This is a genomic window from Variovorax paradoxus, assembly GCF_000834655.1.
GTDB lineage: Bacteria > Pseudomonadota > Gammaproteobacteria > Burkholderiales > Burkholderiaceae_C > Variovorax > Variovorax paradoxus_F.
Map to the genome: position 1 here is coordinate 1 of NZ_JXQQ01000043.1, position 57671 is coordinate 57671.

Genomic DNA, 57671 nt, shown 5'->3' on the forward strand with positions numbered 1-57671 from the left:
GCGGCGGAGGGGGTGTTCGAGGGTCTCCGACCTTGACGTCGTAGAACCAGCTGACCTTGGCCTTCATGCCAGGATGCCATTGCCTGGGAAATGACATGCAGCAGGAGAATTTCCCACCGCCGCTCTCGGCTTGAATGCCGGGCCCCCCAGCGCCATTGACTGTGAATCCGGCAATGCTCCACCCACCCGATATAGGCATGTGGTTGTAGCCGGTGACATCCCCAGCCAGCATGTCGTTATCGTTGCAGGCGCCCAGCATGATCGCTACCGCCCCGATGCAGGCGAGCTGCCAGAGGCGATGCGGCACAGGGCGGCGTGTGGTGATTGATTTCAATGGATTTCCTCCCGGTGTTTTTAATGCTGTCGTCATGGGCAACGGACTGAGTCCCGAGCTGTGCGCGTCCGGCTTCCTCCAGCGCATGCGCAAGGTCATTCATCAACAATGTCCGTGCGCGTGACCCAGGGTTTCGTGTCGTCTTTGCTCATCGGATAGCGAGGATGTTCGATCGCATACCTGCTTATCACCACCTTGATGCGGTGATCCGAATAGAAATGCACGTTGACTGCGCCCGCCGTCTTGGGCGTGTATTCAGGGACTTCGGCTTCCGCTTCTTGGGGCGGGGGAGGCGTAGCCTCGGGGTCGCTGGCCTTGTGGTTGTAGAACCATCTGACTTTGACTTTCATCCCGGGGCGCCAGTGCTTTGGGAACGACATGCAGCAGGAGAATTTCCCGCCGCCGCTTTCGGGTTGAATATTTGGCCCTCCTGCACCATCGACCGTGAAACCCCCAATGCTCCAACCGGAGTCAGGCATGTGGTTGTAGCCGGTGACATCCCCAGCCAGCATGTCGTTGTTGTCGCAAGCAGTCAGAACGACGGCAGCTACCGAGACACCCAGCGCGCGCCAGACGGCGCGCGAAATGCGCGAATGCTTCGAGGTGCTTGCAAGGGCGATCGCTTTCATGATGCCGCGCTCTGGCGTTGTTTCGTACGCCTTTTCTTCGAGATTCCCATGCTGCAAAGAATCGAACCCGCCGCCATGCTGAGGGTGGTGCAGATGATCCAGGGATTCGTAGGAGAAGCAGTGAGCACCTCGTGCCAAAGACTGACGGCCATTGCCCAGAACTCCGAGGCGTCTTCGGCCATGAAGAAGCTTCTTCGGAACAAGAAAGACCAGAAAAGGATGGGCACGCACAGCAAGGTCAATCCAAGACGCAAGATCCTGGTTTTGACCCCGATCCATCCCAGCAAGAGGTAACCGATCGAATAGACGAGCGGAACGAAGATGAACAAGCCATGGCGTTGCCAGAAATACAGAAGCAACGATAGAAAAACGACGAGATATTCCATGCTTTGCAGACGTTCAAAGGATGTTGTGATTCAGCAATGCTTCGCGCAGATTGCCCGGTTGCCACGCCTTGGTGAGCAGCAGTTCCTCCAGCTTGGGGTTGTGATGAATCTTTCCGCTGGTCAGCAACTCGGCCGTGACCAGTGACACCTTGTCAGTCCAGTTTTCGATGCCGTGCCTCTCGATCAAGCCGAATGTTTTTTTCTTGATGTAGCCGTGCAGGTTGCCGTGCGCCATGGTGGGCGCGAATATTTCAGGCATCTGATCGGCCAGCAGGTCGAGTGCGGCATCGGGTTCGCAGGCTCTCACCATGGCGTCCAGCTGTGCTTGGCTCAGATGCAAGGCCGTCGGCGCAGCGGCTTCCGAGGGCTCGGGCAAACGAGCGGCGACCATGGCGCCCTCTCGTGCCACATAGAACCAATGGGCAAGCGGCGCCGCAATGGCCGCCCACTGCGCAGGCGCCAGGATGTCGGGCAGCAAGGGCAGCGTGCGGGTGTCGGCAAAGCGAAGCAGGAGGCGCTGGTTGTCGTTCGTGTGCACGCGATGCAAGGGCAGCCAGCGCTTGCCGAGAGCCCGCGCCGGAATACGGCTTGCCATCACGCTGAGCATCGGTCGTCCGCTGCAGTGGGCAAGCAGCCGCGCGATCTGCCGGTGGCTTTTTTCGAACGGGTCCAGTTCGATCAACCACGGCGCTGCGCCCGCCAGGTCGTTGAGCGGGTATTCCGCCGCGTAGCAATTGAGCCCTTTGTAGAGGGTTCCGACGGCGTTGCTGCCGTGGTCGAACGCGCTGTCGATCAGCGCTATCCAATGGAGACCGGGTTCGGCAGCGAACGCATCGGCCAGGTGCTTTTCAGCCGTTCTCAGGTCGGTGGGATCTTGTGCAAAGTACACGGCTCATTCCCCGACCGCTGCAACCGGGCTGCCGGACTTGAGCGCCTTGAGCACACAGTCCTCGCACAGCGTCGTCGGGAATTTGATCGTTGGTAGCGGCAATTCCTTCTGCGGCTGGAGGCTGTGACTGCCTGCGTATTCGCGCCACAGGCCGGTGGTTCCATGCTCGATGTGGGCCTTTTTCCATAGGCTGTAACTGGTGCCGCCGTTGATGGTCACGATCTCGTCGGCGTCCAGCGTGATCTTGTTGGCCCTCAACGTGATGTCCTTCCTGGCCAGCATGTGGATGCTTTTTCGCAGTGCCGTGATGTCGATGTCGTCCTGCGCTGCAACGATCTTGATCAGGCCCTTGAAGGCAAACAGGCGAACGGCTTGCGCGGCACTGACCAGGAAGCTTTTTTGGGATGAGATGCTGGTGTGGCTGCCGCTGGTCAGCGCAATGTGCTCACCGCTGGCAAGGTGCGTCGAGTGCGGCGTGGCGGTTGCAATGCCAACTGGACTGGCGAGCACGAGATGAGGCGCCAGGAACTCGCGAAATTCACCCTGGGCACGATCGCCGCCGTGGCCCTTGATCTCATCGCCTTGTTTCTTCAGTGCCAGGGCAACTTCGTCCTGGTCGCCCGGGACGTGCGCGTCGGCCCTCATTGCCGCCGTGGCCAGGCTGTCGTGCTGGTCCTGGCCTTGCGACAAACGGTCTGCAGTCTCGGCGCTGTCGAGCGCATGTGATCGCGCGTTGGGGCGGGGCTCGGTGGTGAGCAAGAGCCCGTTGCCTGCGCGCACCGCACCATGCCCGTCCGTGCGCAGCTCGAAGCCCTGGCCGCGCGGGTCTTTGCGCCCGGCGTTGTCTTCGATGCGTGTGATGTGGCCGAGCGAGAGCTGGCTGTGCTGGTGGTCGGACTTCACCTGCGCCTGGATCCTGCCGTCGGTATCGTCGAAAGCCAGATGGTTGGAGCGACCTGCGGCACTGTTGCCGCCTTCCTTGGTCAACTCGCGACTGCGAAAACCGGAGATTGCCGACTGATTGGGCAATACCCAGGGTGGAAGGTTCGACTGGTTGTGGACACGCCCGGTGCAGATCGGCAGATCGGGATCGCCGCCAAAGAAGTCGACGATGACTTCCTGACCGATGCGCGGAATATGGATACCGCCCAACTGGTTGCCGGCCCACGGGGAGCTCACGCGAAGCCAGCAGGTGCTGTGCTGATTCTTCAGGCCGATGCGGTCCCAGTGAAACTGGACCTTGATGCGCCCCAATTCGTCGGTCCAGAGGTTCTGCCCCTCGGGGCCAACCACCAGCGCGGACTGAGGGCCTCCCGTTTGGGGCTTCGCACGCGTGGAAGGCGGGCGCAAGGGCTGGGCGACCGGATGAGCGGTGAAGTCCACCAGGACTTGCCACTGCTGGCGGCGTGCGCGCGCCGCATCCCCGTTCTGGCTGTCCTGTGCGACGTTCTCGATGACGAAATGTGTGTCGAGGATGAGGTACTCGGCGTTCGCCTTCTTTCGAGGATGCTTTTGCAACTCGAAGATGCAGCCGGGCCGCATGCCTCGCAGATTGCCGCTGGCCTGGGCCCGGTCGCCGTGGGTGCGAAGGGCCTGCATTCGCAACAGCGCCAGCAGTCTGCCTTCGTCATGAGGATCGTTGGGCTGCGCCCGACCGGCGCGGGGTTGGGCGTAGTGGCTGCCCCCGTCGGCGGCGTGCCACTGGTAGACCTCCGCACCGGATTGCCCTGTCTGCCGGGGATCCTTGCGAACGACGCTCAGGTCGGCACGTGGGCGGGTGTAGTCGTGGTCGCGGGTCGAATACTGGCCGCTCGTGAGGTGCGCATGAGGAACGAAGCTGCTGATGTATTCGGCATCGACCTTCCATCCGGGCGCGTGGTATTGGACTTGCCGGTACGCCGCACTATCGGCAGGCTTGTAGGCCCCCATGGCATCGCTCAGGACCAGGCGATGCTTGCCTTCGTCGTGCTCGAAGTGATAGCTCAGTCCCCACTCTTCGCACATTCGGCTGAAGAAATCGAAGTCCGTCTCGTTGAACTGCGTTTGGAAATCGCGTACCGGGTACGTGTCGAAAAGGCGCTTGTCGACCGGGAATGCGTAGTCGGCCAGCAGCTCATCGAGAATCTCGACAACGGTCTTGTCCTGGAAGATCTTGCAATCGGTGGTGAGGGTGGCCAGGTGCAGCCAGGGCCGCAGCGTCAGCCTGTATTGGATGTGTCGGCCTTCTTCTCCCCAGACGACAGCGTCGGTGATCAGTGCGTTGATCTGGCGCACACCGGAGCCTGCGTGGTCCATGCGCAAGCCCGTGGCCCCCGGTGCGAAGGCGCCGGAACCGTCCAGTTCTATCGAGCAGTTGATTTCGCGGCCAACGAACGCATCGAGATCGAAATCGGCAGCTCCGCTGGCCCCGGGATCCAGTGCATCCGGCGTCTTGAGGAGCAACTCGTATTCGAAAAGGCAGTTCATGCCTTCGCGGCCGGCCAGCCTCACAGGTTCGAGGCTTGGCTGGTCCTGGAACAGCGGAATGGCCGCGCTGGAAATCGAGAGGGTTTGTGGCATGCGCAGAGCTTCTTTTGCGGAAGCTCAAAAGTCTGATGCACGCCGGCCACACGTACTGCGAACAATAGTGAACTGACCTCGATGTCCATCAATCAGGCCCGGCAACGCCAAAAAACTTCACGTGCGCAGACTCGCATTCGGCGAAAACTCGCTGCGAGCGGCTGGCTCATCGGCCGACATCTGCCGCGATCTGCCTGGATCGGCAGCATGGATTCCGGCAGCGCAAGAGACGCCGCAGCCAATCGTTCGACGACGATGGTTAACGCGCCCCGAACGCCGCGTTCTCGAACAGATCCTTGAACTCGCGCGGCTGCGAGCGCCAGTATTGGTGCGGCGCCTTCACCTGCGCGCCCAGCTCTGCGGCCGCGTGCCACGGCCAGCGCGGGTCGTAGAGGATCGCGCGTGCGAGCGACACCGCATCGGCCTGGCCCTTGGCGATGATTTCCTCGGCCTGGCGCGGCTCGGTGATAAGGCCCACGGCGATGACCGGCATGCCGACCTCGGACTTCACACGCTCGGCGAACGGCACCTGGTAGCCCGCGCCGAGCGCGATGGCCTGCTTCGGCGACACGCCGCCGCTGGATACGTGGATGGCTGCGCAGCCGCGCGCTTCGAGTGCCTTGGCGAAGGCGACGGTGCCTTCGAGGTCCCAGCCGTCCGGCACCCAGTCGACGGCCGACACGCGCACCCACACCGGCTTGTCGGCGGGAAAGGCTTCGCGCACCGCGTCGAACACCTCGAGCGGAAAGCGCATGCGGTTCTGGAGGCTGCCGCCGTATTCGTCGTCGCGGTGATTGGCCAGCGGCGAGAGGAACTGGTGCAGCAGGTAGCCGTGCGCCGCGTGGATCTCCAGGCCGTCGATGCCCAGCCGCGCCGCGCGCCGCGCGGTGTCGACGAAGGCTTTGCGGATGCGGGCGAGCCCTGCGGCGTCGAGTGCGAGCGGCGCGTCTTCCGTCGGCGAGTGCGGCACGGCCGAGGGTGCGCAGGCCTTCCAGCCACCGGGCTCGCCAGGCGCGATCTGCTTGCCGCCTTCCCATGGCGCGCGGCTCGATGCCTTGCGCCCCGCGTGCCCGAGCTGCATTGCGATCTTGATGGGCGAATGGGCCCGCGTCGCCGCGAGCACGCGGGCCAGGCCCTCTTCATTGGCATCGGAATAGAGCCCGAGGTCGCCGGGCGAGATGCGCCCTGCGGCCTCCACCGCCGTCGCCTCCAGGATCATCAGCCCCGCGCCCGAGAGCGCGAGGTGGCCCAGGTGGATCAGGTGCCAGTCGCCGGGCGTGCCCTCCGTGGCGGAGTACTGGCACATCGGCGCGATGACGATGCGGTTGTCCAGGCGAAGCGCGCCGAGTTGAAGGGGCGTGAAGAGTCGGGCTTGGCTCATGTTTTCATGAAGTGGCTGCACAGGTGCCGCGATTCTGGAGCGTCGGCACGGCCTCTGCCGCCAGCGCCGCAGAAGCCTTGCGGCCCGCCGCGGTATGGATCAGCAGCGCGCCGATCACCATCGCCATGCCGACCGCCTCGTTGGCCGTGGGCATCTTGCCCATCGCCATGCTCATCAGGAGCGCGGACACCGGCACGAAGTTGAAGAAGGCCGTGCCCGTCACGGCGCCGAGCTTGCTCACGCCGTAGTTGAAAGCCAGCACCGCGATGGCCGAAGACACCAGGCCCACGTAGAGCAGTGCTTCCCACGACAGGCGCAGGCCTTCCGCGCTGGGCATCTGCGAGAGCCCCAGCACGCTCGCCCCGACGGCGCCGGCCAGCAGCAGCGGCCATGCGGCCAGCACCGTGAGCGCGCTGTACTCGATCACGTCGAGCCCCGGAAAGCGCGCCGCGCCCCGCGTGTACCAGACCCAGCCCAGCGTGCCGACGAAGGCGATGGCATCGCCGAAGAGCGTCGATGCGCCCGCCGATGCGTCGCCGAACAGCAGCCCCGACACGATGGCCACGCCCAGCAGCGCCAGCGCCGAGGCCAGGAGCGTCGTGCGCGAAGGGCGCACGCCGTCGAGCGCCCAGCGCAGCAGCTGCGTGGTCATGGGCGTGGTGGCCACGATGACCGCGCCGTGCGCGGGCACAGAGTGCGCCAGGCCGACCAGCAGCATCACGCTGAAGACGCCGAAGCCCGCGAACCCGCGCAGCGCGAGCGGCCCCGCGTGCAGCCTGAGCTTGCGCCAGGGCGCCATGCCGCGCGGAAGAATGAGCAGCACGAACAGCAGCGCGGACATGCTGTAGCGGATGAGCGTGAACCACACCGGTTCGACGTGGTGCAGCACGCCCTTGCTGACGAGGAACATGCCGCCCCAGCTGGAGGTGGCGACCAGCAGCGCGGCGATGCCGAGCAGGCGTTGACGAGGGGAAAGGGAGGACGACACGGGGGAGCCTTTGCAATGAATCGATGGCTCCAAGAATCGGTGTTCGCCGCCCCGATTTCCATTCGCTTCTTTGGAGGGGGCCCTCCAAAAAAGCGAATGGCCGATCCGGGCCGAAGCGCCCACAATTTGCCCCATGGAGCTCTACCAACTCAAGACCTTTGTCGCCATCGCCAGGGAGGGCAGCCTCACCCGCGCCGCCGAGCGCGTGTTCACCAGCGCCCCGGCGGTCAGCGCGCAGCTCAAGGCACTCGAAGACGAACTGGGCGTGAAGCTTTTCGATCGCACCCCGCGCGGCATGGTGCCCACCGAAGCCGGCCACAGCCTGCTGGACGAGGCCGAGCGCACGCTGGCCTCGGCCATGCGCATGCGTTCGGCGGCCGACCAGCTGCGCGGCGCGGCGCAGGGCGTGGTGCGCTTCGGCACGGTGGTCGATCCGGTGTCGCTGAAATTGGGCGAAGTGCTGGTGACGCTGGCCGAGCGGCATCCGCAGGTCACGCTGCAGTTGAAGCAGGGGCTGTCGTTCGAGACGCTGGCCGGCGTGCAGCGCGGCGAGCTCGACTGCGCCTACGTGCTCAGCGACAGTGAGCAGGCCGAGGGGCTGGAGCTGCGGCGCCTCGGCGTCGTCGACCTGGCCGTGGTGCTGCCGTTGCCGGTGGCCCAGGCGCATCCCGATCTTTCGCTCGACGAACTGGTGAACCTGCCGTGGGTGGGCACGCCGACCTCCTGCATCCTGCGCGTGCACCTGGAGAAGCTGTTCGCGGGCGCGGGCCGCGAGTACCAGCAGGGCCGCACCGCCGACGGCGAGAGCGCGATCCGCAGCATGGTCGCCAGCGGCATGGGCGCGGGGCTGATGCGGCTCGACCAGGCCGAGCAGGGCGCACGCAACGGCGAGCTTGCGATCTGGAATGGCTGGCGGTCGCACACGTGGCTGTGCTGGATCGCGCCGGGTGACGGCAAGCGGACTGTGTCGGTCGATGCGGTGCGCGGCACGGTGATGGAAGCCTGGGCCTGAACTCCTTCGATTGCGCGGCCCTGGACCCGGGTGCCTGAGCAGCACCTGAACAACACGTACACCGCGTTCGGGCAGGGCGCCGGATCATGGATCGCCGGGATGGCAGGGCGCGCCTTGGCCTGTCATCATTCGCGCTGGAATGACGCACGACCCCCAACCCCTCGCCGATCTGTTGAACCGCGCCAGGCTCGCCCTGGCGGATGCCGCAGGCGCACTACCTGCGGCATCGCCCGCGACCGCGGAGGCGGGGTGCGTGGTGTTCATTGCCATGGGCGAAGGCGAGAGCCGCGCCCGCGTCGTGGCCGGACGCGGACCCGACATCGAGGCTGCGTGGCAACGCGCCGCCGATGCAGCGGCCGTCCAGGCCCAGCGCGGCGACCGGCTCCCCGAGCGCCTGCGCGCGGAAATCGTCGACACCGTCACGGCCATGAGCTGGGGCGCGCTGAAAGCGAAGTTGGCGCAAACCAAGCGCAACTATTTCAACCAGGGCATCGCCTTCGACGCGCACTTCAAGCACGCGATGCTCGCGCAGGAGATGCAGGGCGCGGCGGTGCTCTACAGCGGCGAGGTCGAGCACGCGCTGCCCAACCCCGCCAACCTGCGCCTGCATGCCAAGCGCCGGTTCGGCACCGAGATCGACTTTCCCGCGGACGATTCCGCGCCCGTGTGGTGCTTCACCACCCGCGCCGTGTACGTCGATCAAACCGGTGCATGGCCCATCACCGCCCAAGGCCAGTCCGCGGGCTACCGCCGGCTGGACCAATGGAACATGGGGCAGGTCCGCCGGATGATCGATTCGGCCAGCGACTACCTTGCCGAACAGGTCAAGCCCAGCGGCGAATTCCACTACGGCTGGTTCCCGTGCTTCGACCGCGCCATCCCGACCTACAACACCCTGCGCCACGCCAGCACCACCTACGCGATGCTCGAAGCCTGGGAGCTCACGCGCAGCGCCACGCAGAAGGCGGCCATCGACCGCTCGCTGGGCCTCCTCACGCAGCGCCTGATCCGCCAGGTGCCGCTGCCCGACGGCACGCGCGCGGCGCTGCTGGTGGACGTCGGCGACGAGGTCAAGCTCGGCGGCAACGCGGTCTGCCTGCTCGCGCTGGTGAAGTACACCGAGCTCACCGGCGACCGGCAATACCTCGCGTTGATGGAGCAGCTCGCGCTGGGCATCCGCGCCATGCAGGACCCGGCGAGCGGGCGTTTCGTGCACGTGCTCAATTTCCCCAAGCTCGACATCAAGGATGCGTTCCGCGTCATCTACTACGACGGTGAGGCGGCCTTCGGCCTGATGCGCCTCTATGGGCTCACGCGCGACGAGCGCTGGCTCGCGGTGGTGGAGAAAGCCTTCGACCATTTCATCGCCGCCAAACACTGGCAGGCGCACGACCACTGGCTGAGCTACTGCGTCAACGAACTCACCCGCTACCGGCCCGAGACGCGCTACTACCAGTTCGGGCTGCAGAACGTGGCGGGGTACCTGGACTTCGTGCTGGAGCGCATCACCACCTTCCCGACGCTGCTGGAGCTGATGATGGCCGCGCGCGAAATGGTGCTGCGCATCGAGGCCGATCCGGCGCTGCGGCCGCTGCTCGATGGCCTCGATCGCGAGAAGTTCGACCGCGCGCTGGAGCACCGTGCGCGGTACCTGGCCAACGGCCACTTCTGGCCGGAGCTTGCGATGTTCTTTCGCAACCCGGACCGCGTGGCGGGGTCGTTCTTCATCAAGCACCACAGCTTCCGGGTGCGCATCGACGACGTGGAGCACTACCTCTCTGGGTATGTGGCGTACCACCGGATGCTGCAGAAGCGCGAGGCGGAGCAGGCGGAAGCCGGCGCCGCGGAAACGGCCGCCGCATCGGGGCCACGGGGCGTCGTGGCCTTCGGCGGCGACGTCAACCTGGGCCGGCGCCAGCACTACCGGATGGCCGAACTGGGCGGTCCGCAGGCGATGCTCGGCAACATCGCCGCGCTGCGCGATGCGGACCTGCGCATCGTCAACCTCGAATGCGTGGTCGCGACCACGGGCGAGCAGGGCGTCGACAAGGACGAGACCGGCGCCTACTACTACCGCGCGCGCCCCGAGATGATCGACGTGCTGACGGCCGCGCGCATCGACCTGGCGAGCACCGCCAACAACCACAGCGGCGACTACGGCCCGCAGGCCCTCTTGGAACAGAAGACGCTGCTGGACGCCGCCGGCATCGGCTCGGCGGGCACCGGCCCCGACCTCGAAGCAGCGCTGCAGCCGGCGATGGCCCGCGCCGGCGAGGTGCGCGTGGCGCTGTTCTCGCTCGATGCCACGCAGCCGAAGTTCGCGGCCACGGCCTGGCACCCGGGCGGCGCCTACCTGTCGCTGGCCGACCCCGCCGAATGGACCGCGACGCTCGCGCCGCGCATCGCGCGCGCCCGCGCAGAGGTCGACGTGGTGCTGGTGGCGGTGCACTGGGGCGACAACCTGGAGACCGTGCCCTCGCGCGCCGAGATCGCCGTGGGCCACGCGATCATCGATGCGGGCGCCGACGCCATCCTCGGCACCTCCGCGCATGTGCTGCAGGGAATCGAGATCTACCGGGGGCGGCCGATCATCCACGACGCGGGCGACCTGCTGTTCGATGCGATGCGCGGCGATGCGTGGAGCGCGGGCATCTTCTCGCTCACGCTTCATCCGCACGGCGTCGAGCGCGTGCAGTTCACGCCCATCCGCGTGGACTTCGGTTTCTCGGCGCAGTACGAAGGCGATCGCGCGCGCGCCGCAAGCGAACACTTCGCCGCCCAATGCCACGCGCTGGGCACGCAGGTCTTTCCGACGCCGGAAGGGGGCTGCGTGCTGCACCTGGCGCCACCCGCGCGGGAGGTGCTGCCGCAACAGCCGTTGCAACCGCAGCAATCGGCCAAGGCCGAAGCGGCGGTGGCCCGCCCCGCCTCACCGCCCGTGCGCACCGCCAGGCCCGGCTGGGTCGTCGATGCCGTGCCCTTGGATGCGGCCATGCCGCCGCTGAAGATCGGGCCGCTCCTTCTCGTGGGCATGCGCTGCACGCCCAACCAGGTGTTCGGCCGCCAGCTCTTGTGGGTCGAGTCGTTCTGGACGGTCGATGCGCCGGTCGAGGCGGACCTGCGGCTGCAGTTCCGCGCGCTCCCCATGCGCAGCAAGACCATGCCGGCCTGGGGCGAGGGCATGGACCACGACCCCTGCGACTGGATGTGGCCGACCAGCCGCTGGACGCCCGGGCGCATCTACCGCGACCGCTACGGCCTGCGCCCGCCGCTCGCGCGCCAGATGGAGAGCGACGTGCTGCAGCTCGAGGTGCGCCTGCGCGGCGCGCCCGGGCTGCCCGCGGCACGGCGTCTGCCCGTGTGGTGCGGGCTTCGCATGCCCGGCGCGCCGGCGCCGCTGCCCGAGACCCGCGCACCGGTGCTGTCGGTCGACCTGCCGGGTGCGAGCCGCGAACCCGGGCCGGTGTGGACGGCCGGGCAACTCGCGCAGATCACCGGCGGGCAATGGCTGGTGCCGCCGCCCGCGGGCTGGTCGGTGCAGTCGGTGGTGCGCCTTCCGATGCACCTGGAGGTGCGGCCGGGGCCGGCGCTGTTCGTGGCATCGGACTACCGCACCCTGGCCGCGCACGAGAACTTCAGCCGCGCGCCCGAAGACTGGGACCAGCACGACGACCTGCGGCGCCTGCACACCCGGTGCGCGGGCGCGATCGTGCAGCACGCGGTCGACGGACTGCCGCCGGACTTTCCGCTGCTGCAGGTGCCCGACCCGATCCGCGCGCTGCTCTCGCTCGGCGCGGCCGCGCGGGCGCGCTACAAGGGGCTGGTGGTGGGCGTGACCGGCACGGTGGGCAAGTCGTCCACCGTCGCGATGGTGCGCGACCTGCTGCCGCCGGGCGCGCGCGTGCTCACCACGGTGGAAAACAACAACTCGCGCGTCGGCGTGCCCGGCGCGATGGCGAGCCTGGGCCCCGACGTGGACGTGTGCATCCTCGAGATGGCGCAGAGCGCGCTGTGGATGGACCGCGGGCCGATCTCGCTGGAGGCGCGCCCGCACGTGGCGATCCTCACCGAGGTCGGGCTCTCGCAGACCACCAAGACCGACACGCTGGAGAAGACCGCCGAGTACAAGTCGCGCGCCTTCCTCGGGCTGGAGCCCGGCGGCATCGCCGTCGTCAGCGCGCACATTCCCTACCTCGCGAAGGTAGTGAAGGCCGCGATGCGCACGGCCGCGAAGGTGTGGACCGTGGGCACCGGGCCGAACGACAGCATCCGCCTGCTCGATGCGCGCCCCGAGTCCTCGGGCTGCCGCGTGCGGCTCTCGTTCAAGGGGCGCATCCACGAATACCTGTTCCCGGTCGCCAGCATCGGCCTCGTGCGCAACTCGGCGCTGGCGTTCGCCGCGATCGTGGCGATGGGCTTCGATGCCGAGGAGGCCAGCGCGCGCATGCCCGATGTGCGGCTGCCCGCCTCGGTGATGCAGGTGGAGCCGCTGCGCACCCGCAGCGGCGCGCTGGTCACGCTGGTCGACGACAGCTGGAACGCCGAGGTCATGTCGATGCGCAACGCAATGGGCTTCGTGCGCAGCTACCGCGCACCCGGCAACGCGCCGGTCGCGCGCAAGGTCGGCGTGCTCGGGCGCATCGTCAACCTGGGCGAACAGGCCGAGGCGATGCACCGCGGGCTGGCCGAGCCGCTGCTGGCCTCGGGCATCGCGCATGTGGTGACGCACGGCGACGAGATGCGCTGGCTGCGCGAGGAAGTGCCCACCGGCCTGCTCGGTCCGCATTTCGACAACGCAGCCGACGTGGCCCAGTACCTGGGCGAGTACCTGCGCGACGGCGACCTGGTACTGGTGAAGGGCGACCGCGACCGCTCCGACTTCGGAACCATTTCCGCGTTGCTCAGGAAGCTGTGACGACGCTGCCCTTCATGTCCCTCGTGCCCGTCTTGCGGTGGCATCGGCATCTCGCGTTCGTGCTGCTTGCGCTGATGCAGGCGGCCTGCGCACAGCGCGCGCCCGCGGTGCCAGTCGACGATGCCGTGCTGCACTGGAACCAGCCGGCCGTGCGCGCCAGCTGCCCCGACCGCCGCGGCTACCTCTGGGTGCAGGCGGTCGAAGGCCCGGCCTGCATCCGCTACTTCGCGAGCGACGAGATCGACGGCGCGCGCGTGGCCATCGTGCAGTTCTCCGGCGACCGCGACGGCGTGATGGACCAGCCGCCCACGCGCATTCCCGGGAACACCGAGGCGCTGCGCACGCTCGATGCGCAGCGCAGCCGCGACCGCGCGGGTGTGCCGTGGATCTTCATGGCGCGGCCCGGCACCTACGGTTCGTCGGGCGACCACCGAAGGCGCCGCGAGCCCGTGGAGTTCCACGCGCTCGATGCGGCGCTCGATGCGCTCATGCAGCGCCACCAGCTGCAGCGCATCGTGATCCTGGGCCACAGCGGCGGCGCGACCGCCGGCGCCGCGCTGCTCACCATGGGCCGCACGCGCGTGGCCTGCGCGGTGCTGACCTCGGGCGCCTACGGGCTGCTCGAGCGCGCGCGCATGCTCGGCATGTCGAAGGACGGCCGCACCGACACCACCGGCAGCACGCAGTTCTACGATCCGCTGGACCACGTGAACGGCATCGTGCGCGACCCGGCGCGGCGCATCGTGCTGATCGGCAACCGCGACGACAGGAACACGCCCTTCGCCCTGCAGCAGCGCTTCGGCGATGCGGTGGCGAAGGCGGGGCACCGCATCGAGGTGAAGACCCACGCGGCCGAGCCACCCACCTACCACGACCTCACGGAACGCATCGGCCTGCACACCGCATCGGCGTGCGCGCGCGAAGCGCTGTTTCCGCCAACCCCTGGAGCCGAATGAGCAGCAGCATCTCCTCACGTGAATACGGCCGCATGCCCGATGGGCGCGCGGTGACCGAATACACCCTCGACAACGGCCGCGGCCTGCGGCTTGCCGCCATCAACCACGGCGGCATCGTCACCGCGCTGCACGTGCCCGACCGGCACGGGCACGGCGCGAACATCGTGCTGGGCCTGCCGTCGCTGGGCGACTACCTCCAGCCGCATCCGCACTTCGGCACCATCGTCGGCCGCTATGCGAACCGCATCGCGGCAGGGCGCTTCACGCTCGAGGGCACCGCGCACCAGGTGGGCCTGAACGATGGCGCGAATTCGCTGCATGGCGGGCCGAAGGGCTTCGGCACGCGCTTCTGGGAGATCGCGCCGGTGTCAGCGGAAGGCGCGCGCGGCGACGTCGCCATCGAGCTGCGCTACACGAGCGCGGACGGCGAGGAGGGCTACCCCGGCGAAGTGCGCCTTGCGGTGCGCTACACGCTTTCGGCCACAGAGAACACCTGGCGCATCGACTACCGGGCCGAGACGGACAAGCCGACGGTGCTGAACCTGAGCCACCACGACTACTTCAACCTCGCGGGCAGCGGCGATGTGATGGACCACCGGTTGATGCTGGCCGCCAGCCGCTTCTGCCCGGTCGATGCGCAGCTGATCCCGCTCAGCACGGCCGAGGTGGATGCGACACCTTTCGATTTCCGCATGCCGACGCGCATCGGCGAACGCATCCGCGAGGGGCACGAGCAGTTGCTGCGCGCGCATGGCTATGACCACAACTGGATTCTTGACGGTGACCGCAACGGCGACGGTCTCGCGCTGGCTGCACGCGTCGAGCACGAAGCCTCCGGCCGCGTGATGGAAGTGCACACGACCGAACCTGGCGTGCAGTTCTATTCGGGCAACTTCCTCGACGGCAGCCTCATGGGCTCGCAGGGCGCGAGCCTGCGGCAGGGCGACGGCCTCTGCCTGGAGACGCAGCACTACCCGGATTCGCCGAACCAGCCGGGCTTTCCGTCGACGGTGCTGCGGCCGGGCGAGGTGTTCCGCAGCGCGACGGAACACCGGTTCAGCGTCGCTGAAGATAAAAGCTCGCGCTGAGTAGAAGCCCGTTCACGCTGAGTGGGAGCCCCGTTCATGTTGAGTGGGAAAACCGGTTCACGCTGAGTAAAAACCGGTTCACGCTGAGTAAAAACCCGTTCACGCTGAGCTTGTCGAAGCGCTGCGCAAGGCTTCGACAAGCTCAGCCCGAACGGTTAGGAGGCTCAGCCCGAACGGTTAGGAGGCTCAGCCCGAACGGTCAGGAGGCTCAGCGCGAACGGTTTAGGAGGATCAGCCCGAACGGTTAGGAGGCTCAGCGCGAACGGTTTAGGAGGCTCAGCGAGAACGGTCAGGGGCTCAGCGAGAACGGTCAGGGGCTCAGCCGGCGAACAACGCCGCCGGCACGCCGGGGCTGCCGATGCGCACGGCGAACAGGCCGCCGGCAAGGGGCTCGTCTTTCAGCTGCGCTTCGGTGCGGCCGTTGCGCGCGGTCGTGATGTAGAGCGTCTGCATGTCTGGGCCACCGAAGGCGCAGTCGGTGACATTGCTCGCGGGCAGCGCGATGCGGGCGAGTTCCGCCGCGGTCTCAGGGTCGTGGCAGGTGACGCACGCGCCGTCCCAGTGCGCGATCCAGAGGCGCCCGGCCGCGTCGGTGGTCATGCCGTCGGGTAGGCCGTCAGGCTTGGGAAAGCGGTGCCACACGCGGCGGTTCGACACGGTGCCCGCTTCCATGTCGAAGTCGTAGGCGTAGAGGTTGTTGAGCACCGTGTTGTTGAAGTACATGGTGCGGCCGTCGGCCGACCAGGTGGGCCCGTTGGTCACCTCGAAGCCGTCGTCGTGTGTCGTGCAACTGCCGTCGGCGTCGTAGCGGTAGAGCGCGCCGGTGGGCGCCTTGCAGTCGAAGTCCATGCTGCCGCCCCAGAAGCGGCCGCGGCTGTCGCACTTGCCGTCGTTGAAGCGGTTGTTCGTGCGCTCGGGTTCGGGCTGGTGCAGGTAGCGCGGCTTGGCGCCGGCGCCCGGCAGCTGCGTCGTGTCGAAGAGCGCGAAGCCGCGGCGCAGCGTGACGATCAGGCCCGGTGCGTGCGCGCGCTCCGAGATCGCGGTGATCTCCTCGTCGAACTGCCAGGCGCGCCGCGCGCCGTCGGCGGGCCGATACCAGAACAGGCGCGGCGTGAGGATGTCGATCCAGTAGAGCGCCTGTTCGCGCTGCGACCAGAGCGTGCCTTCGCCCAGGTTCGCCTCTGCGGGCCAGATGCATTCGGGGGTGCCCTCGATCGAGGGTGCGGTGTAGCTCGTCATTGTTTTCCTTGTCATGTCTCCTTGACGCGGCGGATCGTATCAAGGCATATTGATAATTGAAATCAAACAAAATGGAATAGATCGATATGCATTTTGCAATGTCACTTTCCAGCCTCACTGGAGACGCTTCTTGAATTCACCGAATCTTTCGATTCATCCGAGCCTGAAAGGCCGCACCGTGTTCGTCACCGGCGGCGGCAGCGGCATCGGGGCGGCCATCGTCGCCGCCTTTGCCGCGCAGGGCGCACGGGTGGCTTTCATCGACATCGCGGAGAGCGCCAGTGCCGCGCTTGCGCAGCAGATCGTCGCAGACGGCCACGATGCGCCCTGGTGGCGCGCCTGCGACGTGCGCGACATCGGCGCGCTGCAGGCGGCCATCGCCGATGCGGCCGCCGAGTGCGGCGACTTCGCGGTGCTGGTCAACAACGTGGCGAGCGACGACCGCCACACGCTCGAATCGGTCACGCCCGACTACTACGACAACCGCATGGCGATCAACGAGCGGCCCGCGCTGTTCGCCATTCAATCGGTGGTGCCGGGCATGAAGCGGCTGGGCTTCGGCTCGGTGGTCAACCTCGGCTCGACGGGCTGGCAGACGAAGGGCTCGGGCTACCCCTGCTATGCGATCGCGAAGTCGTCGGTGAACGGCCTCACGCGCGGGCTCGCGGTGGACCTGGGCAAAGACCGCATCCGCATCAACACCGTGTCGCCCGGCTGGGTGATGACCGAGCGGCAGGTGAAGCTGTGGCTCGACGAGGAAGGCGAGAAGGCGCTCAAGCGCAACCAGTGCCTGCCCGACAAATTGATGCCGGAAGACATCGCGCGCATGGTGCTGTTCCTCGCGTCGGACGACGCGAAGATGTGCACCGCGCAGGAGTTCACCGTCGACGCCGGCTGGACCTGAGCGCCCGAGTGCGTCCTTCTATCGGTTCGCGGCCATCGACCCGTTCGGGCTGAGCCTGTCGAAGCCTCGCGCGGCGCTTCGACAGGCTCAGCGTGAACGGCTGCGTGGCGTTCGGCCCGGCGTCAGTCCATCTCCAGCTTGCGTCCATAGACGCTCATGCTGGCGGTCTTCAGCGCCTTCATCATCACCCGCGCCGCAGGCGACAGCAGCCGGTCCGTGCGCGTGATGATGCCGAACTGGTCCATGTGGCAGGGCATCTCCAGCGGCAGCAGCGACACGATGCCGTGCGCCGCGTAATAGCGCGCCACGTCGGTCGCGAGCACGGCGACCATGTCGCTCTGCTGGAGCATGCGCGTGATGAAGAGGAGGGCCGAGCTCTCGATGGTGTTGGTGGGCGGCGCGAGGCCTTCTTCCTGGAACATCAGCTCGAAGCGATGCCTCAGCACGCTGCCCGCGGGCGGCACGATCCAGCCGGCGCCGACCACGTCGCGCAGCGTGAGCCCGCTCTCGCCGAGCATGGGGTGGCCCGGCCGCACCAGCGCGCACACCGGCTCCTCGCTCAGCGCCTCGTAGCGCAGCTGCGACTTGTCGTGCTCGGCGAAGAGCCGCGCCACGAGGATGTCGAGCTTGCCCTGCTCCAGCCGCTCGATCAGCACCGGGCTGGTTTCGATTTCCAGTGACACGCGAAGGTCGGGCTGCTCGCGCTTGACCATCGCAACGGCCGGCGGCAGCAGCGCCAGCCCCGGCGCGGTGATGGCGCCCACGCTCACCTGCCCGAAGCGGCCGGCCTTGAGCGCGGTGAGTTCGTCGTGCGCCTGGTTCAGGCTCGCGAGCGCGACGCGGGCGTGGCGGATCATGGTCTCGCCGTACCAGGTGGGCCGCATGCCGCGCGGCAGGCGGTCGAAGAGCGGGACCTCCAGCACGTCTTCCAGGTCCTTGAGCAACTTGGAGGCGGCCGGCTGCGTCATGTTGAGCACCTGCGCCGCGCGGTGGATGTTGCCTTCCTCGGCCAGCGCGACCAGCAAGAGCAGTTGCCGCGTCTTGAGCCGCGCGCGAATAAACCAGTGGTTGTAGTTGGTCATGGCCTGTAGGAACTAAGGTCTGCCCGGGTTTTCCAGAATCCGGTGATCGATATGCATTTTGTCGAAAAAACGATTGGATCGATATCAATTCTGTTCCTAGACTCTCGCCCATTCAAACAAAGAGACAAGGTCGGCGCCTTCGTGATCCACGGCGAGATCCATCAGAACGTGCGGCAGTACATCAACGGCCGCTGGGAAACCAGCGCGACCACCGGTGTGAGCGCCAATCCGTCGGACACCAGCGAGGTGGTCGCCGAGTACGCACGCGCTGACCGCCGCCAGGCCGAGGCCGCCATCCGCGCAGCCACCGAGGCCTTTCCGCACTGGAGCCACAGCACCCCGCAGCGCCGCGCCGACGTGCTCGACCGCATCGGCGCCGAGCTGATCGCGCGCAAGGACGAGCTGGGCCTCCTGCTGGCGCGCGAGGGGGGCAAGACATTGCCCGAGGCGGTGGCCGAGACGGCGCGCGCAGGGCAGGTCTTCAAGTTCTTCGCGGGCGAGGCACTGCGCGGCGGCGGCGCGGAAAACGTGGCGTCGGTGCGCGCCGGCGTGCAGGTCGACGTGACGCGCGAGCCCGTCGGCGTGGTCGGGCTCATCACGCCGTGGAACGCGCCCTTCGTGATTCCGGCCTGGAAGATCGCGCCGGCGCTGGCCCATGGCAACAGCGTGGTGTTCAAGCCGGCCGAACTGGTGCCGGCCTGCGGCGGGGCGCTGGCCGAGATCATCAGCCGCGCCGGCTTGCCGGCAGGCGCCTTCAACCTCGTGATGGGCAGCGGCCGCGAAGTGGGCCAGGCGCTGGTCGACAGCGCGCTGGTCGATGCGCTGAGCTTCACCGGCTCGGCCGCCAACGGCGAGCGCGTGCTGCAGGCGGCGGCCACGCGCCGCGCCAAGGTCCAGCTGGAGACCGGCGGCAAGAACGCGCTCGTGGTGCTGGCCGATGCGGACCTCGATCGCGCGGTCGATTGCGCGGTGCAGGGCGCCTACTTTTCCGCGGGCCAGCGCTGCACGGCATCGAGCCGGCTCATCGTGGAGGCGCCGGTGCACGATGCCTTCGTGGCCAAGCTGCGCCAGCGCCTGAAGACACTGAAGATCGGCCACGCGCTGGAGCGCGGCATCGACATCGGCCCGGTGGCCAACGAAGAACGCCTTGCGATGAACCTCGCGTGGGTCGACATCGCGCGGGAGGAAGGGGCCGAGCATGTGTGGGGCGGCGAAGCGCTGGAGCGCTCGACGCCGGGCCACTACATGAGCCCCGCGCTGTTCCTTGCGAAGCCCTCGCACCGCATCGCGCGCGAGGAGATCTTCGGGCCGCTCGCCTGCGTGCTGCGCGCCGACGACTACGACCAGGCGCTGGCGCTGTGCAACGACACGCCCTTCGGCCTCTGCGCGGGCATCTGCACCAACTCGCTCAAGCACGCGATGCATTTCAGGCGCCATGCCGTGGTCGGCATGACGATGGTCAATCTGCCGACCGCGGGGGTGGACTTCCACGTGCCCTTCGGCGGCCGCAAGGGGTCGGGCTACGGGCCGCGCGAACAAGGGCGCCACGCCGCGGAGTTCTACACGACGGTCAAGACCGGCTACATGCTGGCCTAAGAAGACTGAGAGGCAATCCGACATGACCGCTCATCCCCCGCAAACGCTCCCACTCTGCGTTGCAAATGCTCGCCATAGCCCGAGCTATGGCTGCGCTTTGCGCCTTGATTGGCAGCGTTTGCGGGGGCTGCTCGGTCACGCCGAATTGCCTCTCAGTCTCTGACCGACGGGGTTTCATTGCTTATCGACAACACAACCACAGACTCATCAAGAAGGAGACAGCCATGACCATGAATCGCCGCACCCTCAACATCGCGCTCGCCGCAGCGTCCCTGGGCAGCCTGCTGCCCGCATCCGCCTTCGCGCAGAAGAAGCTCGTGCTCGGCTTCGCGCAGGTGGGCGCCGAGAGCGAATGGCGCACCGCCAACACCGAGTCGATCAAGTCCTCGGCCAAGGAGGCGGGCATCGAGCTCAAGTTCTCCGACGCGCAGCAGAAGCAGGAAAACCAGATCAAGGCCATTCGCTCGTACATCGCGCAGAAGGTGGACGTGATCGCGTTCTCGCCGGTGGTCGAATCGGGCTGGGAGACCGTGCTGCGCGAAGCCAAGGCCGCCAAGATCCCGGTGGTGCTGACCGACCGCTCCGTCAACACCAAGGACGACACGCTCTACGTGACCTTCATGGGCTCGGACTTCACCGAGGAAGGCCGCAAGGCCGGCCGCTGGCTGGTGGAGAAGATGAAGGACCAGAAGGGCGAAGTGAACATCGTCGAGCTGCAGGGCACCGTGGGCTCGGCGCCGGCCATCGACCGCAAGAAGGGCTTCGAGGAAATCATCAAGGCCGACCCGAAGTTCAAGATCATCCGTTCGCAGACCGGCGACTTCACCCGCGCCAAGGGCAAGGAGGTGATGGAGGCGTTCCTCAAGGCCGACGGCAAGAAGATCAACGTGCTCTACGCGCACAACGACGACATGGCCATCGGCGCGATCCAGGCGATCGAAGAGGCGGGCATGAAGCCGGCCAAGGACATCACCATCATCTCGATCGACGGGGTGAAGGGCGCCTTCGAAGCCATGATCGCCGGCAAGCTCAACGTGTCGGTCGAATGCAGCCCGCTGCTCGGGCCGCAGCTCATGCAGGCGGTCAAGGACATCAAGGCCGGCAAGACGCTGCCCAAGCGCATCGTGACCGAAGAAGGCATCTTCCCGATGGAAGTGGCCGCAAAGGAATTCCCGAACCGCAAGTATTGAGTACGCCCCCAGGCTGCGCGCACTTCGTGTCGCGCGCGCCAACCCCCTCCCCGGGGGCAACACCAGCGGCCCGGCGAAGCCGGTTCCGCGGTGTTCCCTGAATCAGACAGCACCCCACAGAAAAAGACGGAGCTCATCGCACCATGAAACGCAAATTCCTCAAGGCCTCGCTCGCGGGCCTGGCCTTCGCCGTCGTCGGCTTCACGCCGCTGGCCAACGCGCAGGACAAGGGCCTGATCGCCATCTCGATGCCCACCAAGTCGTCGGCCCGCTGGATCGCCGACGGCGCGAACATGGTCAAGTACTTCAAGGACAAGGGCTACAAGACCGACCTGCAGTACGCGGACGACGACATTCCGAACCAGCTCGCGCAGATCGAGAACATGGTGACCAAGGGTTCGAAGGTGCTGGTGATCGCCGCCATCGACGGCACCACGCTCTCGGACGTGCTGCAAAAGGCTGCCGACAAGGGCGTGAAGGTCATCGCGTACGACCGGCTCATCAAGGGTTCCAAGAACGTCGACTACTACGCCACCTTCGACAACTTCCAGGTCGGCGTGCTGCAGGCGCAGTCGATCGAGGCGGCGCTGGGCTTGAAGAGCGGCAAGGGCCCGTTCAACATCGAGCTCTTCGGCGGCTCGCCCGACGACAACAACGCCTTCTTTTTCTACAACGGCGCGATGTCGGTGTTCGATCCGTACATCAAGAGCGGCAAGCTCGTGGTGCGCAGCAAGCAGATGGGCATGGACAAGGTCGGCACGCTGCGCTGGGACGGCGCGGTAGCGCAGGCGCGCATGGACAACCTGCTGTCGGCCTACTACACGAAGGACCGCGTGGATGCGGTGCTGTCGCCCTACGACGGCCTCTCGATCGGCATTCTTTCGTCGCTCAAGGGCGTGGGCTACGGCTCCGGTTCGCAGCCGATGCCCGTCGTCTCGGGCCAGGACGCCGAGGTGCCTTCGGTCAAGTCGATCCTGCGCAAGGAACAGACCTCCACCGTGTTCAAGGACACGCGCGAGCTGGCCAAGGTGACGGTCGCGATGGTCGACGCCATGCTCTCGGGCAAGACGCCCGAGGTGAACGACACCAAGACCTACAACAACGGCATCAAGGTCGTGCCCTCGTACCTGCTCAAGCCCGTGAGCGTGGACGCTTCCAACTGGAAGCAGGTGCTGGTGGACAGCGGCTACTACAAGGAAAGCCAGGTCAAGTGAGCAACGTGAGCGGAGGCGAACGCACGATCCTCGAGATGCGCGGGATCACCAAGACGTTTCCGGGCGTGAAGGCCCTGAGCAACGTCAACCTCGCCGTGCGCGCGGGGGAGATCCACGCGGTGGTCGGGGAAAACGGCGCGGGCAAGTCGACGCTCATGAAGGTATTGAGCGGCGTCTACCCGTGCGACTCGTACACCGGGGAGATCCATTTCGAGGGCGAGCTTCGCCGCTTCAAGGGCATCGCCGACAGCGAGAAGCTGGGCATCATCATCATTCACCAGGAGCTCGCGCTGGTGCCGCTGCTCTCGATTGCGGAGAACCTGTTTCTCGGCAACGAGATCGCCACCGGCGGCGTGATCGACTGGTTCGCCGCCTATGCGAAGACGCGCGAGCTGCTCGCGAAGGTGGGCCTGAAGGAACCGCCCACCACGCTGGTGACCGACCTGGGCGTCGGCAAGCAGCAACTGGTGGAAATCGCCAAGGCGCTCGCGAAAGAGGTGAAGCTGCTGATCCTGGACGAGCCCACGGCGAGTCTGAACGAGAACGACAGCGATGCGCTCCTGGCGCTGCTGCTCGAACTCAAGCGCCAGGGCATCGCCTCGATCCTCATCTCGCACAAGCTCAACGAGATCGCCAAGGTGGCCGATTCGGTTACCGTGCTGCGCGACGGCGCGACGGTGGAAACCATCGACTGCCGCAGCGAGCCGATCAGCGAAGACCGCATCATCCGCGGCATGGTCGGGCGCGACATGGAACACCGCTACCCGCAGCGCTCGCCGAAGATCGGCGAGACCGTGCTGGAAGTGCGCGACTGGCGCGTGCACCACGCGCTGCACGCCGACCGCGAGCAGATCAAGGGCGTGAACCTGCATGTGCGCCAGGGCGAGATCGTCGGCATCGCGGGCCTCATGGGCGCGGGCCGCACCGAACTGGCGATGAGCGTGTTCGGCAAGTCGTACGGCCAGCGCATCAGCGGCTCGGTGCTCATGCACGGCAAGCCCGTGGACGTGAGCACGGTGCGCAAGGCCATCGACCACGGCATCGCCTACGTCACCGAGGACCGCAAGGGGCTCGGGCTGGTGCTGGAAGAGGGCATCCGCAAGAACATCAGCCTCGCGAACCTCGATGCGATCTCCGAACGCTCGGTGATCGACGACGGCCGCGAGTTCAAGGTGGCGAACGACTACAAGAAAGCGCTGAACATCCGCTGCTCGGGCGTCGAGCAGCTGGTGGTCAACCTGTCGGGCGGCAACCAGCAGAAGGTGGTGCTGAGCAAGTGGCTCTTCACCAAGCCCGAACTGCTGATCCTGGACGAACCCACGCGCGGTATCGACGTGGGCGCCAAGTACGAGATCTACACCATCATCGACCAGCTCGCGAGCGAGGGCAAAGGCATTCTCATGATTTCTTCCGAACTGCCGGAGTTGCTCGGCATGTGCGACCGCATCTACGTGATGAACGAGGGGCGCTTCGTGGCCGAATTCACCGCGGCCGAGGCATCCCAGGAGCGCATCATGCATGCGATCGTGAGCGCAGGAAGTTCCGTCCATGTCGCAGCCTGAAGCCAACGCGGTGCAGGGCGCCGCATCCGCCGCAACACCGAAGCTCCACGTGGGCTTCCTGAAGAACAACCTGCGCGAGTACGGCATGCTGATCTCGCTGGTCGCGATCATGGTGCTGTTCCAGGTGCTGACCGACGGCACGCTCCTGCGGCCGCTGAACCTCACCAACCTGCTGCTGCAGAACAGCTACGTCGTCATCATGGCGCTGGGCATGCTGCTGGTGATCGTGGCGGGGCACATCGACCTGTCGGTGGGCTCGGTGTGCGGCTTCATCGGCGCACTCGCGGCGGTGCTGATGGTGGAGTACGAATGGCACTTCATCCCGACCGCGATCATCAGCATCGCGGCAGGCGCGGTGATCGGCGCCGCGCAGGGCTGGTTCGTCGCGTTCCGCAAGATCCCGTCGTTCATCGTCACGCTCGCGGGCATGCTGGTGTTCAAGGGGCTCACGCTGGCGCTGCTGGCGGGGCAGTCGGTGGGGCCGTTTCCGGTGGAGTTCCAGCGCCTGAGCTCGGGCTTCATTCCCGATCCGCTCGGAGGCGACACGCTGCGCACCACCTCGCTGATCGTGGGTGCGCTCGCGGCGGCGGCGCTTGTCTTCTTCAAGCTGCGCGGGCGCGCCAGGCTCAAGGCGCACGGCATGGAGCAGGAGCCCTATGCCTTCTTCTTGGTGAAGAACCTGTTCTTTGCGGCGATCATCCTTTTCTTCAGCTACCTGCTCTCCACGTACAAGGGCCTGCCCAACGTGCTGGTGGTGATGGCGGTGCTGATCGTGGTGTACGACTTCGTCACCAACCGCACGACCATCGGCCGGCGCATCTATGCGCTGGGCGGCAACGAGAAGGCGGCGCGGCTGTCGGGCGTGAAGACGCAGCGGCTCGCGTTCCTCACCTTCGTGAACATGGGCGCGCTCGCCGCACTCGCGGGCCTGGTTTTCGCCGCGCGCCTGAACACGGCCACGCCCAAGGCCGGCCTCGGCTTCGAGCTCGACGTGATCGCGGCCTGCTTCATCGGCGGTGCCTCGGCCTCGGGCGGCGTGGGCCGGGTGATGGGCGCGGTGATCGGCGCCTTCATCATGGGCGTGATGAACAACGGCATGTCGATCCTGGGGATCGGCATCGACTACCAGCAGGTCATCAAGGGCCTGGTGCTGCTGGCGGCGGTGTTCATCGACGTCTACAACAAGAACAAGTAGCAGCATGACCGACAGCACCGCCACCCCCGTGCTGGAACTGCGGGGAATCCACAAGCAGTTCGGCGGCATCTCCGTGCTGAACGACGTGCAGCTCAAGCTCTACCCGGGCGAGATCCATGCGCTGATGGGGCAGAACGGCGCGGGCAAGTCGACGCTCATCAAGGTGCTGACGGGCGTGCTGCCTTCGAGCGGCGGCGAGATGTTCCTCGGCGGCCAGGCCATCCGGCCCGGCTCGCCGCTGGAGGCGCAGAAGCTGGGCATCAGCACCGTCTACCAGGAGGTGAACCTGTGCCCGAACCTCTCGGTGGCGGAGAACGTTTTCGCGGGGCGCTATCCGCGCTGCAGCGCGTTGCAGGGCTTTCGCATCGACTGGGCGGCGGTGAACCGCCGGGCCGAGGAGCTGCTGGCGCGCATCGGGCTCGATATCGACGTGACGCGCCTGCTGTCGAGCTACTCGGTCGCGGTCCAGCAGATGGTGGCGATCGCACGCGCGCTCGGCGTGTCGTCGAAGGTGCTGATCCTCGACGAGCCGACATCGAGCCTCGATGACGATGAGGTCGAGAAGCTGTTCGAGGTGCTGCGGCGGTTGCGCGGCGAGGGCCTCGCGATCGTCTTCGTGACGCACTTCCTCAACCAGATGTACGCGGTGTCTGACCGCATCACCGTGCTGCGCAACGGCAACTGGGTGGGCGAGTGGAAAGCTTCGGACCTCGGCCCGCAGGCGCTGATCGCCGCGATGCTCGGGCGCGAGCTGGCCGCGCAATCGGCACGGCCTGCCGCGCTTCCCGCATTCGATGAATCGGCATCGGCTCTCTTGCAGACCGAAGGACTGGGGCAGGCGGGGCAGTTGCAGGCGACCGACCTGCGCGTGCGTGCCGGCGAAGTCGTCGGCATCGCGGGGCTGCTGGGCGCGGGGCGCACAGAGCTTGCGCGCCTGCTGTTCGGTCTCGAATCGCCCGACCGCGGCGTGCTGAAGATCGACGGCCGCTCGGTCAGCTTCTCGAACCCGGCCGATGCGATCCGCCAAGGCCTGGCGCTGTGCCCCGAAGAGCGCAAGACCGACGGCATCGTGGCCGAACTGTCGGTGCGAGAGAACATCGCGCTCGCGCTGCAGGCCCGCATGGGCACACGGAAATTTCTCTCGCACGCGGAGCAGACCGCGATGGCCGAGCGCTTCGTCGCGTCGCTGGGCATCAAGACGGCGAGCGTCGAAACGCCCATCGGGCTGCTCTCGGGCGGCAACCAGCAGAAGGCCATGATCGCGCGCTGGCTCGCGACCGAGCCGCGCCTCCTGATCCTGGACGAGCCCACGCGCGGCATCGACGTCGCGGCCAAGCAGGAAATCATGGAAGAGATTCTTCGGCTCGCGCGCGCGGGCATGGCGGTGATCTTCATCTCCTCGGAGATGAGCGAGGTGGTGCGCGTGGCGCATCGCATCGTGGTGCTGCGCGACCGGCAGAAGGTGGGCGAACTGCCGGGCGGTTCGACCGAGGACGAGGTCTACGAAATGATTGCAGCAGCATGAGCCACTCGCCTTTCCTGTCTTTCTCCCTCCCCTTCCGGGGGAGGGCAGGGGTGGGGGCACGCGGCCTTCACCGCCGCGCAGTGCTCGAGGCCGCATGCCCCCATCCCGACCTTCCCCCGGAAGGGGAAGGAGCAAGGCAGAACACATGAACCGCCTTTCGTCCCTCATGAGCCATCGCCTCGCCTGGCCCATCGTCACGTTGCTGCTGCTCCTTGCGATCAACACCGCGTTCAACGCGAGCTTCCTGCGCCTCGAATGGCGCGAGGGCCATCTCTACGGCAGCCTCATCGACATCCTGAATCGCGCGGCGCCGCTGGTGCTGGTTTCGCTCGGGATGACGCTGGTGATCGCCACGCGCGGCATCGACATCTCGGTGGGCGCCGTGGTGGCCATCGCGGCGTCGGTCGCGGCCTGGATGATCGGCGGCTCGGTGTCCAGCGACGTGAGCCGCTTCCCGATGTCGCTCGCGATCCTCGCGGCCATCGGCGTCGCATTGCTGTGTGGCCTGTGGAACGGCCTGCTGGTCGCGAAGGTCGGCATGCAGCCGATCATCGCGACGCTGATCCTCATGGTGGCGGGCCGCGGCATCGCGCAACTGATTGCGGACGGGCAGATCATCACGATCTACTACAAGCCCTTCTTCTTCCTCGGCAGCGGCTATCTGCTGGGGTTGCCGTTCTCTCTTTTCATCGTGGCGACGGTGTTCGTGCTGCTGTACCTGGCGATCACGCGCACGGCGCTCGGGCTTTTCATCCAGGCGGTGGGGATCAACCCGACGGCTGCGCGCGTGGCGGGCATCCAGGCACGGCGGCTCGTCGTGGGCGCATATGCGTTCTGCGGCGCCTGCGCCGGCGTGGCGGGCCTGTTGATCAGCTCGAACGTCAAGAGCGCGGACGGCAACAACGCCGGGCAACTGCTGGAGCTCGATGCAATCCTCGCGGTCACGCTCGGCGGCACGGCGCTGACCGGCGGTCGCTTCAGCCTCATGGGCAGCGTGATCGGCGCGCTGATCATCCAGACGCTGACCTATGCGATCTATTCGCTGGGCGTGCCGCCCGAGATCAACCTCGTGGTGAAGGCGGTGGTGGTGTTCGTGGTGATGCTGCTGCAGTCGCCGGAGTTCAGGGCCGAGGTGCGGTCGCTGGTGCAGCGGCCGGCGCATGAAGGAGGCAGGGCATGAGCGCGGTGATCGAGACGGCGGCCGCACCCTCGCCCCAACCCTCTCCCGCGCGCGGGAGAGGGAGGAAGACAGGGCTCAATCCGAAGTACCTGCCGCTCACGGCGACGATCTCGCTGTTCGTGTTGATGGCGACGTTGGGGTCGGTGTTCTACGACGGGTTCTTCTCGGCGCAGGTGTTCCTCAACCTGCTGATCGACAACGCGTTCCTCATCGTTGTGGCGGTCGGCATGACCTTCGTGATCCTCTCGGGCGGCATCGACCTGTCGGTCGGCTCGGTGATCGCGCTCACCACGATGGTGTCGGCTTCGCTGGTCGAGAAGCACGGCTGGAGCCCGGCGATCGTGATCCCGCTGGTGCTGGCAATGGGCACCGCCTTCGGCGCGTTCATGGGGCTGCTCATCGAGCGCTTCCGGCTGCAGCCGTTCATCGTCACGCTCGCGGGCATGTTCCTCGCGCGCGGCCTCTGCTATCTCATCAGCATCGATTCGATCAGCATCACCAACGAGTTCTATTCGGAGGTCTCGCAGATCCGCATTCCCATCTGGGGCGAGGCCTCGGTCTCGATCAGCGCGGTGATCGCCATCGTGGTGCTGCTGGCCGCGGTGTTCATCGCGCATTGCACGCCCTTCGGCCGCGCGGTGTACGCCATCGGCGGCAGCGAGCATTCGGCGATGCTGATGGGCCTGCCGGTGCGCCGCACGCTCGTGGGCGTGTACACGCTCTCGGGCTTCTGCTCGGCGCTGGCGGGCGTGATCTTCACCTTCTACATGCTCTCTGGCTACGGCCTGCACGCGCTCGGGCTAGAGCTCGATGCCATTGCGGCGGTGGTGATCGGCGGCACGCTGCTCACCGGCGGCGTGGGGTACGTGGCGGGCACGCTCTTCGGCGTGCTGATGCTCGGGATCATCCAGACGCTGATCTCCTTCGACGGCACGCTCAGCTCGTGGTGGACGCGCATCGTCGTCGGCGCGCTGCTCTTCGTGTTCTGCCTGCTGCAACGCTTCTTCACGTCGCGCGCACCGACGCGCTGACTTTCTCTCTTTCCTTTTTCTCTCTCAGGATATTTCTCGCATGCCGGACACCCCTCCGAAGAAACTGCGCTCGACCGAATGGTTCGGCTCGGCCGACAAGAACGGCTTCATGTACCGCAGCTGGATGAAGAACCAGGGCATTCCGGACCACGAGTTCGATGGCCGGCCGATCGTCGGCATCTGCAACACCTGGTCGGAGCTCACGCCCTGCAACGCGCACTTCCGCAAGATCGCGGAGCATGTGAAGCGCGGCATCTCCGAAGCAGGCGGCTTCCCGGTCGAGTTCCCTGTGTTCTCCAATGGCGAATCGAACCTGCGGCCGACCGCGATGCTCACGCGCAACCTCGCGAGCATGGACGTGGAAGAGGCCATCCGCGGCAATCCGGTCGATGCGGTGGTGCTGCTCACGGGCTGCGACAAGACCACGCCCGCGCTCCTGATGGGCGCGGCAAGCTGCGACATCCCGGCCATCGTCGTCACGGGCGGGCCGATGCTCAACGGCAAGCTCGACGGCAAGGACATCGGCTCGGGCACCGCCGTGTGGCAGCTGCACGAATCGCTGAAGGCGGGCGAGATCAACCTGCACCAGTTCCTCTCTGCCGAGGGCGGCATGTCGCGCTCGGCAGGCACCTGCAACACGATGGGCACCGCCTCGACGATGGCCTGCATGGCCGAGGCGCTGGGCACCTCGCTGCCGCACAACGCGGCGATTCCGGCGGTCGATGCGCGGCGCTACGTGCTCGCGCAGATGTCGGGCATGCGCGCGGTGCAGATGGCCAAGGAAGGGCTCACGCTGTCGAAGATCCTCACGCGCGAGGCCTTCGAGAACGCCATTCGCGTGAACGCGGCGATCGGCGGATCGACCAATGCGGTGATCCACCTGAAGGCGATCGCGGGGCGCATCGGCGTCGATCTCGAACTGGAAGACTGGACGCGCATCGGCAGCCACACGCCGACCATCGTGGACCTGATGCCCTCGGGCCGCTTCCTCATGGAAGAGTTCTATTACGCGGGTGGCTTGCCCGCCGTGCTGCGCCGCCTCGGCGAGAACGGCTTGCTGCCGCACCCGGATGCGCTCACCGTCAACGGCCACTCGATCTGGGACAACGTGCGCGAGGCGCCGAGCCTGAACGACGAGGTGATCCGCCCGCTCGACAATCCGCTGATCGCCGATGGCGGCATCCGCATCCTGCGCGGCAATCTGTCGCCGCGCGGTGCGGTGCTCAAGCCCTCTGCGGCCACGCCCGAGCTGCTCAGGCACCGCGGCCGCGCCGTGGTGTTCGAGAACCTGGAGCACTACAAGGAGCGCATCGTCGACGAGTCGCTGGACATCGATGCGAGCTCGGTGATGGTGCTCAAGAACTGCGGCCCCAAGGGCTACCCCGGCATGGCCGAGGTGGGCAACATGGGGCTGCCGCCGAAGCTGCTGCGCCAGGGCGTGAAGGACATGGTGCGCATTTCCGATGCGCGCATGAGCGGCACGGCGTACGGCACGGTGGTGTTGCACGTGGCGCCCGAAGCTGCAGACGGCGGACCGCTCGCCGCGGTGCGCGATGGCGACTGGATCGAGCTTGATTGCGATGCGGGGCGCCTGCACCTGGACATCAGCGACGAGGAGCTGGCCTCACGTCTTGCCTCGCTGTCGAGCACCGATGCGCAACCGATGAGCACGCGCGGCGGCGGCTACCAGAAGCTCTACGTCAACCACGTGCTGCAGGCCGATGAGGGCTGCGACTTCGACTTCCTGGTGGGCTGCAGAGGCTCCGCCGTTCCACGCCATTCACACTGATCACACACCATGACCCCCAGATACCGCGGCATCTTCCCGGTGGTGCCGACCACCTTCACCGAACAGGGCGCGCTCGACCTGGTAAGCCAGAAGCGCTGCGTCGATTTCATGATCGACGCGGGCTCCGATGGCCTGTGCATCCTCGCGAATTTCTCGGAGCAGTTCGTGCTCTCCGACGAAGAGCGCGAAGTGCTCACGCGCACGATGCTCGAGCATGTGAAGGGCCGCGTGCCGGTGATCGTGACCACCACGCACTACAGCACCAAGGTGTGCGCCGAACGAAGCCGCCGCGCGCAGGACATGGGCGCGGCGATGTTGATGGTGATGCCGCCGTACCACGGCGCCACCTTCCGCGTGCCCGAGCCGCAGATCTTCGAGTTCTATGCGGGGCTGTCGGATGCGGTGGGCATTCCGATCATGATCCAGGACGCGCCAGCCAGCGGCACGGTGCTGTCGGCGCCGTTCCTCGCGCGCATGGCCAAGGAGATCGAGCACGTCGCGTATTTCAAGATCGAGACCGCAGGCGCGGCCGCGAAGCTGCGCGAGCTGATCCGCCTCGGTGGCGACGCCATCGAAGGCCCGTGGGACGGCGAGGAGGCCATCACGCTGATGCCCGACCTCGATGCGGGCGCGACCGGCTCGATGACCGGCGGCGGCTACCCGGACGGCATCCGCCCGATCATCGAGGCGCACCGCGCGGGCGACCGCGACAAGGCCTTTTCGCTGTACCAGCAGTGGCTGCCGCTCATCAACTACGAGAACCGGCAGGCGGGCCTCCTGGCCTGCAAGTCGCTCATGAAGGAGGGCGGCGTGATCGCTTGCGAGGCGCCGCGGCATCCGTTGCCGGCGATGCACCCCGCGACACGCGCCGGGTTGATCGAGACGGCGAGGCGGCTCGATCCGCTGGTGCTTCGCTGGGGACGTTAGTGGCAACAGGCGCAAGCGGGGCGATAGGGGCGATAGAGGCGATAGAGGCGATAGCCAGTTCGCTGTCCTCGGCGAAGTAGGGCGCGAGGATCTCGGTCAGCCAGTTCATCACCGCGAGCACACGCGGCGCGAGCTGGCGCCGGTTGACGTACACCAGCGACACCGGCATGGGCCGCGCGCTGAACGCCGGCATCACCTGCACCAGCGATCCGGCCGCGAAGCACCGCAGGAGGCCGCCGACCGGCGCCTGGATCAGCCCGAGGCCCGCGACCGCCGCGGCGTTGTAGGCGTCGGTGCCGTTCACCGTGACGATGGAGCGCACCGGCTTGATCCGGTAGCGGCCCTGGGCCGCGTCGAAGTATTCCCAACCCGCGTCGTTCGGCGAGAGGGTCTGTGCGAAGTGCACGATGCGGTGCTGCGCGAGATCGGCGAGCGTCTGCGGCGTGCCATGCGCCTGCAGGTAGGCCGGGCTCGCGGCATTGGCCATCCGCATGAAACCGAGCGGCCGCGCAACCAGTTCGGAATCGCCCAGCACCCCCACGCGCAGCACGCAGTCGAAGCCTTCGTTCACGAGGTCGACGCGGCGGTCTGTAGTGCTGATGCCGATCTCCAGCGCCGGATGCCGCGCAAGGAATTCGGGCAGGCGCGGAATGACGAGGTCGCGCGCCACGGTGGCCGGCAGGTCGATGCGCAGGCGCCCCGTGAGGCCGCCGGTGCTCGATCGGAACATGGTGGCCAGCTGTTCGCCTTCGGCCAGGTAGTCCTTGCAGCGGTCGAGGAAGCGCGCGCCGTCTTCCGTGAGGCGCACGCTGCGGGTGGTGCGCTGCAGGAGCCGCGTGCCCAGGCGCTCTTCGAGCTGCTGCACGGCGACCGAGACGCGCGCGCGGGTCAGGCCGAGCTGGTCCGCTGCGCGGCTGAAGCTCGCCAGTTCGGCCACCTTCGAGAAGATGCGCAGTTCGTCGGTGGTCATGGCGGATTGTTTCGTTGTCGGAAAACAGTGTGCGTAGTTTGGCGGAATTTATCTTTCTGCCGCTAATTTTTAAAGTCCTCCCATCGATCCACCGATCAACCACCAAGGACTTTGAAATGACCGCTCCCACCACCGCGCATCCCTCCCGCATCGCACTCATCACCGGCGGCAGCCGCGGCCTCGGCCGCAGTGCCGCGCTGGCGCTCGCCGCCGACGGCGTCGATGTGATCCTGACCTACGTGTCGAACGAAGCCAGCGCGCGGGCGGTGGTGTCGGAGATCGAGGCGAAGGAGCGCCGTGCCGTCGCGCTGAAGCTGGACGTCGGCGACAGCACGGCCTTCGCCGCGTTCGCCGATTCGGTGAGGGCGGCGCTCGCGGCCACCTGGCAGCGGGAGCGCTTCGACTTCCTGGTGAACAACGCCGGCGTGGGCCTGCATGTGAACTTCGAGGACATGACTGAAGCGCAGTTCGACACGCTCTACAACATCCACTTCAAGGGCACGTACTTCCTCACGCAGAAGCTGCTGCCGCTGATCAACGACGGCGGGCGCATCGTCAATGTGTCGACCGGACTGACGCGCTTCGCCATGGAGGGCGCTTCGGCCTATGCCGCGATGAAGGGCGCCGTGGAAGTGCTGACGCGCTACCTCGCCAAGGAACTGGGCAAGCGCGGCATCGCCGCGAACACGATCGCACCGGGTGCGATAGAGACCGACTTCAGCGGCGGCATGGTGCGCGACAACGCGCAGGTGAACGCGATGGTCGCGGGCTTCACGGCGCTCGGACGCGCGGGCAGGCCCGACGACATCGGCGGTGCGATCGCGGGCTTGCTCGGGGAGGGGAGTCGCTGGGTGAATGCCCAGCGCATCGAGGTGTCGGGCGGGATGCTGGTCTGAACGCGCGACCGGTGCGCCGCGGACGTCAGCTTTTCTCGAGTTCGGTGACTTGCAGGGACAGGTCGAACAGCTTGGACTTGCTGGCGTAGTAGCGGTCCAGGCGCCATTCCTTCAGGATGTCCATGGCGAGCTCGAAGCTCTTGTAGTCGAGGCTGTAGAGGGTGACCAGCTCGAAGCTGCGTTCGGACTCGAGGGCCAACACGAGTTGGGCCAGGATCTTGGCCGATTCGTTGGCCGGGTCCGTTTCTATGAATCGGCGAGCGACCTTGATGGCATTCATGGGAAAGAGTTCCTCGGTGGGCAGGGACCGAGAACTATAGCTAGCACGACGTTGGGTTTTATGACAGTCGTGTGACAACAAAGGGCATCGCCCAGCAGCTCGCGCAAGACGGGCCGTGGGCGTATTCACAGGGCTGGGTCGATCAGCGCAGCGGTGCCGGCATCGGCATCGGACGCGGCGCCATGATCGGCTCGGGCGCCCGTTCCATCGGCATCGGCGCCGGCATCACGACGGTGGTGACCGACTCGCGGATTACGCCGCCACCCATCACGCTGCCTTCGACGCTGGCACTGGTGTTGCCTTCGCCGCCGAGCACGCGGGCTTCGCAGTCCCTGCGGTCGCCGGGCGATTGCTGCAGGCCGCAACGTGCGAGCGCGTTGGCGCGGTAGTCCGGTGCGCCGGTCAGGCCGCCGCGTGCGGCTTCCTGGCGGGCGGCGCCGGCTTCGCGGATGCAGGCCGCGCGGTCTTGCTGGTTGTGGCCACAGACCGAGAGTTCCTGCTGGTAGATGCCGCCGCGGCCGCTTTGCGCGGTGGCCAGGGTGGCGCTGGCCATGCCGCCGACGGCGAACAGGGCGAGGACGATCGAACGGGTATTGCTTTTCATGATGGGCTCCTTGGCTTGGTCAGTCAGCAAATCAACGTGCCGGCGCAGGCTGCGCGGGCAGGGGCGTCACGGTTTCGCGAATGACGCCGCCGCCCATCACGCTGCCTTCGGTGGTGGTGCGGGCGCCGCCCTTGATGCGGGCTTCGCAATCTGCCTGGTCGGCCGCAGGCTGCTCGGCGCAGCGCGCCAGCGAATTGACCTGGCCGCGCGCCGGGCTCGGCGTGGTGAGGCCGGCGCGGCCAGCTTCCTGCTTCGCGGCGCCGGCTTCACGCAGGCACGCCGCGCGGTCTTGCTGCACGCCGTCGCAGACGGCGCGTTCCTTCTGGGCGCGTGCGTCGGTGCCGGGCGCCTGCGCGCTGGCGGTCTGCGCGCCGAAGACGATAAAGCCGCTGGCGGCGAAGAGTGCCGTGGCGGAAAGAAGGGAACGAACTGTTTTTGTCATGCGGGCTCCTGGTTGGGGCGCGTCCTCCGAGAGGTGCGCGACCGGAGCCACAGTGTGGTGCCCGTCGGGGGCAGGGCCGTGTGGGACAGCCCCGTTCACCGGGCGGGCCGGACGCGCCCATGTGTGTGGGACACGTCCGTCAACCCGGGTGTCAGCCTGCTGCGATGCGTTGAGCCAGGTGAGCGAGCGCTTCCTCGACCTGGTCCACGAGGATCAACGAGAGATCCCCGGGCTGCAGACGGGCCAGCGCCGTGTCGATTGCCACGAACTCGCCGCGGATCTCGTCGATGTAGCGCGTGCGCGCCGCGCCCTGCAGGCCCTGGCGCAGCAGCGCCATGACTTCGCCGTCGGCACGGCCCCTTTGCGCCGCGTCCTGGTAGAGGATCACGTCGTCGAAGGCTTCACCGAGGATCGCCGTCTGGTCGCGGATGTCCGAATCGCGCCGGTCGCCCGCGCCGCTGATCACCACCGAGCGCTTGTTGGCCGGCATGGTGTCCACGGCCGAGACCAGCGCGCGCATCGCGTCGGTGTTGTGGCCGTAGTCGGCGATCACGGTGGCGCCGCGGTAGTCCATGACATTGAAGCGTCCGGGCACGCCGGCCGCATCGTTCATGAAGCTCGCGAGGCCGCTGCGGATGGTGTCCCAGTCCAGCCCCACGGCCCAGGCCGCGGCCACCGAGGCCATCACGTTGTCGACCTGGAAGCCGATGGTGCCGTTGCGCGTGATCGGCACGTCGCGCAGCGCGATGCGCTCGCGCCACGAGCCTTCGGCGGCGACCAGCGTGTCCTGGTCGACGTACACGGTGCGCTTGCCCTGCGCGCGGTGCGTGGCCATCACCGGATGCATGCGGTCGGCGGTGAAGAAGATGACGTGGCCGGGGCAGCCGGCGGCCATCGCGGCGACGTTCACGTCGGCCGCGTTGAGCACCGCGTAGCCGTCGGCGGCCACGTTGCGAACGATCACGCGCTTCAGCACCGCGAGGTCTTCCACGGTCGTGATGTAGTTCAGGCCCAGGTGGTCGCCGCTGCCGATGTTGGTGACCACGGCCACCTGGCAGCGGTCGAAGCCCAGGCCCTCGCGCAGCACGCCGCCGCGGGCCACTTCGAACACGGCCGCATCGACGTCGGGGTGCATCAGCACGTTGCGCGCGCTCTTCGGGCCGCTGCAATCGCCGCTGTCGGTCTGCCGGCCGTCGACGTACACGCCGTCGGTGTTGGTCATGCCGGTGCGCAGGCCGCTGGAGGCGAGCAGGTGGTTGATCAGGCGCGCGGTGGTCGTCTTGCCGTTGGTGCCGGTGACGGCCACCACGGGAATGCGGCCGTCGTCGCCGTGCGCGAACATGGTGTCGACCACCGCTTCGCCGACCGCGCGGCCGCGGCCGAAGGAGGGCGAGATGTGCATGCGAAGGCCGGGCGCGGCATTCACCTCGACCACGCCGCCGTGCTGCTCCTCGAGCGGGCGCAGCACGTTCTCGCAGACCATGTCGACGCCGCAGATGTGCAGCCCGACCATCTGCGCCGCATCGACCGCGCGCGCGGCCACTTCGGGGTGCACGGTGTCGGTCACGTCGGTGGCGGTGCCGCCGGTGGAGAGGTTCGCGTTGTTGCGCAGCACCACGCGCTGGCCGCGCTCGGGCACGCTCTCGGGCGTGAGGCCCTGCGATTCGAGACGGCCGATGGCGATGTCGTCCAGGCGGATCTTGGTGAGCGACGTGGCGTGGCCTTCGCCGCGGCGCGGGTCGAGGTTCACGGTGTCCACCAGCTGGCGCACGGTGGAATTGCCGTCGCCGATCACCTGCGGGGGGTCGCGCCGCGCGGCGGCCACGAGGCGGTCGCCGACCACCAGCAGGCGGAAGTCGAAGCCCGGCAGGAATTTCTCGACCATCACTTCGCCGTAGACGGCGGCCGAGTCGTAGGCCGAGGTCAGTTGTTCGCGGGTGGTGATGTTGACGGTGACGCCCTTGCCCTGGTTGCCGTCCTGCGGCTTCACCACGACCGGCAGGCCGATTTCCCCGGCCGCGGCCCAGCCGTCTTCGGCGCTGGAGACGGGGCGTCCGAGCGGCACCGGCACGCCGGCGGCGTTGAGCAGCTGCTTGGTCAGTTCCTTGTCCTGCGCGATCGATTCGGCCACGCCGCTGGTGCTGTCGACTTCGGCCGCCTGGATGCGGCGCTGCTTGGAGCCCCAGCCGAACTGCACGAGGCTCCCGCTCGTGAGGCGGCGGTATGGAATGCCGCGCGCGACGGCGGCATCGACGATGGAGCCGGTGCTCGGGCCGAGGCGCTCGGATTCGTCCAGGTCGCGCAGCTCGGTGATGGCGGCGGTGGCGTCGAACGGCGTGTCGGCCTGCGCGGCGGCGATCAGCTGATCGGCCAGCTCGATCGCGCGGCGGCCCACGGCCTCTTCGCTGTACTGGAACACGACCTGGTAGACGCCTTCTTCCACGGTGGGGGAGGTGTGGCCGAAGTTGACCGCGCAGCCGGCCTGCGCCTGCAGCGCGACGGCGGCGTTTTCCAGCACATGGGCGAGCGCGAGCGGCTGGCCCAGCACCATCGGGTGCAGTTCGCCGATGGTCGGGAAGCGGGCGCGCAGGCGCGCTTCGAAACCGGCGAGCTTGCTGACGGCGTTCTCATCGCCTTCGCAGGCCACGACCGCCTCGATGGCGGTATGGCGGCTCCAGAGATTGGGCCCGCGAAGGGCTCGGATGCGGGTGACTTTCATGGGGCGACGAAGGCTTGCAATCTGGCGAGTGGCACGAGGCCTCAGGCGAGTTGAGGTTGAAGGGGCTGCGTTTGCGAGAGTTGCAGCGAAGCCAGGGCAGCCTGCAGGTCGGCTTCGAAGGCCTCCACGCCGGCGCCGATCAGGTTCAGCGGAATGCCCATGGCCCAGGCGGCGGCCACGGCGGCCAGCAGGCTTTCGAGGCTCACGCCGGCATGGGTGGCGCGCCAGATCGTGAGGCGCCCCAGGCCCGGCAGGAACGACTCGCTCGTGCCGTTGGCCAGCACCACGCGGTCCTGCCGCACCAGCACGGCCTTGCCGCCCGCGGCCTGGTGCGCGGTGAGCGCGGCAGCCTGCGGATCGGCGGCATACAGGATGACGGCGCCATCGCACAGCGGCGCGAGGCCGGCCACGCGCGCGTCGGCCGCGTTCAGCACGGCCGTGCCTTCGCCCAGCACCACGTCCACCTGCGTGCGCAGCACCTTGACCATCTGGTCGCTCTCGGTGATGTCGTAGTCGGCGAGGGCTTCTGCGCCTTCCAGGTCGGTCACGATGCCGACTTCGCAGCGGTCGTAGGCCAGGCCGTCGCGCAGGATGGTTTCGGCGCCGTTCTCGATCACCACGGCCTGCACGGTGCGGTTCACGAGCAGGCGGTGGCCCGCTTCCCAGTTGGCGCTGTTGCGCGCATCGACGCGGCGGCGCTCGAGGAACAGGCCGTCGCGGCAGGCCAGGCCCGTGTGGCGCCCGCCCAGGTTGATGAGCCAGGCCACCAGGCGCGCGAGCACACCCGTGTCCTGCGAGCCGGCCACGCCGACCACCGGAATGCGGCCGGGCGCGTCGTTGGGGAACAGGTGGTCGCAGATCGCGCGGCCCACCGGGCGCGGCGAGCCGACGGCCGGCTTCAGGTGCATCAGCAGGCCCGGGCCTGCGTTGACTTCGACGATCGCGCCGCGCTGCGGGCCGAGCGGCTTGGAGATGTCCTGCGCCACGAGGTCGATGCCCGCGATGTCCAGGCCCACGACGCGCGCGGCCAGCACGGCGGCGTGCGCGACTTCGGGGTGGACCTGGTCGGTGCAGTCGTTGGCCATGTTGCCGTTGCGCTGGATCGTCACCACGCGGCCGGCGGCCGGCACCGAAGCGCCGTCCAGCTCCTGGCGCTTGAGCTCGAGCTGCAGCTTGGCGTCGGTGGCCAGCACGATCAGGTCGAGCGGGTATTCCTCTTCGGCGCCGCGGCGCGGGTCGCTGTTGAGCTGCTTGTCGATGAGCTCGGCCACGCTGAGTTTGCCGTCGCCGGTCACGGTGATGATCTCGCCGCGCGCGGCCGCCACCACTTCGCCGCCCACCACGAGCAGGCGGTGTTCGTGGCCGCGGATGAAGCGCTCGACCATCACGTTGCTGCCTTCGGGCTCGGCCACCGCGAAGGCGGCCATGACTTCCTCGCGCGTCGTCAGTTCGAGCGACACGCCGCGGCCGTGGTTGGCGTCCGACGGCTTCACGGCCACCGGCAGGCCGATGTCTTCGGCGGCTTCCCAGGCTTCCTCGGCGCTGGCGACGATCTGGCCTTCGGGCACGGGAACGCCGCAGCTCGCGAGCAGGGACTTGGTCAGTTCCTTGTCGCTGGCGATCGATTCGCCGATGGCGCTGGTGTAGTCGGTCTCGGCGGTCCAGATGCGTTGCTGGTTGGCGCCGTAGCCCAGTTGCACGAGGTTGCCGCTGTTCAGCCGCATGTGCGGGATGCCGCGGTCGGTGGCGGCGGCCACGATGGCGGCGGTGCTCGGGCCGAGGTAGCAGTCCTCGACCTTGGCCTTGACGGCGTCGACGGCGTTCTGCACGTCGTCGGCGCTGAACGGGTCGTTGTTGATGGCAGCCATCAGCAGGCGGTGGCCCTCGGCCAGCGCCACCCGGGCGACCTGCTCGTCGCGCGCGCGAAACACCATGCGGTAGACACCATGCTCCGAGGTGCTACGGGTTTGCCCGAATCCGGTCGGCATGCCGGCCAGGTTCAGCAGTTCGATGACGACGTGTTCCAGCACGTGGCCCGACCAGGTGCCTTCGGTCAGCCGCTGGATGAAGCCGCCGCGCTCGCCCACGCCGCAGTGGTGCTCGATGAGCGCCGGGAGCAGGGCCGTGAGGCGGTCGGTGAAGCCGTCGATCTTGTTGGAGGGAAAGTCTTCGAGCTGGCCCAGGTCGAGCCAGACTTCGAGCACCGGACGGTAGGTCCAGAGGTTGGGACCGCGCAAATAGTTGATGCGCAGCAGGCGGATGTCGTCGAAACGGGTCATGCAAACGTTCGATGTGCTTTGGCCGAGCACCACGGCGCCTTCAAGCGCGCCCATGGCGATCAGTCAGAATCGGCGCCCGACAAAGGACGCCATGACGCGGTCCCTGCGGCCCGCGACGGGCAAGAGTCAAAGAAACACAATGCAACATCACGATCCAGTCGGCACCCGGGAGGGCGAAATCGAGGCGGCTTCAGGCGCGCTGAAAAACCGGCTCGCAGTCGCGGAAAACGTTCTGGTAACACTCGCGGTTGACCTCGATTACGAACTTCGTTTCGCCTCCGGCCTGGTCGCCCTGACCGACCAGCGCCTGATTGCGCTGGAGCCAGGCGGCGAGTGGCGTGAGTGGCCACTCACGGATCCCACGCTTCGATTGCTGCTGGCCGACCATTCGGGCATCGGTACGCTCGACCTGATCGGCCCCGACGGCCGCCTGGCGCGCTGGCGCTACACGCTCGCCAGCCAGGCCAATGCGCTGCGCCTGCTCAAGCTGTTCGGCCAGCGCGCGGCCGGTGTCACGGAAGCGACACCCGAGGCGGCCGACGGCGAAGAGCTTGCCGACGCCGAGCTCCAGACCCCGCCCTCGACCTGGGTGCTGCTGCGCCTGGGGCGCTTTGCCAAGCCTTACCGCAAGCAGCTTTTCCTCGGGTTTTTCCTGACCCTGCTCTCGACCGCCGCCACGCTGGTGCCGCCGTACCTGACCATCCCGCTGATGGACGACATCCTGATCCCGTTCCAGAACGGCAAGCAGATCGATCCGGGCCTGGTGGGCCTCTACCTGGGCGGCCTGCTTGGCGCGGCGCTGCTGGGCTGGGGCCTGGGCTGGGCGCGCACCTACCTGCTGGCGCTGGTGTCCGAGCGCATCGGTGCCGACCTGCGCACCAGCACCTACGAGCATCTGCTGACGCTGCCGCTGGACTATTTCGGCGGCAAACGCACCGGCGACCTGATGGCGCGCATCGGCTCGGAAACCGACCGCATCAACGTCTTCCTGTCACTGCATGCGCTCGATTTCGCCAACGACGTGCTGATGATCGTCATGACGGCGGCCATCCTGATCTCGATCAACCCGCTGCTGGCGGTGGTCACGCTGGTGCCGCTGCCCTTCATCGCCTGGATGATCCACGTGGTGCGCGATCGCCTGCGCACCGGCTTCGAGAAGATCGACCGCGTCTGGTCCGAGGTGACCAACGTTCTGGCCGACACCATTCCCGGCATCCGCGTGGTCAAGGCCTTCGCGCAGGAACGCCGCGAAGCCGACCGCTTCCGCACCGCCAATGCCTACAACCTGCAGGTCAACGACAAGCTCAACCGCACCTGGTCGGTGTTCACGCCGACCGTCTCGCTGCTGACCGAGATCGGCCTGCTCGTGGTGTGGGGCTTCGGCATCTGGCAGGTCTCGCGCAACAACATCACGGTGGGTGTGCTCACCGCCTTCATCGCCTACATCGGCCGTTTCTATACGCGCATGGACTCGATGAGCCGCATCGTCTCGGTCACGCAGAAGGCCGCGGCCGGCGCCAAGCGCATCTTCGACATCCTCGACCACGTGAGCAACGTGCCCGAGCCGGTGAACCCGGTGAAGGTGGAGCGCGTGCAGGGCCGCATCGAGATGAGCGGCCTGGGCTTTCGCTACGGTTCGCGCGCGGTGATCCACGACCTGAACCTGGTGATCGAACCCGGCGAGATGATCGGCCTGGTGGGCCACAGCGGCTCGGGCAAGAGCACGCTGGTCAACCTGATCTGCCGCTTCTACGACGTGACCGACGGCGCCATCAAGGTCGACGGCACCGACATCCGCCGCTTCGCCGTGGCCGACTACCGGCGCCACGTGGGGCTTGTGTTGCAGGAGCCGTTCCTGTTCTTCGGCACCATCGCGCAGAACATCGCCTACGGCAAGCCTGACGCCACGCGCGAAGAAGTGGTGGCCGCCGCCCGCGCTGCGCATGCGCACGATTTCATCCTGCGCCTGCCGCATGGCTACGACTCGCTGGTCGGCGAGCGCGGGCAGGGGCTCTCGGGCGGCGAGCGCCAGCGCATCAGCATCGCGCGCGCACTCCTGATCGATCCGCGCATCCTGATCCTCGACGAGGCCACCTCGGCGGTGGACACCGAGACCGAGAAGGAAATCCAGAAGGCGCTGGACAACCTTGTGCAGGGCCGCACCACCATCGCCATCGCCCACCGGCTCTCGACGCTGCGCAAGGCCGACCGGCTCGTGGTCATGGACCGCGGCGAGGTGGTCGAGGTCGGCCCGCACGACGCGCTCATGGCCAGGCAGGGCGCCTACTGGCGGCTCTATCAGGCGCAGTTGCGCCAGGGCGACGACGATGCGAGCGAAGGCGCGGCCGACGAGCGCGCCGGCGCGCAACTGCCGCTCATCAGCCACGCAGCACATCCGGCAGGCGAAGCATGACCCCCGAGAACACCACCGCCATCACCTTCGCCATGGAGCGCGACGCCTTCGGACGCCTAGTGCTGACCGACACCCAGGGCGAGCGCCACGTGGGCATCACGCCCGTGCGGGCCTTTCCGCTCACGGCGCCCGGCGAGGGCATCTCGCTGGTCGGCAGCGACGGCCGCGAGCTGGTCTGGATCGACCGCGTCGAGACGCTGCCTTCGCAGGCGCGTGCGCTGCTCGAGGAAGAACTCGCGGTGCGCGACTTCGCGCCCACGCTGCTGAAGCTGCACAAGGTTTCCAGCTTCGGCGTGCCCAGCACCTGGACCGTGAGCACCGACCGTGGCGACACCAGCTTCGTGCTCAAGGCGGAAGAAGACATCCGCCGGCTCGAAGGCGGCGCGCTGCTGATCGCGAGCGCGCACGGCGTGCAGTTCCGCATTCCCGACGCGAAGGCGCTCGACCGGTCTTCGCGCAAGCTGCTCGAGCGCTTCCTCTAGACCGGGGTCAGAGCGGGCTGCGGTTCCTGCCCGGGCGCAGCGCCGCGGCGGCGTCGCAGGCCGGCAGCGGGGTGTTCGAGAGGGCCGCCTGCTTCACGGCCTTGGCCCAGCGGTGGCCCCAGTCGGTGATCGGCTTCTCGAACCAGCGGTAGAGCAGGTCCGAGAGCAGGAGCGCCACGGCGAACGAAAGAAAAAGCAGCGTGCCGCCCACGATGGTCGGGGCGGGCAGCACCGCGATCACCGCGTGCGCGGCGGTGTACTGCACCAGGTACATCGCATACGAGCGGTGCCCGACGAACACCAGCGGCTTCGATGCCAGCACCCGCGCAACCCAGGTGCGGGCGGCGAGTAGAGCCGGGATCAGCATCGCGATCAGCAGGCTGTACACCGCGATGGCCGATGCATCGCCGATGCGCCCGGCGATCAGCGGAAAGCGCCGATGCACCACCAGCAGCGCCAGCACGAGCGCAATGGCCACGCCCTGGTACATGAGGCAGCGAACCAGCCCGAAGGCGCGTCGCGTGTTCATCAGGATGGCCAGCCCCGAGCCGAACAGCATGCCGACGTAGTTTTGCGAAAGCAGCAGGCGCCAGTGAAAGTCGCCGATGCCGATCATGGCGAGCGCGGCGAGGCCGAAACCGACGGTCGCCAGGCCCGAGCGGAGCGTCGTGCCGAAGACCACGAGCAGCGTGGGCCAGATGAGGTAGTACTTCCACTCCACGCCCAGCGTCCAGGTCATGTGCAGGGGTGCCATGTCGGCCAGCTCGTTGAGCAGCGTCAGGTAGTACGGCGTGGCCGCCTTCATCTGCTCCCATGAGCCGTCGTGTGCGCCATGGCTCAGGCCCAGCACGGCCAGGAAGACCAGCAGGTAGAGCGGCAGCAACCGGGTGGCGCGGCGGATGTAGAACGCCTTGAGCGATATGCGGCCGGTGCTGTCGCGCTCGCGCAGCAGCAGGGTGGTGATCAGGAAGCCGGAGAGAACGAAAAAGGCGTGGACGCCGAGCCAGCCCGAGAAGCGCGTCCAGCCGATGCCGCCGAAATGGTCGCTGAAGACGAGGAAGACGGAGACGGCCCGCAGGCCATCGAGTGCGGCGAAATTGCGCGTGCCCTGAAAGTCTTCGAAGCTGATCGCGCTACCGCGCTCGCCCATCTTGCTGTCCCCTGCATCGTTCGTGCAGGATTTTGCCTTAACAGGCCGTTACAACACCCCTGACTAAAGTCATAGTGTGGGGTGGAATCAACGTGCGGAAAACCAGCGCAAGGCCAGGGCGCCGGCCGCGGCCGCCACCCCGCTCACCAGGGTGCCCCAGGCGATGTCGATGAACGAAAGCGCCAGCGGCCAGTTGCGGACGACCGCTAGGTTGGTCAGGTCGTAGGTGCTGTAGCAGAAGAGCCCGAAAAGCGCGCCCAGCACCGCCGCCCGCGTCACGCTCTGCGCATCGATGCCCGGCAGGATCGCGAAGATCACGAGGCCGATGGGGTACAGCAGGTAGAACACCGCCGCGAAGGCCAGCCGGGGCTGCGGCGACATCAGGTCGCCCATCGCCTCCTGGTACATGTTCTTGGCGACGACGCCGAGCCAGAGCATGTCGATCACCAACAGCACGATGAAGGTGGCGGCCCATGCGACGAGGTGTTTGGTGCTCATCCGCGGGATCGTATCCGCGCTCGGTTGGCGCCTGCGAAAATCGCGTCTTTGGACTACAACGGCCCCGCTGACGGACATGCCCCTGCACACCACCGCCCTCGTCCTTTTCTCCGGCGGCCAGGATTCGACCACCTGCCTGGCCGATGCGCTCTCGAAGTACCAGCGCGTCGAGACGCTGGGCTTCGACTACGGGCAGCGCCACCGCGTCGAGCTCGACGTGCGCGGCACCATCCTTGCCCAGATGCGCGAGCGCTTTCCCGACTGGGCGCCGCGCCTGGGCGAAGACCACGTGCTCACGCTCGCGGCGCTGGCCCAGCTGGGCGGCTCCTCGCTCACCGAAGAGGTCGCCTTCGCGATGCAGGCCGACGGCCTGCCCAACACCTTCGTGCCCGGGCGCAACCTGCTGTTCCTCACGCTGGCCGGCGCGCTGGCCTACCGGCGCGGGCTGCAGGTGATCGTCACCGGCGTCTGCGAGACCGATTTCTCGGGCTACCCCGACTGCCGCGACGACACCATGAAGGCGATGCAGCTGGCGCTCTCGCTCGGGCTGGAGCGGCGCCTGGTCATCGAGACGCCGCTCATGTGGATCGACAAGGCCGAGACCTGGCAGATGGCGCACCGCCTCGGCGGCGAGCCGCTGGTCGACCTGATCGTGGAAGAGACCCACACCTGCTACCTCGGCGACCGCGTGCACCGCCAGGCCTGGGGCTACGGGTGCGGCGAATGCCCCGCCTGCGACCTGCGCAAGAAGGGCTGGGAGCGCTATTCCGGTCAGGCCGCGGCGGGCTGAGCCGCCGAGGTGTTCAGCCGGTAGCGCGCGCCGCCTGCTGTTCCTGTTCCTTCTTCCTGCGGCACCAGCGTCCAGCGCTGGTTGTGGAAATCGCCGACCGCCGCGCGGTGCGCGATCGACACCATCGCGCCGCCCGCTGCGCGCACCGTGTCCGAGAGGCGCTTGTAGAGCACGCCCTCGGCCTGCGCGTCCAGGGCGCTGGTGATCTCGTCTGCAAAGAGCCATGACGGCTTCTTCAGCAGCACGCGGGCGATGGCCAGGCGCTGCTGCTCGCCGCCGGACAGCTTCTGGCTCCATGAGTCGCTGTCGTCCAGGCGGGTGGCCAGGTCGGGAAGCAGGGCGTCGGCCAGGGCCTGGCGCAGCTGGTCGTCTGTGAAATCGGCGGCGGGGTTCGGGTAGGTCAGCGCGTCGCGCAGCTTGCCGTCGGGGACGTAGGGGCGTTGGGGCATGAAGACCGCGCCGTCAGGCACCTTCACGTGCCCGCTCGCGAACGGCCAGATGCCGGCGAAGGATCGGAACAACGTCGACTTGCCGCTGCCCGAGGGGCCCTGCAGCAACACGCTGTCGCCGGGTTTCACGGCCAGTGCGGCGCCGCTCAGCAGGGCGGCGCCATTGGGCAAAGACACCGAGAGATCGTCGCTGCGCAGCTCCCCGGCCGCCTCGCCGCGTTCCAGCGGCATGGCCTGCGCGGCATGGGCGCGCATGGCATCGTCGAAGGTGGTCAGGCGGTCGGTGGTGGCGCGCCAGACGGCGACCTTGTCGTAGTTGTCGACGAACCAGCTCAGCGAGTCCTGCACCTTGCCGAATGCGGACGAAATCTGCATCAGCTGGCCCAGCTGGATCGCACCGCTGAAGAAGCGGGGTGCGGCCACCACGAACGGGAAGATCACCGCGGCCTGCCCGAAGAACGAGGTGAAGGTGATCAGGTTCTTCTGCTGCTTGATGAGCAGCAGGTAGTTGCGCAGCACGCTGCCGAAGCGCGTGTCGAGCTGGCCGTGCTCGACCTTCTCGCCCCTGTCCAGCGCGATCGCCTCGCTGTACTCGCGCACCCGCACCAGGTGATGCCGGAAATCGGCCTCGAAACGCTGCTGGCGGAAATTGGTGCCGATCAGCGGGCGACCGATGAAGTGCGTGATGACCGTCCCCACCACGCAGTACGCCACCGCCAGCCACACCATGGCGCCCACGATCTGGTAAGTGGTGCCCCCCATCGAGAATTCGAAGCTGCCCGACAGCCCCCAGAGGATGCCGACGAAGCTGACCAGCGTGACCACCGCGTTCAGCAGGCCCATCGACAGCGTCATCGTGTAGTCGGTGAAAAGCTGCATGTCTTCCTGGATGCGCTGGTCGGGGTTGTCCGGCGCCTGGCCGTCCTTGCCCGCGTAGCGCGCGAGTTCCAGGTGATAGAAGGTGCGGTTGGCCATCCAGCGCGTCATGTAGTCGCGCGTCATCCAGGTGCGCCAGCGCAGCTGCAGCAATTGCGTCACGTAGAACTTGAGCACCTGCAGCAGGATGTTGAAGAAGGCCAGCACGCAGAACACGCGGATCTCGCGCCAGAACACGGTCGCGTCCTTGTTCTGCAGCCCGTCGTAGAAGCGCCCGTACCACTGGTTGAAGAGCACCAGCGCGTAGACGTACGCCAGGTTGAGCGCGACGATCCCCGCGAACATGGCCCGCGCGCGCCATTTCTCCTCGGACCTGAAATAGGGCGCCGCCAGCGCAAAGACGCGCCTCAGCACCTGGGTGAACGTGGCGGCTCGCGCCGTGACGGATGAAGACATGCAGGTTTCCTCGCAGGCGCAGGTGCGCCGGACATCATGAGGAAACCATAGTAGACAAATGTTTCTTAAACGGACCTGAAACCCGGCCGCCGGGCAAAAAAAGTCTTCCTCAGCGCAGCAGGACCCGCCCGGCTGTCGAGAGGAAATGTGCGAGCGGCGGTGTCTTCAGCCCCTCGACCTTGGCCTCCTCGTCCCAGAGCCTCAGGCGTACCGCATCGTCGGCCCAGCGATGTTCGGCAAAACGGCTCGCCGCGGCCGCATCCATCACCCCGCCCTGCAGCGCAAGGCTGCGCACCGAATCGGGCGACAGCTTCACGAAATAGTCCGGCCGCGTCGCGCACAGGTAGCGCTTGGCATCCACATGCAGCCGTATCGGCTCGCGCACTTCCACATCGAAGGCGCCGCGCAGCAGCGGCAGCGCGATGTATTGATGGCGATCGTCGATGCCCAGTTCGGTGGGCGATTGCGCAAGCGTCTGGTGCTCGGCGATCAGCAGGTGCCCCAGGTCGTGCAGCAGCGCGGCGGTGACGAGCGCATCGCCCGCGCCCGCCTGCTCGGCGAGCCACGCGCACTGCAGCGCGTGCTCCAGCTGCGACACCGGCTCGCCCGCATACGCAACCCCGCCGCGTTCGGCGAACAGGCGTGCGATCTCGGCAAGGTCGAGTGTCATGGAAGTGAAACGAAGCGCGTGCGACAGCCTGCGAAGCGTCGCCGCGCGCCATGACATCCGTGTGACGCATCTGACAAACCCCTGTCATATGGCGCTGCGAGCATCGCCGCGTTCACGGGCAAGCCGTGCGTACTTTCGTCCGCGTACTTTCAATCATCGCCAGGAATTTCCCATCATGCTGTTTCGCTTCATCCGTCGTGCCGCCGTGCCGGCCGCCCTGTTCTCGCTGGCGTTCGCCGCCTCCGCCCAGGGCCGCACCGAGCTGCTGGTCTACACCGCGCTCGAAGCCGACCAGGTGCAGGCCTACAAGGCTGCCTTCGAAAAGGAAAACCCCACCATCGAGCTGAAGTTCGTGCGCGACTCCACCGGCATCGTCACCGCCAAGCTGCTCGCAGAAAAGGCCAACCCGCAGGCCGATGTCGTGTGGGGCCTGGCCGCCACCTCGCTCATGCTGCTCGACAAGGAAGGCATGCTCCAGCCCTATGCGCCCAAGGGCCTGGATGCCATCAAGCCCACCATGCGCGATCCGGCCAATCCGCCCAAGTGGGTCGGCATGGACGTGTGGTCGTCGGCCATCTGCTTCAACACCGCCGAAGCCACCAAGAAGAACCTGCCCAAGCCCGCCAGCTGGGCCGACCTGACCAACCCGGTCTACAAGGGCCAGATCACCATGCCCAACCCCGCGGCATCGGGCACCGGCTACCTGATGGTGTCGGGCTGGATCCAGATGATGGGCGAGGACAAGGCGTGGAAGTACATGGACGCGCTGCACCAGAACATCGGCATCTACAGCCAGTCGGGCAGCAAGCCCTGCCGCCAGGCCGGCGCGGGTGAGTTCGCGCTCGGCATGTCCTTCGAATACCGCGCCAACAAGACCAAGCGCGACGGCGCACCAATCGACATCGTGCTGCCGAAGGAAGGCCTCGGCTGGGACATGGAAGCCACCGGCATCATCAAGACCAGCAAGAAGCAGGACGCCGCCAAGGCACTGGCCGACTGGGCCGTGACGAAGCAGGCCAACGAGCTCTACGCCAAGAACTTCGCCGTGCTCGCGCTGCCGGGCATCCAGGAGAAGCTCGAGTTCGTGCCGGGCGACGTCGAGAAGCTGCTCGCCAAGAACGACTTCACCTGGGCTGCCGCGAACCGCGACCGCATCCTGACGGAATGGTCCAAGCGCTACGAATCGAAGTCGGAAAAGAAGGCACCGCTCTGATGCAACCCCAACCGTTCGGGCCGAGCTTGTCGAAGCCTCGCGTGATCGAAGCAGCCCTTCGACGAGCTCAGGGCGAACGGTGGGCAAGCACAGGCGAACGGCGGACACGTCAATGACCAGCTTTCTCTCCCTCCGCGGCATCGGCAAGTCCTTTGGCGCCACCCGCGTGCTCGACGGCATCGACCTGGACATCGAGCCGGGCGAATTCGTGTGCCTGCTCGGTCCCTCGGGGTGCGGCAAGACCACGCTGCTGCGCATCGTGTGCGGCATCGAGCTCGCCGACGGCGGGCAGATCCTGCTCGGCGGCCAGGACATCGCGGGCCTGCCGCCCGCTGCGCGCGGCTTCGGCGTGGTGTTCCAGTCGTATGCGTTGTTCCCCAACCTCACGGCGGCGCAGAACATCGCCTACGGCCTGCACCCCACCGGCGCGCTCGCACGCGAGATGGCCAAGCGCTCGCGCGAGATGCTCGATCTCGTCGGCCTCGCCGCGCATGCCGACAAATACCCGGTGCAGCTCTCGGGCGGCCAGCAGCAGCGCATCGCGTTGGCGCGCGCCCTCGCGCCGAACCCGCGCCTCTTGCTGCTCGACGAGCCCCTCTCCGCGCTCGACGCGCAGGTGCGCGCGAGCCTGCGCAGCGAGATCCGCTCGCTGCAGAAGCGCCTGGGCATCGTCACCATCATGGTCACGCACGACCAGGAAGAAGCGCTCTCGATGGCCGACCGCGTGGTGCTGATGCACAACGGCCGCATCGAGCAGGCCGGCACGCCCGACGAGCTGTACCGCCAGCCGCGCACCCGCTTCGTGGCCAGCTTCGTCGGCCGCATGAACATGCTGCCCGCGACCGTGCTGGCCGACGGCAAGGTGCGCGTGCGCGACAGCGAATTGTTCTGCGCACCGGGCAACCTGAACAGCTTGAGCGTGGGATCGCAGGCCACCGTGGGCATCCGCCCCGAGCACGTGGTGGTCAAGCGCTTCGGCACCGAAATGGGCGCCAACAGTTTCGCTGCGCGCCTGCTCGACACGGAATTCTTCGGCAACCGTACCTCGGCGCGGCTGGCCTGCGAGCCGCTCGGCATCGAGATCGAGGCCGAGCTGCCCGCCGATGCGCGCAGCGGCGGCGACGAGCCGCTGGTGCCCAGCAGCATGGTGCATATCCAGCTGCCGCTGAACGCGCTGTCCGTGCTGGCGCATTGAGCATGAGCAGCTTTCCCAACGCCATCGCCGTCGCGCCGGTGGCGATAGCGCGCAGCAGCGCGTTCGACCGCGAGCGCTGGCTCACAGGCGCAGCCGTCGCGCTGGTCGTGCTGCTGCTGGTCGTGATCGTCGCGCTGCCCGTCGGTGCGTTGGTCGGCCAGAGCTTCTTCGACCGCGCCGGTGCCTTCGTGGGCCTCGCGAACTTCGCGCGCTACCTCGACAGCCCGGCACTCGTGCAGTCGGCCTTCAACAGCCTGTGGATCGCAGCGATCAGCGCCGTGATCTGTACGGCCATCGCCTACGTGTTCGCCTATGGGCTCACGCTCTCGTGCATGCCGGCCAAGGGCGCGCTGCGCGCGGTGGCGCTCGTTCCGCTGCTGGCGCCTTCGCTGCTGCCTGCCATCAGCCTGGTGTATCTCTTCGGCAACCAGGGGCTCTTCAAGGGGCTGATGGGCGAAGCCTCGATCTACGGGCCGCTGGGCATCGTGCTCGGCTCGGTGTTCTGGACGTTGCCGCATGCGCTGCTCATCCTCACGACCGCCATGGCCACGTCAGATGGTCGGCTGTATGAAGCGGCGCAGACGCTCGGCGCATCGCGCTGGCGCATCTTCCGCACGGTGACGCTGCCGTCCTCCCGCTACGGCCTCATCGTGGCCGCGATGGTGGTGTTCGTGCTGGTCATCACCGACTTCGGCGTGCCCAAGGTGGTCGGCGGGCAGACCGGCGTGCTCGCGACCGACATCTACAAGCAGGTGGTCGGGCAGCAGAACTTCCAGATGGGCGCGGTGGTCGGCCTCGTGCTGCTCATTCCCGCGGTGCTCTCGTTCCTCGTCGAGCGGCGCGTGCGCAGCAAGCAGGCCGCGGCGCTCTCGGCGCGTGCCACGCCCTACCAGCCCGAACCCGTGGCGTCGCGCGACCGCGCGCTGCTCGTGTTCTGCACGCTCACCGCCTGCGCCATCCTCGTGATGATCGGCATGGCGGTGTTCGCATCGCTCGCGACCTACTGGCCCTACAAGCTCACGCCGTCGCTGAAGAACTACGACTTCAGCAACATGGACGGCGGCGGCTGGGGCAGCTATTTCAATTCGCTGCGGCTCGCGCTGTGCGCCGCGGTGGCCGGTGCGCTCGTCACCTTCGTCTCGGCTTACCTCGTGGAAAAGCCGCGCCACTTCGGCTTCTTGCGCGAACTGCTCAACCTGCTCGCGAACCTGCCGCTCGCGGTGCCGGGGCTGGTGCTGGGCGTGGGCTACATCTTCTTCTTCATCTCGCCCTCGAATCCGCTGAACGGCCTGTACGGCGGCATGACGATCCTGGTCATCTGCACGGTGGCGCACTTCTTCTCGGTGGCGCACCTCACCTCGCTCACCGCGCTGCGCCAGCTCGACCGCGAGTACGAGCTGGTGTCCGAGTCGATGGGCGTGCCGTTCTGGCGCACGCTCTGGCGCGTGCACCTGCCGGTGGCGCTGCCGACCGTGCTCAACGTGGGCGGCTATTTCTTCGTCAACGCGATGACCACCGTGTCGGCCGTCGTGTTCCTCTATTCGCCGCAGACCACGCTGGCTGCGATCGCCGTGCTCAACATGGACGATGCCGGCGACGTGGCGCCCGCGGCCGCCATGGCCTCGCTGATCATGCTCACCGCCGCCGTCGGCCGCGGCGTGTTCGCGCTGGCCGGGCACTGGGCGCTTGCGCGCACCCAGGCCTGGAGAAGCCGGTAGCCGCGCGATCGCTGTCGGCGCCGTGTCCGACTTGACTGGCAAGACGGCAGGCATAGCATCCCCCGGATGAGAAGCGCAGCTTTTGTCCTCCTGTTCTGCATCGGCCTGATCGCGGCCGGTTGCGACGACAAGCCCAAGCCCGGCGGACCCATGCCCAAGGCTTCGGCAAACGTCGTTTCGCCGGTCCTGCTCGCGGGCTGATACGCGCCTGGCGCGTGAAGGCGGCCGCGTGCCGCCCGTCATTGCGCGCTCGCAGCACGCTGCGCGGCGGGTATCCTCGGTGCGGAGAAAAAAACAATGAAGACACCCGAGACCACCGTCCACGCGGCGGATTCGCGCTACGCCATGCTGCGCCTGGCGCTCACGCTTCTGATCATGACGGTCGGCAGCAGCGGCATGTACGTGGTCTCGGTGATGCTGCCCGCGGTGCAGGCCGAGTTCGGCATCGACCGCGCCGCTGCATCGCTGCCCTACACCTGGCTCATGCTCGGCTTCGGTTTCGGCGGCGTGCTGATGGGCAGGCTGGCCGACCGCTTCGGCGTGATGTGGCCGCTCCTGATGGGTTCGGTGTTCCTCGCCGCGGGCTACATCGCCACGGGACTGTCGGGCGGCATCGTCTCGTTCACCGTCGCTCAGGCCCTCCTGGTCGGCCTGCTCGGCAGCTCAGCCGCGTTTGCGCCACTGGTGGCCGACACTTCGCTGTGGTTCGTCAAGCGGCGCGGCATCGCTGTGGCGATCTGCGCGAGCGGCAACTATGTCGCCGGTGCCATCTGGCCGCCCATCGCGCAGCACTTCATCGAGACGGTCGGCTGGCGCCAAACGTACATCGGCATGGGCATCTTCTGCGGCATCGCGATGGCGGTGCTCGCGCTTTTCTTCCGTGCACGGCCGCCGGCGGTGGCCGCTGCGCCGGTCGGCAATGCATCGGATGCAGTGCCGCCGCGCGACATGACACGCCCCTTCGGCTTGAGCATGGGCTCGGCACAGGCCCTGCTGTGCGTTGCGGCCGTGGCGTGCTGCGTGGCGATGGCCATGCCGCAGGTGCACATCGTGGCCTACTGCGGCGACCTGGGCTACGGCCCTGCGCGGGGCGCGCAGATGCTGTCGCTGATGCTCGGGTTCGGCGTGGTGAGCCGGCTGGTATCAGGTGCGATCTGCGACCGCATCGGCGGGCTTCGCACGCTGCTGCTGGGCGGCGTGCTGCAGTGCGTTGCGCTGCTCCTTTTCCTGCCGTTCGACGGGCTCGTGTCGCTCTATGTGATCTCGGCGCTGTTCGGGCTTTTCCAGGGTGGGCTCGTGCCGGCCTACGCGATCATCGTGCGCGAGCACTTTCCGCCGAAGGAAGCTGGTGCGCGCGTAGGCACGGTGCTGATGTTCTCGCTGTTCGGCATGGCGCTGGGCGGGTGGATGTCGGGCAAGGTGTTCGACCTGACCGGCAGCTACCACGCGGCTTTCGTCAACGGCATTGGCTGGAACCTGCTGAACCTCTGCATCGCGTCGTTCCTGCTCTTCAGGCTGTATCGCCTGCGGCTTCGGCCACCAGGCGGCCCAGTGTCCGCATAGCCTTCTCGCTCTGCGCATTCCATGCGTGGCCGTAGTTCAGCCGCAGGCAGTGCGTGAACGCGCGCGTCGCCGAAAAGATCGGGCCCGGCGCGACGCTGATGCCGAGCGCGAGTGCCTGGCGATGGATGTCGAGCGCGTTGACCTGCGCCGGCAGCTCGACCCAGAGGAAGTAGCCGCCCAGCGGCCGCGTGGCGCGCGTGCCCGCGGGAAAGTAGTGCCCCACCGCCTGCGCGAAGGTCGCCTGCTGCATCGCGAGCGTCTGGCGGAGCTTGCGCAGGTGCTTGTCGAGGCCGCCTTTTTCCAGGTACGCCGCGAGCGCGAGTTGCGCTGGCGCCGACGTGCTGAGCGTGGACGTGAGCTTCTGCCGCGCCACCTTGCGCGCGAACCTGCCGGCCGACGCCCAGCCGATGCGGTAGCCCGGCGCCAGGCACTTGGAGAACGAGGAGCAGTGCAGCACCAGCCCCTGCGTGTCGAAGGCCTTGGCCGGTGCGGGCCGGCGCTCGCCGAAGTAGAGCTCGGCGTACACGTCGTCCTCGATCAGCGGCAGTTCGTGGCGGGCGAGCAGTTCGACCAGCGCCTTCTTCTTGGCATCGGGCATGAGGCTGCCGAGCGGGTTCTGGAAGGTCGTCATGAGCCAGCAGGCCTTGGGCTCGTGGGCCGCGATGGCCTGTTCGAGCGCGCCGAGGTCGATGCCTTCGCCCGGGTGCGTCGGCACCTCGATGGCCTTCAAGCCCATGCGCTCCAGCGCCTGCAGCGCCGCATAGAAGGTTGGCGATTCGACGATCACCGCATCGCCCGGCCGCGTGACTGCCGCCAGGCACAGGTTGAGCGCCTCGAGCGCGCCGTTGGTGATGACGATTTCCTCGGCCGGCGCCTGCATGCCGTCGGCCAAGTAGCGCAGCGCAATCTGCCGCCGCAGCGCCGCGCTGCCGGGCGTGAGGTCGTCCACCGTGCTCCACGGGTCGAGCGACTTGGCGCTCGCGGCCATGAACTGCCCGAGCCGCGCGAGCGGAAACATCAGCGGGCTCGGAAACGCCGAGCCGAAGGGCACCACCTTGCGCGACATGCTGGCCTCCAGGATGTCGAACACCTGGTCGCTCACGTCCAGCGACATGGGGCCGTCTGCGGGGCGCGAGGTCAGGGTGGACTCGGGCGGCGCGTCGCGCAGGCCCCCACCGGTGACGTAGTAGCCCGAGCGGTCGCGCGCCCGCACGAGGCCGCGCGCCTCCAGCAGGTAGTAGGCCTGGAACACCGTCGAGGCGCTGACTCCGCGGCTCTGCCCGGTGTGGCGCACCGAGGGCAGGCGGTCGCCGGTCTTCAGGGTGCCGTTGCGGATCGAGGCCTCGATGTCGGCGGCCAGGGCTTCATAACGTTTCATGGCGCGGGTTCGTCGTTCGCACGGACTTTATCTGCACCGGTGAATCAGGCTGGGTCTGCATCTGTTTTTTCCGGGCTTTCTGGGGCACAGTCGGTGCATGTCCAATCTCATGCGCGCGCTGCGCGCCGTTCTCTGGAGTTTCATCGGGCTGGGCGGGCGCCGCGCCGACGCCGAGGGGCGGACCGCGCAGGTCGGCATCCTGCCGCTGATCGGCGTTGCGCTGGTCGTTGTGCTGTTGCTGGTCGCGGGCCTGATCACGTTGGCACGCTTCGTGGCCGGCACATGACGGCGGGCCTGCGCTCCCTGGCGCTCGCGCTGATGTTCCTCGTGCAGGGGCTGGCGAGCGCCGCGCCGCCGGCCACCGTGCCCGACACCATCGAGCAGCGCGTGGCCGCCTGCATCGCCTGTCACGGCCGCGAGGGCGCGACCACCAACGCGGGCTTCTTTCCGCGCCTGGCCGGCAAGCCCGCGGGCTACCTGTTCAACCAGCTCGTGAGCTTTCGCGATGGCCGCCGCTTCAACGCCGACATGGCGTACATGGTGCAGCACCTCTCGGACGCGTACCTGCGCGAGATGGCCGAATACTTCGCGGGGCTCGACCTGCCTTACCCGCCGATCTCCTCCAACAGCGACGCGACGCCCGACCAATTGCAGCGCGGCCGCAAGCTCGCGCTCGAAGGCGATGCGGCACGCGGCATCCCGGCCTGCGTGCAATGCCACGGCGCCGCGCTCACTGGCGTCCAGCCGGCGATCCCGGGGCTGCTCGGGTTGCCGCGGCTCTATGTGTCGTCGCAACTGGGCGCGTGGCTCACGAGCGAGCGGCATGCGATGGCGCCCGACTGCATGGCTGAGGTCGGCCGGCACATGACCACGGCCGACATCAACGCGGTCGCAAGCTGGCTGGCGGTGCAGCCGATGCCGGCGAACACCAGGCCCGCGGCTTCGTTGCCCGCACCCTTGCCTGTCGCCTGCGGCGGCATGCCGAAGTGAGGCCGCGATGAAATTGCGACACCTCGGCTGGACCCTCCTGGCCCTCGTCGTGCTGGCGGCCGTGTGCGCCGGCGTGCTCGTGGCGATGAACCTGCGCGGCGAAGACCCGCTGCCCGAACAGGCCAGGGCCTTCGACGCCACGCCCCAGCAGGTCGAGCGCGGCCGCTACCTCGCGCTGGCCGGCAACTGCGCGGGCTGCCACACCACGCGCGGCGGCCAGCCTTATGCGGGCGGCCTGCCGATCGAGACGCCCTTCGGCACCATCTATTCGAGCAACCTCACGTCCGACGCCAAGGCCGGCATCGGCGGCTGGAGCAGCGCGCATTTCTGGCGCGCGATGCACAACGGCCGCAGCAAGGACGGGCGCCTGCTCTACCCGGCGTTCCCGTACCCCAACTTCACCAAGGTCACGCGGGAGGACTCGGACGCCATCTACGCGTACCTGCGCACCGTGGCGCCCGCACCGGCGCCGAACCTCGCGCACCGGCTGCGCTTTCCCTACGACACGCAGGCCGCGCTGGCCGTATGGCGCGCGCTCTCGTTCAAGCCCGAGCCCTTCGTGGCCAACGCGGGCAAGCCGGCCGAATGGAACCGCGGCGCTTACCTCGTCGACGGCCTCGGCCATTGCATCGCCTGCCACGGCGCGCGCAATTCGCTGGGCGCGACCGAGACCAGGCTCGGCCTCTCGGGCGGGCTCATCGCGGTGGAGAACTGGTATGCGCCGTCGCTCACCGACAAGCGCCAGGCCGGCGTGGCCGCATGGCCCACGGCCGACGTGGTGGCGCTGCTCAAGACCGGCACCGCGCCGGGCGGTTCGGTGATGGGGCCGATGGCCGACGTGGTGTTCCGCAGCACGCAGCACCTGAGCGAGACCGACCTCGCGGCGATGGCGGGCTACCTGAAAGACCTGCCCGAAGTCCCGAAGCCCGAAGAGCCTGCGAGCACCTCGGCCCCCATCCGCCGCGATGCCGGCACGATGGCGCGCGGCGGCAAGATCTACGACCAGCGCTGCGCCTACTGCCACGGCGACCAGGGCCAGGGCGCGACCGGCGCCTACCCGCCGCTCGCCGGCAACCGCGCGGTGAACATGTCGCCGCCGACGAACCTCATCCAGGTGGTCTCGCATGGTGGCTTCCTGCCAGCGACGGCGGGCAATCCGCGCCCGTACGGCATGCCGCCGTTCGGCCAGGTGCTCGATGCGGCGGAGGTGGCGGCCGTGCTCACCTACATCCGCGGCTCGTGGGGCAACGACAGCGCGCCCGTCACGCAACTGGACACCATGCGGCGCTGAGCGCCGCTGGATGCCGGTGTTCGTTCAAGCGGCTCGCTTGAACCGGATTTCCCTCATCGCTGCGCCGTGTGCGGATGCCGCGCGCCTTCGTAGAGCGTTCGCGCCAGCGCTCGATGCCTTGCCAGCAGCGGCGCCAGCTCCAACGCCGTGAAGCGTCCATCGCGAATGCGGACCTGCCCGTTGATCACGCTCAGCGAAACATCCCCCGGCGTGCAGAACACCAGCGCCGCCACCGGGTCGTGCCACGCCCCCGCGTGCGCCACGCCGCGCATGTCGAAGGCCACGATGTCCGCTGACATGCCCGGCGCGAGCGCGCCGATGTCGTCGCGCCCCAGCACGCGCGCACCACCGAGCGTCGCGATCTCCAGCGCCTCGCGCGCCGTCATCGCCGCGGGGCCGTAGCCCACGCGCTGCAGCAGCATGGCCTGGCGCGCTTCGCCGAGCATGTGCGCGCCGTCGTTCGATGCGCTTCCATCCACGCCCAGGCCCACGGGCACGCCCGCGCGCCGCATCGCCCCGATGGGCGCGATGCCTGAGGCCAGGCGCATGTTCGAGCACGGGCAGTGCGCCACGCCCGTGCCGGTGCGCCCGAAGAGCGCGATGCCCGCTTCGTCGAGCTTCACGCAGTGCGCATGCCACACGTCGCGGCCGACCCAGCCCAGGTCCTCGGCGTACTCGGCCGGCGTCATGCCGAACTTCTCGCGCGAATAGGCGACGTCGTTGTCGTTCTCGGCCAGGTGCGTGTGCAGCGACACGCCGCGCTCGCGCGCAAGCTCGG

At 67.6% G+C, this 57671-nt stretch carries 48 protein-coding genes and 1 pseudogene (1 of these 49 running past the window's edge); 27 read left to right on the forward strand and 22 right to left on the reverse strand.

Annotation, left to right across the window (positions count from 1 at the left end; genetic code table 11):
- From RT97_RS32570 to RT97_RS18095, 7 genes are all read right to left on the reverse strand, one after another.
- On the reverse strand, positions 1 to 334 hold a 334-nt coding region (locus RT97_RS32570; protein ID WP_216595180.1), incomplete at its 3' end, for a DUF3304 domain-containing protein.
- Between the two features lie 95 nt (positions 335 to 429).
- Positions 430 to 963, reverse strand: coding sequence for a DUF3304 domain-containing protein (locus tag RT97_RS32575; RefSeq protein WP_172672222.1), 534 nt, complete (start codon positions 961 to 963; stop codon positions 430 to 432).
- A complete protein-coding gene (locus tag RT97_RS33470) occupies positions 960 to 1349 on the reverse strand; it encodes a hypothetical protein (RefSeq protein ID WP_042580190.1) in 390 nt (129 codons plus the stop codon). The genes RT97_RS32575 and RT97_RS33470 overlap by 4 nt, the downstream gene beginning before the upstream one ends.
- 13 nt (positions 1350 to 1362) lie before the next feature.
- Complete coding sequence (locus RT97_RS18080) at positions 1363 to 2238, reverse strand: DUF4123 domain-containing protein (protein WP_052810696.1); 876 nt, start codon at positions 2236 to 2238, stop codon at positions 1363 to 1365.
- Between the two features lie 3 nt (positions 2239 to 2241).
- Positions 2242 to 4797 (reverse strand): type VI secretion system Vgr family protein, encoded by a 2556-nt coding sequence (locus tag RT97_RS18085; protein WP_042580191.1) that lies wholly within the window; start codon positions 4795 to 4797, stop codon positions 2242 to 2244.
- A gap of 259 nt (positions 4798 to 5056) precedes the next feature.
- Positions 5057 to 6178, reverse strand: a complete 1122-nt coding sequence (locus RT97_RS18090) for an NADH:flavin oxidoreductase/NADH oxidase (RefSeq protein WP_042580192.1) — start codon at positions 6176 to 6178, stop codon at positions 5057 to 5059.
- Positions 6179 to 6182: 4 nt separating this feature from the next.
- Positions 6183 to 7166: a DMT family transporter gene (locus RT97_RS18095; RefSeq protein WP_042580193.1), complete on the reverse strand. Its 984-nt coding sequence runs from the start codon at positions 7164 to 7166 to the stop codon at positions 6183 to 6185.
- Between the two features lie 133 nt (positions 7167 to 7299).
- Here RT97_RS18095 and RT97_RS18100 point away from each other — a divergent pair, with 133 nt between their 5' ends.
- From RT97_RS18100 to RT97_RS18115, 4 genes are all read left to right on the forward strand, one after another.
- Positions 7300 to 8178 carry a LysR family transcriptional regulator gene (locus RT97_RS18100; RefSeq protein ID WP_042580194.1) on the forward strand — a complete coding sequence of 293 codons (879 nt, stop codon included), beginning with the start codon at positions 7300 to 7302 and terminating at the stop codon, positions 8176 to 8178.
- A 139-nt stretch (positions 8179 to 8317) separates the two neighbouring features.
- Complete coding sequence (locus RT97_RS18105) at positions 8318 to 13093, forward strand: CapA family protein (protein ID WP_042580195.1); 4776 nt, start codon at positions 8318 to 8320, stop codon at positions 13091 to 13093.
- Between the two features lie 14 nt (positions 13094 to 13107).
- A complete protein-coding gene (locus RT97_RS18110; protein ID WP_042580251.1) occupies positions 13108 to 14049 on the forward strand; it encodes an alpha/beta hydrolase family protein in 942 nt (313 codons plus the stop codon).
- Entirely contained in the window at positions 14046 to 15137 is a 1092-nt protein-coding gene (locus RT97_RS18115; RefSeq protein ID WP_042580196.1) for an aldose epimerase family protein, read from the forward strand. Before RT97_RS18110 ends, RT97_RS18115 begins: the two co-directional genes overlap by 4 nt.
- A gap of 318 nt (positions 15138 to 15455) precedes the next feature.
- Here RT97_RS18115 and RT97_RS18120 read toward each other — a convergent pair whose 3' ends face one another.
- A complete protein-coding gene (locus RT97_RS18120) occupies positions 15456 to 16376 on the reverse strand; it encodes an SMP-30/gluconolactonase/LRE family protein (protein WP_080898352.1) in 921 nt (306 codons plus the stop codon).
- 130 nt (positions 16377 to 16506) lie between these two features.
- On the opposite strand from RT97_RS18120, the gene RT97_RS18125 reads away from it, so the two are divergent.
- Positions 16507 to 17280: an SDR family NAD(P)-dependent oxidoreductase gene (locus RT97_RS18125; protein WP_042580198.1), complete on the forward strand. Its 774-nt coding sequence runs from the start codon at positions 16507 to 16509 to the stop codon at positions 17278 to 17280.
- 122 nt (positions 17281 to 17402) lie between these two features.
- Here RT97_RS18125 and RT97_RS18130 read toward each other — a convergent pair whose 3' ends face one another.
- Positions 17403 to 18362 carry a LysR family transcriptional regulator gene (locus RT97_RS18130; RefSeq protein ID WP_042580199.1) on the reverse strand — a complete coding sequence of 320 codons (960 nt, stop codon included), beginning with the start codon at positions 18360 to 18362 and terminating at the stop codon, positions 17403 to 17405.
- 141 nt (positions 18363 to 18503) lie between these two features.
- Here RT97_RS18130 and RT97_RS18135 point away from each other — a divergent pair, with 141 nt between their 5' ends.
- The 10 genes from RT97_RS18135 to RT97_RS18180 all read left to right on the forward strand — a co-directional run bounded on the left by RT97_RS18135 (position 18504) and on the right by RT97_RS18180 (position 31571).
- Positions 18504 to 19958: an aldehyde dehydrogenase family protein gene (locus tag RT97_RS18135; protein WP_042580200.1), complete on the forward strand. Its 1455-nt coding sequence runs from the start codon at positions 18504 to 18506 to the stop codon at positions 19956 to 19958.
- A 224-nt stretch (positions 19959 to 20182) separates the two neighbouring features.
- Entirely contained in the window at positions 20183 to 21148 is a 966-nt protein-coding gene (locus RT97_RS18140; protein ID WP_042580201.1) for an ABC transporter substrate-binding protein, read from the forward strand.
- Positions 21149 to 21291: 143 nt separating this feature from the next.
- On the forward strand, positions 21292 to 22362 hold the full coding sequence (gene chvE / locus RT97_RS18145) for a multiple monosaccharide ABC transporter substrate-binding protein (protein WP_042580202.1): 1071 nt from the start codon (positions 21292 to 21294) through the stop codon (positions 22360 to 22362).
- Between the two features lie 35 nt (positions 22363 to 22397).
- Positions 22398 to 23924: a multiple monosaccharide ABC transporter ATP-binding protein gene (mmsA, locus tag RT97_RS18150; protein ID WP_042580252.1), complete on the forward strand. Its 1527-nt coding sequence runs from the start codon at positions 22398 to 22400 to the stop codon at positions 23922 to 23924.
- Positions 23911 to 25119, forward strand: a complete 1209-nt coding sequence (gene mmsB, locus RT97_RS18155; protein ID WP_042580203.1) for a multiple monosaccharide ABC transporter permease — start codon at positions 23911 to 23913, stop codon at positions 25117 to 25119. The genes mmsA and mmsB overlap by 14 nt, the downstream gene beginning before the upstream one ends.
- Positions 25120 to 25123: 4 nt before the next feature.
- Positions 25124 to 26644 (forward strand): sugar ABC transporter ATP-binding protein, encoded by a 1521-nt coding sequence (locus RT97_RS18160; protein ID WP_042580204.1) that lies wholly within the window; start codon positions 25124 to 25126, stop codon positions 26642 to 26644.
- 145 nt (positions 26645 to 26789) lie between these two features.
- On the forward strand, positions 26790 to 27824 hold the full coding sequence (locus tag RT97_RS18165) for an ABC transporter permease (RefSeq protein WP_042580205.1): 1035 nt from the start codon (positions 26790 to 26792) through the stop codon (positions 27822 to 27824).
- Positions 27821 to 28855, forward strand: a complete 1035-nt coding sequence (gene yjfF / locus RT97_RS18170) for a galactofuranose ABC transporter, permease protein YjfF (RefSeq protein ID WP_042580206.1) — start codon at positions 27821 to 27823, stop codon at positions 28853 to 28855. Before RT97_RS18165 ends, yjfF begins: the two co-directional genes overlap by 4 nt.
- A 40-nt stretch (positions 28856 to 28895) precedes the next feature.
- Positions 28896 to 30644, forward strand: a complete 1749-nt coding sequence (locus RT97_RS18175; RefSeq protein WP_042580207.1) for an IlvD/Edd family dehydratase — start codon at positions 28896 to 28898, stop codon at positions 30642 to 30644.
- A 9-nt stretch (positions 30645 to 30653) separates the two neighbouring features.
- Complete coding sequence (locus tag RT97_RS18180) at positions 30654 to 31571, forward strand: dihydrodipicolinate synthase family protein (protein ID WP_042580208.1); 918 nt, start codon at positions 30654 to 30656, stop codon at positions 31569 to 31571.
- 70 nt (positions 31572 to 31641) lie between these two features.
- Here the strand turns inward: RT97_RS18180 and RT97_RS18185 are convergent.
- A pseudogene (locus tag RT97_RS18185) lies at positions 31642 to 32541 on the reverse strand (LysR family transcriptional regulator); the annotation flags it as partial.
- A 116-nt stretch (positions 32542 to 32657) separates the two neighbouring features.
- Here RT97_RS18185 and RT97_RS18190 point away from each other — a divergent pair.
- Positions 32658 to 33437 (forward strand): SDR family NAD(P)-dependent oxidoreductase, encoded by a 780-nt coding sequence (locus RT97_RS18190; protein WP_042580209.1) that lies wholly within the window; start codon positions 32658 to 32660, stop codon positions 33435 to 33437.
- Positions 33438 to 33462: 25 nt separating this feature from the next.
- Here RT97_RS18190 and RT97_RS18195 read toward each other — a convergent pair whose 3' ends face one another.
- The 6 genes from RT97_RS18195 to RT97_RS33865 all read right to left on the reverse strand — a co-directional run bounded on the left by RT97_RS18195 (position 33463) and on the right by RT97_RS33865 (position 40149).
- Entirely contained in the window at positions 33463 to 33717 is a 255-nt protein-coding gene (locus RT97_RS18195) for a hypothetical protein (RefSeq protein WP_042580210.1), read from the reverse strand.
- Between the two features lie 142 nt (positions 33718 to 33859).
- A complete protein-coding gene (locus tag RT97_RS18200) occupies positions 33860 to 34321 on the reverse strand; it encodes a hypothetical protein (RefSeq protein WP_042580211.1) in 462 nt (153 codons plus the stop codon).
- Between the two features lie 31 nt (positions 34322 to 34352).
- Positions 34353 to 34763 carry a hypothetical protein gene (locus RT97_RS18205; protein ID WP_042580212.1) on the reverse strand — a complete coding sequence of 137 codons (411 nt, stop codon included), beginning with the start codon at positions 34761 to 34763 and terminating at the stop codon, positions 34353 to 34355.
- Between the two features lie 151 nt (positions 34764 to 34914).
- Positions 34915 to 37482, reverse strand: a complete 2568-nt coding sequence (cphA, locus tag RT97_RS18210; protein ID WP_042580213.1) for a cyanophycin synthetase — start codon at positions 37480 to 37482, stop codon at positions 34915 to 34917.
- A 41-nt stretch (positions 37483 to 37523) separates the two neighbouring features.
- Complete coding sequence (gene cphA, locus RT97_RS18215; protein ID WP_253278260.1) at positions 37524 to 39761, reverse strand: cyanophycin synthetase; 2238 nt, start codon at positions 39759 to 39761, stop codon at positions 37524 to 37526.
- A gap of 190 nt (positions 39762 to 39951) precedes the next feature.
- Positions 39952 to 40149: a hypothetical protein gene (locus tag RT97_RS33865; protein ID WP_253278261.1), complete on the reverse strand. Its 198-nt coding sequence runs from the start codon at positions 40147 to 40149 to the stop codon at positions 39952 to 39954.
- Here RT97_RS33865 and RT97_RS18220 point away from each other — a divergent pair.
- A complete protein-coding gene (locus RT97_RS18220) occupies positions 40132 to 42174 on the forward strand; it encodes an ABC transporter ATP-binding protein (RefSeq protein WP_253278262.1) in 2043 nt (680 codons plus the stop codon). The two genes, RT97_RS33865 and RT97_RS18220, sit on opposite strands and share 18 nt — an antisense overlap.
- Positions 42171 to 42656, forward strand: a complete 486-nt coding sequence (locus tag RT97_RS18225; protein WP_042580216.1) for a DUF1854 domain-containing protein — start codon at positions 42171 to 42173, stop codon at positions 42654 to 42656. The genes RT97_RS18220 and RT97_RS18225 overlap by 4 nt, the downstream gene beginning before the upstream one ends.
- 7 nt (positions 42657 to 42663) lie before the next feature.
- Here the strand turns inward: RT97_RS18225 and RT97_RS18230 are convergent, their stop codons facing one another.
- Positions 42664 to 43806, reverse strand: coding sequence for an acyltransferase family protein (locus tag RT97_RS18230; RefSeq protein ID WP_042580217.1), 1143 nt, complete (start codon positions 43804 to 43806; stop codon positions 42664 to 42666).
- Between the two features lie 87 nt (positions 43807 to 43893).
- Positions 43894 to 44304, reverse strand: a complete 411-nt coding sequence (locus tag RT97_RS18235; protein WP_042580218.1) for a DUF2177 family protein — start codon at positions 44302 to 44304, stop codon at positions 43894 to 43896.
- 76 nt (positions 44305 to 44380) lie between these two features.
- On the opposite strand from RT97_RS18235, the gene queC reads away from it, so the two are divergent.
- Positions 44381 to 45094, forward strand: coding sequence for a 7-cyano-7-deazaguanine synthase QueC (gene queC / locus RT97_RS18240; protein ID WP_042580219.1), 714 nt, complete (start codon positions 44381 to 44383; stop codon positions 45092 to 45094).
- Here queC and RT97_RS18245 read toward each other — a convergent pair.
- Together RT97_RS18245 and RT97_RS18250 are read right to left on the reverse strand one after the other, a co-directional pair.
- Entirely contained in the window at positions 45076 to 46875 is a 1800-nt protein-coding gene (locus RT97_RS18245) for an ABC transporter ATP-binding protein/permease (RefSeq protein WP_042580220.1), read from the reverse strand. The genes queC and RT97_RS18245 overlap by 19 nt on opposite strands.
- Positions 46876 to 46984: 109 nt before the next feature.
- Positions 46985 to 47545, reverse strand: coding sequence for a phosphonate degradation HD-domain oxygenase (locus RT97_RS18250; RefSeq protein ID WP_042580254.1), 561 nt, complete (start codon positions 47543 to 47545; stop codon positions 46985 to 46987).
- A gap of 175 nt (positions 47546 to 47720) precedes the next feature.
- Between RT97_RS18250 and RT97_RS18255 the strand changes: the two genes are divergently transcribed.
- From RT97_RS18255 to RT97_RS18270, 5 genes are all read left to right on the forward strand, one after another.
- Positions 47721 to 48758: a putative 2-aminoethylphosphonate ABC transporter substrate-binding protein gene (locus RT97_RS18255; RefSeq protein WP_042580221.1), complete on the forward strand. Its 1038-nt coding sequence runs from the start codon at positions 47721 to 47723 to the stop codon at positions 48756 to 48758.
- A gap of 112 nt (positions 48759 to 48870) precedes the next feature.
- Complete coding sequence (locus RT97_RS18260) at positions 48871 to 49953, forward strand: ABC transporter ATP-binding protein (protein WP_042580222.1); 1083 nt, start codon at positions 48871 to 48873, stop codon at positions 49951 to 49953.
- A 2-nt stretch (positions 49954 to 49955) separates the two neighbouring features.
- On the forward strand, positions 49956 to 51671 hold the full coding sequence (locus RT97_RS18265; protein WP_042580223.1) for a putative 2-aminoethylphosphonate ABC transporter permease subunit: 1716 nt from the start codon (positions 49956 to 49958) through the stop codon (positions 51669 to 51671).
- Between the two features lie 66 nt (positions 51672 to 51737).
- The gene (locus RT97_RS34030) at positions 51738 to 51872 is read left to right on the forward strand and encodes a hypothetical protein (RefSeq protein WP_301280761.1); all 135 of its coding nucleotides are present in this window, start codon (positions 51738 to 51740) and stop codon (positions 51870 to 51872) included.
- Positions 51873 to 51968: 96 nt separating this feature from the next.
- On the forward strand, positions 51969 to 53234 hold the full coding sequence (locus RT97_RS18270) for an MFS transporter (protein WP_042580224.1): 1266 nt from the start codon (positions 51969 to 51971) through the stop codon (positions 53232 to 53234).
- Here the strand turns inward: RT97_RS18270 and RT97_RS18275 are convergent.
- Complete coding sequence (locus tag RT97_RS18275) at positions 53182 to 54612, reverse strand: PLP-dependent aminotransferase family protein (RefSeq protein WP_042580225.1); 1431 nt, start codon at positions 54610 to 54612, stop codon at positions 53182 to 53184. The genes RT97_RS18270 and RT97_RS18275 overlap by 53 nt on opposite strands.
- Before the next feature lie 97 nt (positions 54613 to 54709).
- Here RT97_RS18275 and RT97_RS18280 point away from each other — a divergent pair, with 97 nt between their 5' ends.
- Genes RT97_RS18280 through RT97_RS18290 form a run of 3 tightly spaced genes read left to right on the forward strand, consistent with a single transcriptional unit; the run spans position 54710 to position 56893 of the window.
- Positions 54710 to 54898, forward strand: a complete 189-nt coding sequence (locus tag RT97_RS18280; RefSeq protein WP_042580226.1) for a DUF2970 domain-containing protein — start codon at positions 54710 to 54712, stop codon at positions 54896 to 54898.
- Positions 54895 to 55602, forward strand: coding sequence for a c-type cytochrome (locus tag RT97_RS18285; RefSeq protein WP_042580227.1), 708 nt, complete (start codon positions 54895 to 54897; stop codon positions 55600 to 55602). The genes RT97_RS18280 and RT97_RS18285 overlap by 4 nt, the downstream gene beginning before the upstream one ends.
- Positions 55603 to 55609: 7 nt before the next feature.
- Positions 55610 to 56893, forward strand: coding sequence for a c-type cytochrome (locus RT97_RS18290; protein WP_042580228.1), 1284 nt, complete (start codon positions 55610 to 55612; stop codon positions 56891 to 56893).
- 53 nt (positions 56894 to 56946) lie between these two features.
- Here RT97_RS18290 and RT97_RS18295 read toward each other — a convergent pair whose 3' ends face one another.
- Positions 56947 to 57671: the 3' portion of an 8-oxoguanine deaminase gene (locus RT97_RS18295; protein WP_042580229.1), read on the reverse strand. It continues 673 nt past the right edge of the window; only the last 725 of its 1398 coding nucleotides appear in the window; the start codon falls outside the window, past its right edge; the stop codon is at positions 56947 to 56949.

Excerpts from the sequence above, each read along its gene's own strand:
- RT97_RS18175 (WP_042580207.1), top strand. The coding sequence starts at position 28,896 with ATGCCGGACACCCCTCCGAAGAAACTGCGCTCGACCGAATGGTTCGGC.
- cphA (WP_253278260.1), bottom strand. The coding sequence starts at position 39,761 with ATGACCCGTTTCGACGACATCCGCCTGCTGCGCATCAACTATTTGCGC.
- queC (WP_042580219.1), top strand. The coding sequence starts at position 44,381 with ATGCCCCTGCACACCACCGCCCTCGTCCTTTTCTCCGGCGGCCAGGAT.
- RT97_RS18245 (WP_042580220.1), bottom strand. The coding sequence starts at position 46,875 with ATGTCTTCATCCGTCACGGCGCGAGCCGCCACGTTCACCCAGGTGCTG.
- RT97_RS18180 (WP_042580208.1), top strand. The coding sequence starts at position 30,654 with ATGACCCCCAGATACCGCGGCATCTTCCCGGTGGTGCCGACCACCTTC.
- RT97_RS18225 (WP_042580216.1), top strand. The coding sequence starts at position 42,171 with ATGACCCCCGAGAACACCACCGCCATCACCTTCGCCATGGAGCGCGAC.
- RT97_RS18250 (WP_042580254.1), bottom strand. The coding sequence starts at position 47,545 with ATGACACTCGACCTTGCCGAGATCGCACGCCTGTTCGCCGAACGCGGC.
- RT97_RS32575 (WP_172672222.1), bottom strand. The coding sequence starts at position 963 with ATGAAAGCGATCGCCCTTGCAAGCACCTCGAAGCATTCGCGCATTTCG.
- RT97_RS18280 (WP_042580226.1), top strand. The coding sequence starts at position 54,710 with ATGTCCAATCTCATGCGCGCGCTGCGCGCCGTTCTCTGGAGTTTCATC.
- RT97_RS18130 (WP_042580199.1), bottom strand. The coding sequence starts at position 18,362 with ATGACCAACTACAACCACTGGTTTATTCGCGCGCGGCTCAAGACGCGG.
- RT97_RS18200 (WP_042580211.1), bottom strand. The coding sequence starts at position 34,321 with ATGAAAAGCAATACCCGTTCGATCGTCCTCGCCCTGTTCGCCGTCGGC.
- RT97_RS18260 (WP_042580222.1), top strand. The coding sequence starts at position 48,871 with ATGACCAGCTTTCTCTCCCTCCGCGGCATCGGCAAGTCCTTTGGCGCC.
- RT97_RS18085 (WP_042580191.1), bottom strand. The coding sequence starts at position 4,797 with ATGCCACAAACCCTCTCGATTTCCAGCGCGGCCATTCCGCTGTTCCAG.
- cphA (WP_042580213.1), bottom strand. The coding sequence starts at position 37,482 with ATGAAAGTCACCCGCATCCGAGCCCTTCGCGGGCCCAATCTCTGGAGC.
- RT97_RS18165 (WP_042580205.1), top strand. The coding sequence starts at position 26,790 with ATGAACCGCCTTTCGTCCCTCATGAGCCATCGCCTCGCCTGGCCCATC.
- RT97_RS18090 (WP_042580192.1), bottom strand. The coding sequence starts at position 6,178 with ATGAGCCAAGCCCGACTCTTCACGCCCCTTCAACTCGGCGCGCTTCGC.
- RT97_RS18255 (WP_042580221.1), top strand. The coding sequence starts at position 47,721 with ATGCTGTTTCGCTTCATCCGTCGTGCCGCCGTGCCGGCCGCCCTGTTC.
- RT97_RS18160 (WP_042580204.1), top strand. The coding sequence starts at position 25,124 with ATGACCGACAGCACCGCCACCCCCGTGCTGGAACTGCGGGGAATCCAC.
- RT97_RS18235 (WP_042580218.1), bottom strand. The coding sequence starts at position 44,304 with ATGAGCACCAAACACCTCGTCGCATGGGCCGCCACCTTCATCGTGCTG.
- RT97_RS18230 (WP_042580217.1), bottom strand. The coding sequence starts at position 43,806 with ATGGGCGAGCGCGGTAGCGCGATCAGCTTCGAAGACTTTCAGGGCACG.
- RT97_RS34030 (WP_301280761.1), top strand. The coding sequence starts at position 51,738 with ATGAGAAGCGCAGCTTTTGTCCTCCTGTTCTGCATCGGCCTGATCGCG.
- RT97_RS18190 (WP_042580209.1), top strand. The coding sequence starts at position 32,658 with ATGACCGCTCCCACCACCGCGCATCCCTCCCGCATCGCACTCATCACC.
- RT97_RS18120 (WP_080898352.1), bottom strand. The coding sequence starts at position 16,376 with ATGACGAGCTACACCGCACCCTCGATCGAGGGCACCCCCGAATGCATC.
- RT97_RS18270 (WP_042580224.1), top strand. The coding sequence starts at position 51,969 with ATGAAGACACCCGAGACCACCGTCCACGCGGCGGATTCGCGCTACGCC.
- RT97_RS18100 (WP_042580194.1), top strand. The coding sequence starts at position 7,300 with ATGGAGCTCTACCAACTCAAGACCTTTGTCGCCATCGCCAGGGAGGGC.
- RT97_RS18265 (WP_042580223.1), top strand. The coding sequence starts at position 49,956 with ATGAGCAGCTTTCCCAACGCCATCGCCGTCGCGCCGGTGGCGATAGCG.
- RT97_RS33865 (WP_253278261.1), bottom strand. The coding sequence starts at position 40,149 with ATGGTCGGCCAGCAGCAATCGAAGCGTGGGATCCGTGAGTGGCCACTC.
- RT97_RS18105 (WP_042580195.1), top strand. The coding sequence starts at position 8,318 with ATGACGCACGACCCCCAACCCCTCGCCGATCTGTTGAACCGCGCCAGG.
- RT97_RS18290 (WP_042580228.1), top strand. The coding sequence starts at position 55,610 with ATGAAATTGCGACACCTCGGCTGGACCCTCCTGGCCCTCGTCGTGCTG.
- RT97_RS18205 (WP_042580212.1), bottom strand. The coding sequence starts at position 34,763 with ATGACAAAAACAGTTCGTTCCCTTCTTTCCGCCACGGCACTCTTCGCC.
- RT97_RS18195 (WP_042580210.1), bottom strand. The coding sequence starts at position 33,717 with ATGAATGCCATCAAGGTCGCTCGCCGATTCATAGAAACGGACCCGGCC.
- RT97_RS18115 (WP_042580196.1), top strand. The coding sequence starts at position 14,046 with ATGAGCAGCAGCATCTCCTCACGTGAATACGGCCGCATGCCCGATGGG.
- RT97_RS18275 (WP_042580225.1), bottom strand. The coding sequence starts at position 54,612 with ATGAAACGTTATGAAGCCCTGGCCGCCGACATCGAGGCCTCGATCCGC.
- chvE (WP_042580202.1), top strand. The coding sequence starts at position 21,292 with ATGAAACGCAAATTCCTCAAGGCCTCGCTCGCGGGCCTGGCCTTCGCC.
- mmsA (WP_042580252.1), top strand. The coding sequence starts at position 22,398 with ATGCGCGGGATCACCAAGACGTTTCCGGGCGTGAAGGCCCTGAGCAAC.
- RT97_RS18140 (WP_042580201.1), top strand. The coding sequence starts at position 20,183 with ATGACCATGAATCGCCGCACCCTCAACATCGCGCTCGCCGCAGCGTCC.
- RT97_RS18285 (WP_042580227.1), top strand. The coding sequence starts at position 54,895 with ATGACGGCGGGCCTGCGCTCCCTGGCGCTCGCGCTGATGTTCCTCGTG.
- mmsB (WP_042580203.1), top strand. The coding sequence starts at position 23,911 with ATGTCGCAGCCTGAAGCCAACGCGGTGCAGGGCGCCGCATCCGCCGCA.
- yjfF (WP_042580206.1), top strand. The coding sequence starts at position 27,821 with ATGAGCGCGGTGATCGAGACGGCGGCCGCACCCTCGCCCCAACCCTCT.
- RT97_RS33470 (WP_042580190.1), bottom strand. The coding sequence starts at position 1,349 with ATGGAATATCTCGTCGTTTTTCTATCGTTGCTTCTGTATTTCTGGCAA.
- RT97_RS18110 (WP_042580251.1), top strand. The coding sequence starts at position 13,108 with ATGTCCCTCGTGCCCGTCTTGCGGTGGCATCGGCATCTCGCGTTCGTG.